The organism is Lysinibacillus composti (assembly GCF_016908465.1).
Lineage (GTDB): Bacteria > Bacillota > Bacilli > Bacillales_A > Planococcaceae > Ureibacillus > Ureibacillus composti_A.
The window spans coordinates 461,372-519,042 of sequence record NZ_JAFBDY010000001.1 but is presented as its reverse complement, the minus strand read 5'-3'; the positions used below and the strand labels follow the sequence as shown (position 1 = coordinate 519,042).

The following is a 57,671-nucleotide window of genomic DNA, read 5'->3' as shown; positions in this document are numbered from 1 at the left end:
TACTCAATACCGTTAGGACTCTTTATGTTAATTGATAGCAATCCAACCCGCTCTAATTTATCTATAAGGCACGCAAAAAAGCACTCCCGATAAATGAACAGATCAATCCCGTTGAGAGATTAATATGAACACTTACGAAAGTGCTTTAAAAGCTATTCACCGTATGGTTATAGCGGAAAGTTAAATGTGTAATATAGATGGTTTCACTATAAGTAAAAAGTTAGTTTTCGTCAAGAAATGCGGGTAGTTCATAAATCAAGGCCTAAAATGTAAACAACTAGATAGCCTATCGGAATGTGAAAAATATGAAAAATAGGGTAAATGTAATGTTAGGTACTGTTAATAATTAGGTCATCTGCTATATAGTTCTCTATATAAAATCATACTTTGAACTCATAGAATACGTGAAATAAATATATGTATAATATCAAATATATATTGGTAAATATTACAATATTATATAAAAATTTACCAAATGGGCAAAAAAATTACACCATATTAAGGAGGGGTTACTATTAATAATAGAAAATCTATAAAAAAAGTTTTTGCCTTATTAGCTCTAATTGGTGGATTTATGATGAATCTCGACATATTCGGGTTCAATAGTGAAATTGTAAATATAATAGGAAGAATTATTCTTTTAATCTCTGTATTTACAATAGTTTATATCGTCTTTACTGACGATAAATAGGATTTTCGAAATATCAAAATAATACTACTACTACTAATTGTTGTAAAAATGGGGGTACTTTGATGAAAAAAGCTATTTCTTTATCTTTAGCATGTTTAATAGGCTTTGGTAGTGTTGCGCCAAATTTTGCAAGTGCGGCAGAAAATATTGATTCAAAACAGGTACTAGAAAAAAATGATTTAATAGTAGAACCAGAGATTAAGGCATTAAAAAGTAAAGAAGAGAATGTTACTAAATTTGAATTTACTTATAATGATGAAACTGTTATTGCGGAACATAACACTAAAACAGGGGAATTTTCTGTAGATGGTGAAATTGTAGCGATTATTACAAGCGGAAAAGGAAAACCAGTTGACTCACAGATACAAGTACAAAATAATATCAGTGCGTTAGCATCTTATCCAACGTATAAAATCGGCAGCCCAGGACAGAGTGTTTGGGTACATAAATACTATGATGTTTCTCAAGTGAAATTTTTAAGTACACAATTAACGGTTGTTGCAGTAGCTGCAGCTCTCTCAGCAGCTTTCCTTTTTGACGATAAACCTTCTATAAAGGCTTCTGCACTGATTTCTGCTGCTACTACTGTTTTATCAACAATTACTACCAATGCAACATATAATATGACATTTAACCATTACAGCGGGAAGGCTAATACAACAAGTAAATCAGATTTTTGGGATTCTGTTGGAGTTTTTAAGGGGACAGTCACAGGTACTAATAGAATTTGTACAATAGACTTTTATTATAGCTGGGACATTTAAAATTTATAGATAAGACTTTTATCTTAAATAAAAGGGATGGCCGCTAAACATTGGCAGTCATCCCTTTTTCTATATCATTAAAATATCTATCCTACGAAGATTTGTAGTTACTACTCAACCTTCATCTTTCAAGGAGTACCGTCCTCATCAAACTGGTAAGGATAATCATCATACTCGTCATACATATCATGCTTGTTAATTCTCAATTGCATTTCCTTTTCATAGGCCTCTTTAATTTCCCGTGATTTACGTTCACTTAGTTGTTCTGCAAGAAATTCATCGAATTTAAGTAAAAACCCATATACTAAATGTGCTAATTTTAAATTATTTGTCTTATATAATTTGACTAACAACTCTATTTTTTCAATTATAGTTATACTATCTGAATTCAAGATCATTGTTAGAATTGGTTCAAGTAACGTTGCTGTTTTTCGATCTTTTGAATCGAAATTTGATTCATACCCATATTTATCATCATCAAATTTATTTGTCTATAAGTACACAAAAAAGCACTTCCGATAAATGTTCAGTCCAATCCCGTTAAGAGATTAGCATGAACACTTCGAGAGTGCTTTAAAAGCTATTCACCGTATGATTATAGCGAAAAGTTAATGTGTAGTATAGATAGTTTCACTATAAGAAAAAAGATTGATCTCGTCAAGATCTATTAATCTAATAGTTTATTTTTCGACTACATTATCGACAACATTGATGAATCCAATAATTTCACCTGTATCTTCTTTAATGTAATAAACGAATGCTGGTATGTTATCCGGATGGTCAGTAGTATCTAAATTCACTTGCCAGATTTTCACGTCTTTTTCATATTTTTCAGAGTAAATATATCGTTTCGTCGTTTGAGTATTAAATTCTTTCCATAAGGTAGCTGTATCATAGCCATTTGCAATAGCATCCTTTAAAGCAATTTGTTCAGCTTCTTCTACTGTTAAGTTTTTAAAAGTTACATCGAAATATGAACCCACTACGATGATTAGGAGGATAATAACAATAGAAATTCTTAGGTTTTTCATGCGACACCTACTAACTATGAAATATTCCTTTATCTTTAGACTTAATGTTTATTGGTCCCTTACAGCCTTAATAAAATTTACTTATAATTGAGGGTCATTAAATCGAGCTAATACTTTTTGAAATAAACTTACCATAATTCTCCCTCTATCCATCCTTGCTTATATTATAAAAAGAAAACGGTTTATCTGCTGATAAACCGTTAAATCATTGTAATTGATTATAACACCTTTTTTGCAAAGTTTTCCAACTGTAACGTGAAATGACCATTAGAATGTAACCCTCTTGTTAATTCATCAAGGGCTTTTCCCCATTGTACAAGATGACTCCATTCAATATTTGGTACATTCCCCCACAAATGATATGCACCTTTCTTTTCGGAAAATAACGCTTTGACATAGGATTGGACTAAACGTAAACAAAGGTTACGTTGTTCTTTTCCCTCAAAGAGCTTTTCCCACGTTTGTACTTTTTGGAGTGCTTGTAGTTTTGAAGAGTCGAAAGTATCACGGATCGTAGCAACCCACTTATCTGCAACCTCTTTATATTCTTCTGCTTGTTCTACAGTTGCGTGAATTTCCTCAAATAAACCAAGACTTTCAAATGTTAATCCTCGCTCAATGGCCGATTTCATAAAGCCTTGATATTCTGGTAATCTCACAACTTGCACCCGACTTTTAATTGTTTCGAGTAATAATTCTCTTGATTCCCCTAATAGCAAGATAGTGACATCCGGCTTCGGTTCTTCTAAGAATTTTAAAAGTGCATTACTTGCTTGAGGATTCATTTTATCGGCACCAACAATGATGAACACTTGTCCATTGCCATCAGCACTCTTATAAGCTGCTTTTTCATGCAATGCGCGGATTTGATCCACTTTAATTGCAAGTCCTTCTGGTCGGATGATCACTACATCAGGATGATTGTAGTGATAAATACGTCGGCAAGTTAGACATTCTTCTTCATCATGACCTTCACATAGAATTCGACTGCTTAACCATAAAGCAAAATCTTCCCCGTTCCCACCTTCTAAAAAGTAGGCATGGCTTAATCTATTAGTTTGAATTAAATTTTCAAATAATTGTTTTGACATCTTGTTTCCCCCTAATAATGATAAAAGATAGGCTATTGAGTGCCTATCTTTTATGAACATTTCTTACCGGAAAGTAGAGATAACAGTATTCCACTCTGCTTCCGTAATTGGAATAAAAGCAAGAGGTTTATACACGTTTTCGAATGCCTCTTTAACTTTATTTTTGTGTCCCACTTTATCAATGAGCATTACCTTAATTTTCTCCGTATGAACAAGAATAACTGTATTCTCATTCACCGCACCTACTCTAAATTCACGGAAGATGCTTTTCGTAGAAAGATTTAAATTGGCTAGTTCATTGATAATGGATTCATATACCTTGTTGAATTCTTCTTTCATCGGTTTAGTCGCTGTACGCAACTCATTTAGAACGGATTGTTCTTTATCTGAAAGAATTACATTTGTTGGAGGTGTAATTTCATTCACACCTGGTTCCATCGTATCTTCAACAGGTGGTTCCACAAACATTTCGATTGATGGATTTTCTTCCAACGGTGGTTCAACTATTGATGGTTCAATCACTAGCGGTTCTTCAAGAATATTTGTTGAAGGTTCTACCAATTGAACAGTTGATTCGACCTCACTTGGAATTTGAGTAGTCCAATCAATACCATTTTTATTTGCTTCTATTGCTAAATTCATAAATCCTATTGGATCATCAAGAACGACTACATCATCATTAGTCGGTTCTGAAATTTGAGCTATTTCTTGGCCCGGTACCAGAACGTTTCCTACTTGAGATGTTTCAAACGTAGGAACAACTCCTGAATTAGATTCTATTGTTTCAATCTCCATCTCTGGTGCGTTAATTAGAGAATTTTCAAAGGATGGCACTTCTACTTGAGCTGTCTCAAATAATGACATATCCATTGGTGCTAAGTCGATTTGAGATGTTTCAAATGATGCCACTTGAGACTCAAATTGTGAAGTATCAAATGAAGGTACATTTATTGAAAATTCTTCAATTGAAGGAACGTCCATCGATACATTCTGTTGAGCCGTATCAAATGATGGCACTACTTCAGATTCTTCCATTTGAGTAGGTTCAGTTGAAGCTACATATAAATCAGCAAGCTCAGTAGATGGAATTTCCATCAATGATTCATTTATTTGAGATGGTGATTCATTCACTACTACAGGGCTTTGTTGCAAAGCAACTGGTTGAGCAACGACACCATTTTGGATCATGGCACGTAACTCATTGATTTGCTCTTGTAATGAAGCTTGTTCACCATTAATCATACGGATGATTGTCATCTCCATTAGCAATTGTAAGTCGTGATGGAATTTCGAATTACTTAACGTTTGTTGAAGTTCTTCTAAATACACGTAGATTTTTTCTACACTTACACGTTCTGCGACTGCTCGGAAGTTTTCATCTGTGTACCCTTTTTTCAAGGTTGCATTAGCACCTAGTTTCTTGAACACTAAAATATCACGTAAATAAATCATCAATTCTTCAATAAAGAATTTTGGTTCTTTGCCTGACTCAAAACATTGATTGAAATGAGTTAAGGCTTCCTCTGTTTTCTTTTCAGCAATTAAAGCAATTAGTTGTCCGATAACACGAACATCAACAGCACCTGTTAATGCTAAAACATCAGAAAGTGATACTGGATGATTTGCATTTTCTTTTCGAGATAATGCTTGATCTAACAAACTTAAAGAGTCACGCATACCTCCTGCAGATACTTGAGCGATAAGATTTAACGCTGTATCTTCAGCTACTCGCCCTTCTTGTTCTAACACGTATTTTAAACGATCAACAATAGCATTGTTCGAAATACGACGGAAATCAAAGCGTTGACAACGAGATAAAATCGTTGCCGGTAACTTATGAACTTCTGTTGTTGCTAGAATAAAGATGGCATGCGCTGGTGGTTCTTCAAGTGTTTTTAAGAAAGCATTAAACGCTTGAGACGTGAGCATGTGGACCTCGTCTAATATATAAATTTTGTATTTTCCGTTCATCGGAGCAAGTATCACGTTTTCACGTAGTTGACGAATATCATCTACACTGTTATTACTAGCAGCATCAAGTTCGATAATATCCGTACCTTCCTCAAGGCATGAAGCACATTGACCACATGGATTAATTCCATTTGGGTGCTCACAATTTAAGGCTTTTGCGAAAAGTTTTGCTGTACTTGTTTTCCCTGTACCACGCGGTCCTGTGAACAAATAAGCATGTGATACTGTACCGTGAGCTATAGCATTCGCTAGCGTCGTTTTCACATGATCTTGTCCAATTAACCCGTCAAATGCGTTCGGACGGTATTTTCTATATAATGCTTGGTGTTTTGGTATAACATTTTCTCCAAATAATGTTGTCATCTTTTACTTCCCCCTATAATTTGAGTTATGTTCAGCTTGCTGTAATGGTTTTCGTACTTTCAGCAGCCATCAATTCCTTAAAATACTTCTCTACTCGTTTATCAATAAACTTAGCATTCGAAGTTCCATATCGCGCATTGAATGTAATTTCGTATTGATGAACCTCTCCCGTATGGAAAAGATTATTCATTACGATATTCAACATTTGCGCGGCCATTTTATTAGTTTCTAATCGTTGTGGGTTATTGATGATTTCCGCGCAAGCTTGAGTGGGTAGAATGAGAGCGCGTTACCAATGATATTGGCACGTTTCCCTCAAGCCCCCGTTAGAACCGTACGAGCTGCTTTCACAGCATACGGCTCGCGACCATTCAAAGCTTATCCTTTAGCTAATGTTTTAATGGCTTTAGAATTTGGGTGTACCTTTTTATGACATTCAACGCAAAGAAGTATCTTTGGTACTTGTTGGGTGGATTCAGCAATAGCTTTTGAATCCTTCCTAGAGTGCCTTTTTACTAATCTTGTGTGATGAACTATGAGGTCATTTGTGCTATTCCCACAATGACTACATTGGTATCCATTTTCTTCCGCTATTTTATAAAACTCTCTTGGTGAGTATCCTCTTTTAACCTTTGCGGTTTCTTGTAAAAGATAATCCAATTCGAGAGCTACGTTATATTCTTCTGTTTCCCCGTTTGAAAGGTTTCTTATTTTATTGTTCAGTTCCTTTGTAGTAGTGAATTTGTAATCAAAGAATTTCCTCAAAACTACTGTTTTCTCACCAATGGTATCAACAATTCTTTGCTTGTATGTTGCACCGTAGGCTTCTGTTTTGACAACGTGGTTTTCGTAAACTTTCGTGATTTTACACTTATGTTTCCTTCCAACCCAATGTATGATTTTCCAGGATAATCGGTGGTCTAATTTACTGCTTACAGAGGACCAATTATTGCAGATTTTGTAATAATTGCTCCAGCCACTAATTACTCTATTTAGCCTTGTTATCAGGTCAAATAGAGGATATTCATAATGCAGAATAAGTAGATTGTCGAGTTTTTCAGTTAATTCCTTGATTCTATCTCGTGGAACATAAACTTTAGAGAAATTGCGATATCCTATACCATCTTGTTTAGGAATGTTAACTATGTCATAGCCTAGGAATCTGAAGCCTTTTGTACTATGAGTTATTAATGTCTTCTCCTCACTTAGTGATAGAGACAGTTCTTTACCGAACCATTCTGTAATAACTTCCTTTACTTTCTTGGCTTCTTTCTTCGTATGATTTCCTAGGAGAATTACAAAGTCATCAGCATATCTGACATACCCAACACTTTTGTTGTTGAAGTAATCTTCTTTATCGTATCTAGGAACATGCTTTGCTTTCTTCTTGTATTCTAGCAATTTACTAATCATTTCTTCTCTAGTATTAAACCTTACCCTTTCTTCACCATTCTTTGCAGATTGGTAAGGAAATGGTTTGTTTTGTTCAATGTGTCTTTTTAAGGCATTTATTCTATTTGACATACGTTTATATTCTTTGCTTTGGTATTCTGTAGCTTTCCTAGCAATTCTAATTTCCTCTACCTTATTCATGGCTTCCTCTTTAGAATTGACGATGAAGTTTATTCCATCGTTTTCATCCATAGGTTCCAATGTCATATGGTAGGGGGTTTTATTATCGCTAATCGCTCTACTTAACCTGGCAATTTTATTTCGGTAGAAAGTATATTCCTTGCTAGCTTTTGCTTCCTTCATATTACATAGATGTGTTTCCATGTATTTATCGAATTCATGCAAAAAGATATTAGCGAGGATTGGGCTGACAATTCCTCCTTGTGGAGTTCCTTGTTCTGTATAGTAAATAGGATTCTTTCCATCAATTCCGTATCCCATTTGGTATCCAGACTTGAGAAATTTATTAATTAGATTAATAAACTTTTCATCTGCAATCCTTTGACGTAGGATATTGATCAACTTAGAATGCTCGATGTTATCGAAGCATCCTTTTATATCTCCTTCTACTACCCAATCATATTTCCTACATATAATTGTATGAATAGCCGTTTGACAACTTCTTCTAGGTCTGAAACCATGTGAAGATACACTGAATATTGGTTCGTAAATAGCTTCGAGAATGATTTTAATCGCTGATTGAATAATTCGGTCTTTAAAGGTTGGTATACCTAGAGGGCGCTTTTTATTGCTATTTCTCTTTGGTATTTCCACTCTTCTAACTGGGAGAGGTTGATAGGTTTCCTTTGCAATTTCTTCAATTACATCTTTAAGAAAATTGCTTCGAGTTTCTTTATCTTCCAATTGGTTTTTATTTACACCATCTACTCCAGCCGTCATTGACCCTTTATTGTTAGCGATTTTCGCATATGCTAGTTCAAGAAATTCCTCTTTTAATAAGATTGGAAACAGTTTCTTAAATTTAATTTCTTTATTTGATTTAGCTATCTTGGATAAGTAAGCAATTCTTTCCGTAGCGTTAAATATGGGGCTTCGCCTCCTAACATCTATTCGGAAGTTGCTTTGATTTGGCCTTGCATCATTCACCAGTACTAGTCTATTTGTCACCAAATAGGTAGTATCCTATATTCCTCAATATAGGTGTGATTGGGTTACTCCCTACCATCCATTCTGATAGATGGGTTCAATAGAGATTTTGTCTCTATTTACCAATCGCAGATTACTCTAACGCATCTTTGAGTAACTTGACTCTCATGAAATATTCACCATTCTCCATTCAAGTTACCTTTGCAGGTTATCTGTATAGTACGTAGCAAGAATCCTTAGGTTGTTTTCAGGTGCTTATACAATCTGTACATGTGTCCGTTCGAGTGATAACATGTGTAATGTTTCGCTCCAAATCCTTAGATAAAGATTGCCTTCTTCCCACGCACAAGAAAGCAATGAACAGAAAAGCGTTACAAGGTTCTATTTCGCTTTGGGCGTCTTTAGACCCCACTAACCTCAACTTCACCAATAACCGATTAACCATAGACTCTCTCACCTTGTTGGGAAACATCGTCACTGAACCTTAGCTTCGATTGACCCGCCTTTTACCTACCAAGCTTGACCATTCAATATGTGGTAATCCATATTGAAAGGGTAGGACTAGGTTATAGCGTTACACCGCTATAGTGCTCAATAGCACATTACTATGCAGACATCATCTGTCGCCCCGTAGGAAACACCGATTCAGTATCAGTTAATACATTAGGATATAGTTCACAAAGAGGTTGTAAAATCACTTCCCCTTTTGCTTTGAACCCAACGACAACTTGACCTGAGAATCCACTACCGATAATCATTTTATCTCTTTGGTGTGACGGTATATTTTCGTCAATTTCTTCTTTCACCATAACGCCTTCAATTCCAGCATCGATGTAAAGTAAATCATCGACATGGTTGAAATAGTCATTGAATAATTGACGAGTTCTATTGTTATCTACACAACCGATTAATATTTTGAATCGGCCGTCATTAGCAAACAATCGGTCTAACATTTCACAATCCGTGATATATTCTGGTACTGCTAATATGTCAATGCCGTAGTGTTCACCGTAGCGTTCAGCTAGAGCTGTTACTTTAAATTCACCTATATCCTCTTCATCAAAAAGTTGATTATCGAGATTTTTCTTTTCCGTTCGGTCACCATCAGCAATTAAAATTCGTGTAAGCTGTAAACGTGAACCGTAAGTAGCCATATCTTGTAGCAAATTGCGAAAGAAATGAGATCCATTCGCTCCTGCCCCTAGTATAACAATATCAAAATTAAAGTTGTTTACGATTTTCATAAGTAAAACCCTTCTTTCGTTGTCACCTTTGTTTTCCAATGTTTCGGATAAGAGTAATCATCACGTTCTACATCTAGTTCGAATAATTGCTCCGGTTGGATTCGGATTTCATCGTCACGCATTTTTGCGCGGAATACCATTTCGTATTCTTTTAGATTTAATCGTCCTAACACACCATAAACACCGAATGTTGTACTATTCCCTTGTTCGTCTGCATCGTCCGTATCTGAAAAGAACGCTCGCATTACATTATGACTATGAACTTCCATGACAGGTAAATAACGACTAGCGTTTTGGCCTGTGTATTCAGGAGTGTTAATCATAGAAATGTATACGGGAGTAACGATTTGCTCGGGTACATCAAGTACATACTTTTCTTTTTCCATATCAAAATAGATTTTTACAGCTACTTCGTATTCATGTTCCTCCGTAATAAACGAACGGAAAAATCCTACGATTTGACGTAAAAACTTATTTGGAATTTTAGGTAAGATCCACTCAAAAGAAGCAGGTGTTACTGGACACGCTTCAAGACTTGGAAAACCTAAATCATCTAAGGCTTTTTCAACCATTTTATCGCTAACCTTAATAGTTGGTGCAATCATGGTACCGTACCCTGATTGATGAACCGACAATACATTCCCGTCACCACTCAGAATATAGCGATAGATTTTATTAGACTCAAAAGCTTCTTCTGCTGAAATAAAAAAAGAAGGCGTAAAACGACCTTCTTTTGAAACAGCGCCTTTACTTCCCGCAAATGCATCAGGGAATAAACGCTTATTATCTTTATCTACGTCCCACTTAGTACGTGCTGCACTAAATTGAGGGAAGTGACGTTCAATCCCCTCGCGAACTTCTTCCAGGGTTACACCTTGTTCTGGAATTTCATCTACGAAATCTTCCACTCGGAAACTTTCGGTTGCAAAGTGAATTGTCCAATCACCTTGTACATAGATTGGTTCAACTTTTTTCTTTTCTTTTGGAGTAGCAGCAGCTTTTGCTCTAGCAGCAATTGAATTTTTTTGTGCTTCCTCTTTCTTTTTCTCTTCCTCAGTAATAACATCTTCAATACCGATGTCGAAAATTGATAATTCTTCCATTATAAAAACTCCCTTAAAATTTAAATTTATCTTGAAAATAATAAAAAAACACTCCTTCGATAAATTTGAACAGACTAACTCCTTTAAATAGGATTAGTTTGAACACTTAATCGAAGAAGTGTTTGAAATGCGCTTTCACCGTATGGTTAAGCGTTAATAAATTCATAAATCAAGATATATAAAAATTATAGCTAAAAAAATTGGTAAGAGCAACAACAACTTCCTATTATTGCTACCTACATTTGTATTAGCACCAATCTTCCACTTTTGCATTCATTTCAATTAAACGAGTATCAGGGAAGTTTTTCCCTTTATACTTTTCAAACAACGATAATGTGTTGTCGTTTAAATGATTATTATTTGGAGTTGATAGGAACATCAACGGAATCTGATCAATCGGCAATTCACGAAACCCACTCCAACAAACTGCACCACTTTTATATACATTTGAATATGGATAATGATATAAAGGAGTATCAATTGCTAATGGTTTTTTCCCTTTCAACGCTGCTAATTTTAGAGAATATACAGCACCACTTTTATCTATAGAGATAGCAAATAGTAACCTTGGATGTCCCACATCTTCGAAAGGAACATCTTGAAACTTTACCCTCATTTTTGTTTTGGGAATATCGTAGAAATAAGTCGTTCCTTTACTTGTTGTTGCGATATACGATGCATTTTTAGGTACATTCGTAAAGCCGTATACAACCTTGTTATTGCCTTCGTTTCTTTCTTTTAAAGCGTCAAGAAGTAAACTAGTTGGTAGGTGTTGAATGTGAGAAGCTACCAATTTATCGATTTTGTCCTTTTCTTTTAAATCTTTCATATATTTATAAAGAGTACGCAACAACTCTTTTTGAATTTCCATATCTCCAGATTGTTGAGATCCTAAAAAATACTGTAATAGGTCTACATACAAATTGAGATATTCTGGCTGAGTTGGGGCTTCCTTAATCTTTTGTACCCAAGTTGATAAAATAGGTGTTAATTCATCGACTGTGATATGTGAGTCTTCCATTCTCTGAATAACAAGTAATGCAAAATCTGAGAACAGTTCATCATTCATCAACCCTTGTGGTATTTGATTGAAAAGTGTTAAAAGAAATTTATAACCACTATTCGTTGATTCAGAAGGACTAATAGTATCAAAATATTCTTCCATATCCTCACAACGTCGATTCACTAAAACATCAAAAACCAACTCAATTGGTGCATCCTGAATAAAACCTCGAAGCAATGTGTCCAACGTCACTTTTCGATTCCCTACTTTTATTTCATTTTCATATCTTTCAATAGATGGTGTTTTCCCTTCATCTATTGTCACTACTACCTTTGTCATAATTGTTCTATCCCTTCGACTAATTTCACACATTCTTTATGTGCCTCTAATAAAACCTTGCAAACAAAATGCATACATATGGAGCCAAACTCAAAGTGACCATACAGCGTAAAATTATCTTCATCAAATTGCGAGTATAATTTTGTCATATCGAGTTTAGGTGGAATGGCTAAATTCAATAGCAGTTCCTCCGTAATATTTTCAAGGATAATTAGTTGAACTTCCGACATTTCTTCTTTTCGTTCATGTGCTTCTTTCAATGAATGAAGCATCATAACAAAACCTTGAGGATTCTTTATACCCTCTCCGTAATCAACCTCTCCAATTCTAGTTTCATCAAAGAAGATTTCAAGAGGATACCAAAAATCGGTCACTCCCACATAATCTGATCTCATATTCCAATAGAACTTCTTTTCATCAGGCAACCGTTCACCTGTGAATGATTCAATTAATTTATAGATGATTAGTAAATCATACATATAAAGAAGGTTGAACTTCTCTTCTTCGTAAAGTCTTACAATTCGTTTGTCCATTTTAAGTTCCCCCTAATATGACTAAAAGAACCTTTTCTTTTTATCTTTCAGCATTTTCCAGTAGTGCGAACTGCTTTGAATATTCCAGTATGTTTGCTGATCCACTGTAAGTTCTATTTCTTCACCAAAAAGAGTATTCCACGATGATTCTTCAGTTCCAGAAAAATAAACATCCATATATATTGCTTTTAATTCCTCTATAGATGTTCCTTCGAATAACTCTCGAATTTCGCCCATCATACTAAAATTTTGGTAGTAATATTGATGATGTAGTTCGATTAGTCGTTCTTTTTCTTGCGGAATCGCTTGTTCCTCTAATTTATCTGCGAATTTTTTTATATCAAAATCAACCATTGATATACCTCCTTAAAAGAAAAGAAGCGCTATAAGTTTTATAGCACTTCATTTAATAATCCGAATGGCTCTAACTTTGAATCATCAAAGTCCTTCCCTTCGTTTTCCTTATATATTTCGAAAGTATTTCCTCGCCCGTGATTTGAGTTATCAGTTGATAAAAATATGTTTGCAACATGTGGCAACATATCACTTGTTAAAGTACGATAAGTATACCAACAGACATTACCACCACCAAAAACATGTGCAAATGGATATCGAAACACCTGCATGTTATCGTTAATTGGTTCCCCTTCTTTTACAGCAACGATTTTCATGGAAATTATTTTATCATCTTCCCCTATCTTATAAATTGCTAATAAACGCGGGTGTCCAACATCATCGATTGATGCACCATGATATTTCACACGAATTCTTGATTTCGGTACTTCGTACACGTAACTAACTCCTTGTGAGTTAACTCCCATGTACGATACACCTGGTGGAATCTTCCCAGCAAAGTAATGAAGTTTTTTATCACTTTTCTGCTGCGTATTTAAAATCATTTCACTAAACCATTTTTCATCTACATGAGGAATGACATTTTGAATTACATTTTTCAATTCCTCTCGGTGTTCCACTTGTATTGAATGAAGAATGGCTTTAAAAATAGCGTTTTTCTTGGATTCAAGACCACTATCCTCTGCAGGTCCTTGTTTTAAAAACTTCTTTAATAAGCCAATCATAATAGTAGCTAACTGTTCATTAATGTCTAACTTATCATGCTGTTCAATGATAGCTTGTAAAAAGTCCAAAACAAATGGATCATCTACATTCATTTTGTTTGTTCGACGTAATATAACCGCTAGGAATCTAAGAAATTCAGAATTATCCTCATACCAATCGGTAGATACTGAATTAAGGATTGTTTCAAAAAATTTATTGAATTCTCCTTCTTCCTCTAAATCCTTTAAATAATCGCCCATTGGTCCATTCGAATTTGATAAGTACTCGAAAATAGCACTCATTGGTAGCTGTTCCATCATTGCATAGCAATAATCATAACAACGAATATTTCGCTCGCCTACCTTCAGTTCATTTTCAAAACGTTGAACGTTTACTGATTCATTTTCATTTATAGTAGCAACTATTTTCATCATAAATTTTTCTCCTTTACCATTTCCGCATATGCTTTCATGAATTCAATGGGAATACCGTTATAGGACTCTAATCGAAATACCAATCCTTCATCGGTTACTTCCACAATCTCTATTTCATTCCCATCTTCATCTTCTAAAATTTCCATTTCCATTTCTCCCCAACCGTATTCAATTGCATAAGCTAGATAACTATATGCATGAACTTCTTTTGGGAAATTTAACTTTAAAATTCTATCAGCACTATCCCATTCGAATGGGGCGTCTGCTAGTTCTAAAAATTCAATCAGATCCTCTAATGTATCGCTATAGTCATGAGAGTAATAATCATAGTTCTGACATGATTTAAAAAAAGTTAAATCATCCACGTTATGCCCCATTCCTTCTAGAACTTTAGCCATTGTTAAGCGTGTCATAATACGCGCTAACGTATATCTATCCCCTTCTCCAATTTGAGTAGAAGTCATATCTAGATAAAAATGTCGTCTTTTCATTTACATATCTCCTTAGAAAAACTTCGATTTTCTCTTAGGTTTACTTACCTCATGCCAGATCCAGTCAGCCATAAGAGTAAGATTGCTACCTTCATAAAAATCGGGGTTTCCAAATGAATAACCAAACATGGTTTCTTTATCCGCTTCCCCCTCAAAAGGAGGTAGATGTTCCAGGTGTTCAAGAACCTCTTTGAAATCCTCTATTGACCATTCATCAAACTTTGTTCGGATATCTTTAATTTTTTCACCGGGATAATTATGATAAGTCCAAGCTAAGATCTCGGCCGTTACAGACTTATCCCGAGCTCTTTCCATCCCATTCCATAATTTATCTAACTCCATTGCGTTAGCCTCCTTAAAATGACAACAAAAAAAGAACTGTAAACAGTCCTTTTCTTTAAGCCTTATTGAGTAGATTAATAATTGACCTCATCGCAAGTTGTTCACTTATTGCATAGAGTCCTTTTTTATTAATCTCATATTTATTAATTTGTAGCGGTGTGCAAGATTTCAGCGTTGTTAATTCTTTAAAGAACTTCGCATCCTCCATTGCACTTCCTTCAAATTTTTTATCGTAGCGTTTTAAATTGTTAGTTAGTGGTAAAGTGATGTTCTCTACACACCCAAACTGTTTGATAATCGCCATTGCACCTGTATCTCCTATTCCAACAACACCAGGAATATTATCACTTGAATCACCAGCTAATGCTTTGATTTCGCAAATTTGTTTTGGTTCTAATCCTTCCCAATCTAATGCAAATTGTTCAGGTGTCATGAATTTGTCTTTACTACCATTTCTCACAACGACAGTTACATCATCGCTCAATACTTGTAGTAAATCCTTATCATTGGAAATGACATACTTATGACCGCTTAAAGATTTACATGCAGCAGCAATAAGATCGTCTGCCTCTAATTGTTCATCCCAAAAATAAGGAATACTAGCGGCAGCTAATACTTCTCGTATAAGAGGAAACTGTAATTTAAGTCTTTCCGGTGTCTCTTTACGTCCCTCTTTGTAGGGGGGATATAACTTTTTGCGGAATCCTTTCCCTTTATCAAAGAATACAGCGATATTCGCTGAATAGTCTTTTTGATACCCTAAAATCATCTTCACAAATAGCGTTACAGCATTTGTAGGACGGCCATCAGGAGCAGATTGGTTAGAATTCTCAGTTGGGTAATAACAACGATTCAGTAAGTTATTCCCATCGACAAGCACCCAATTAGAATACCCCTCTTTTTTTTCAATAATTAACTCATCAAACAATGATATTTGCTCTAACATATCGAGCCCTCCTTAAAATAGAGTAAGTTGTCCATCTTCATTAGAATCGAAAATTGATGTTTCTTTTTCGATTGGTACGGTAGAAGGTTGAACGACTTCTTTTTCCTTTTGTACTAAAGTTAAAGTACTTGTTTTTCCTTGTGTAGCACGTTTATAAGCACCACACGCTTGTTGTTTAGCTAGATTGCTTTCAGAGTATACACATGGTTTTGTTCCAAGTTCGCATACTTTCCAAAAAGCACAGCAACCAAATGCTGTTACATCTTTGTTCTCCTGCACGTTTAATTCCCCCCTAAAAATAAAAAACCCATTACGAGAGAAATAGCAAAAGGACATAAGAATCCCGCTAGATACCTCATAATGAGTTTTAAAAGTTAAAAAGCTTTCACCGTCTGGTTAAGCGAATAAATAAAGAAAAAGTGTATGTAAAAATTATATCACCATTCTATTTAAAAATATACCAAATCATTGTAAATATGATAGAATGTCTATATTGAATTGTGATTCTATTTATTTAACTCTAACCAGACGGTGAAGGGTCTTAACTTTTAAAGCATTCCTAGAGAATGAAGCATTATTTTGTTGTGCTTATTTTTCTATGGAATGCTTTTTTTGTTTTTTATTCCATTAGAGAAAGGGAGAATGGCCTATGTTTAAGCCAATTTTAATGATTGTATTGTTATTCCCAATATGTTTTATTGTTGATCTATTCAATGATGGCAATTGGCTAACAAATTATACGGCTTTCATAAAAGGCTGGTGGGATGTCATTCTATCAGTTTTGGTATGTAAAGTAGTATTCACAAAAAATAAGGATTACAAGTACCGCGCACAGGAAGAAATGAGGGCAAATCAATATATGTCGGAAATACGCCGATATGAAGGAATCCCTTACGTTCCCCCTATCATGCTGATGTACATGAAAAGTCCTCCTGGGTCCATAAAACCAACAGACTACGAATATGTAAATAATACATTTTATCGTACTGTTGTTAACACCTTCCGTGACCGAATCTATGTCTTACAAGAATGCGACTCATTCCAACCTTACAATCGAGAGCCATATTTCGATGTAATTGGGACCAAAAATATTGGCAAATGCTTAATGTATTTTGGATTACCGATTGCTTGGATGTTTTTTGTCTATTTAGTATTAGAGCAATCCATGTTCTTTGATTGGCCGCTGTTTACAGTACCTTTCATGTTCGCAGCTTTTCTTCGAGGTGTTTATTGGCTAGAAGCCTTTATTAAATATCATCCTCAACGATTAGATCGTGAACTAAAAGAAAGTGGTTGCGATATCCTGGTAACGTGGCGGGATGCAATTCCAGATAGAGATGCAGGCGTAACATTTATTCGCGCTTACTATTCTGAGATGGAAAGACGACAACGATACGAAAATACCATTCAAAATCGGACCGTTCCTGATCAGTACCCTGTTTGGAATAATCCTAACTTCGCCCCTTTTCCTTATCCAAGTAAAAATTTACCTGTATGGGAAAAGGAATACGAGCCGTATTACGAGCAAAAGAAAACGGGAACCGTCGATTCAAAAGTAGGAAAACTTCCTAATAATATCGTTACCTTCCCGAAAAAAACGTAAAAGGAATGATTAGTGATGAAAGCAACCGTTGGATAGGTGCTAAAGAAATGAACCACATGAGAGTAAATTCCCTTCTCTCATGAAGTAAATAACGGGTTTGTGCAAACAAACCGAAAAAAGAGCTTATGTGAAATCATCTTTCACATGGCTCTTTTCTTTTAAGGTAATCAATTTAAAAAAGGAGAGATGACACATGTATGCCATCGAAGAATTAAAAAATTTAAACGCAGGTTATGACTCACAGCATCTTTTAACAAATGCTGACACTGAAAAGGTAAACAATTTAATTGATTGGATTCAGAATAGCCGAGATAATGAATCGCCTCAAATTGGGGATGTAGTTGAATATACGAATAAATATGGAAACTATTACGCTAATGCACATATCGACAGAGTAACAAATGATGGTCAATTGTACATTTGTGAATCACCATATGTTCCATTCATTGATACATTCGGTGGTAAATTAACTACTTCTACTAGTGGAGGAGCTTGGCATTATATTCCCAAGAACCTACGTTATGTAGGAAAACAACGAAAGAAATTCTGCGTATGGGGTCATCATGGTCCATGTGCAAATGGTGCAGTGGATTTCTTTGCTGAGGTAAATGTATGGGAGTATACAAAGGGTGAACATGACTTCACAACTCAAACACACGATAAATTTACATTGTATGTTCGTGATAGCGAAGAAAATGGTTCCTCTTACAAATACTTGCTGTCAAAAGACGGTTGTAGTCATACAGCATTCCATACAAAAGAAGAATATGAGCAATGGTTAAGTTGCTTCAACGGTGTTGAAACAGATGGCTTTTTCCCTAATTCGAAAATCGTTTGGACTTTCAAACAATTCGTAATATACATTCCAATTGAGGATTACTTAGAACTTCGAGATGCTGTCGTTGATAAAGAATTAAACAATGGTTGTACGCAGGAATGTAAGCGAATTGTTGAAAACAAAACGGTAACAACTTATTTTCCTTACCAACAAGATCGAATTGTTTTGAATTAGGAGTGGAAACCATGCGTGTAGCAAAAAGAATATCAGATGAATTTAAAAGAAAAATCGAGGAACGAAAAGAGACTTTTAAATCGGGGGCAAGAATTGTGGTTGTCGAAACTATCGACGATCCAACTCCCCTACCGAAAGGTCTTGAAGGAACGGTTCGATTTGTTGATGATATTGGTTCTATTCATCCTATATGGGATAACGGTTCCACATTAGCAGCATTACTTGAAGATAAAATCAAATTAATTTAATGATTTCGCCGATGAATTGCTCATGAGTAGCAATAAATAAGAGAAGTGAAAGGAAGATTTTGATGATTACAGTAACAAAACCTTCAGATATTGCGATGTATTTACTATTTGACATAACTAAATTAAAGCGTGGATGCTATATTGTACTTCGTTTAAATGAAAGAAATCAAATTATTGAAAAAGTAATATTTGATAATTTAGAGGATATTCCAAAAGATATGTTTGGTGTTTTGGTGATGTATCACTCAGAGGCCTATCCGTCTGAAGATCAGATAAAATTAGCAGCAATCTTTGAAAATATGAAAGATTTCATTGTTATGGGAGACGAGAATTTTACTAGTTTCTTAGAGAAAAGACTAATTTCTCATTTCAGAAAAAATAAAGCTTGATCAAATCAGCTACAATTGCTGATTCTAATATAATAGCCCTTGTTTCGAACAACATTGTTCAAAACAAGGGCTATTTCTTTTATGTATTTATGTAGCTTTCGTTCAAAAAGTCAGGTAGTATGAAGCCTTGAATTAGCATACTTTCTTTGAAAATATAACTTATAATTTCTCACCACAATAACTACAAAAGCGACTATCTGTAGGGATTTTCCCACCACAATACCTACAGAAATACTTTGGCTCTTTTTCCTCCTTCCTGTTGGTATCATCGGAGAATTCTTTTGGTAATTCTTTAGATGATTCCTTAATTTCTTTTTGTTCTACTGTTTCATAATTAGATTCTTTAAAGGTTACTACTACCTCTTCTTTTAGTTCTGTTTCTTTATAATAATCCGGATGATATTCACATACATCACATACTTCATTATCAAGGCAAAAAGTCTCTATATGTTCTCTACCATTTGGTGAGCCTACTACTCTACCTTTTTTTCCATCTGTATTGGTTGGATTACTAGGACTACTACAAAAATAGGTCCCGTACCAAGAGTTCCAACTATAAGGACATTTTGCCATATCATTATCTCCAATCAGTTATTATATACTAGTAGTTTTAGTTTAATCTCTAATTTTCTTCCAATCAATATTGAAATAGCTTTGAGTAACAACAATAATTAACTCATTAAAGATATTTTGTGGTAATTTGTTATTCAACTAACCGCGCTATACATTCCTTCTCAAACAATAATAATTTAAAATTCATTTTTAAAAGATGATTCTTATTCCGCTAAATACAACTTTAATGTAAAAAAGCGCAGAACCATTACTCTCTGGAAATGCGCTTTTGCTTAATTACTTATATTTACTTAATATTGCTTCTGGAATATGACAATAATCGTTTGGACATCTAGCTAATCTATCTTGATGTTCTTCTGCACTTCTCACATAGTTTGTAAGGGGTAATACTTCAACAACTATAAGGTCACAATCATTTCTCTCACTAAGAAATGCCCTCGCTTCTTTTAAGTGTTCTTGCTTTTCACTATATACTCCTGTTCTGTATTTCTCACCAACATCCTGTCCTTGTTTATTCAAACTGTATGGATCAATTATTTCAAAAAAATACCCCATTAATTCCCTGATCGTTACCACTGTTGGCTCAAATTCAGTTTTTACACATTCGGCGTAACCATCATAATCACCCTCAAGTGTGTGACTAGTTCCATTAGCTCTTCCCGCTTCTGTAAACTTAACTCCGGGTAAAGTTTTTACAAAAGCTTGTACTCCCCATAAACATCCCCCTGCAAAATATACTGTTTCCATATTTCTCTCTCCCTTATGCACAAATTAGCCTTAAAATGGAATAAGCACTTATCCTCGTTCAAGGAAAGCGCCCGATTATTGAAGTAGATAAAAATTAATTCTTTTCTTTATCATCAGTCCATAAAACTTTGTATAAAAATGCGAGTTCAGTTTCTTCAATACCCGGTGGTAGTTCCCCATTTTCGCCCCCACCAGAACGCAGGCTATTTTTAGTAGTGCCTAGCCACGCTGCTAAATATATAGGTTTATTTTTTTCTAAAGTCATTTTTTCGTCGATTAGCTTACTGAAAGAAGATGATGTCATGTTATTTGAATAATATGTTGTAGCAAGCCCTGAAGGTATACCATTTATCAGTTTTATAGAATGATCTTCGTTTCTAATGTCACTTATTCCAAAAGAAATAAGGCTGTCTTTATATTTTGTTTCGATTTCACCCCAAGTCTTTATCAACTCCTCTTTAAACTTCCCCTTTTCAAACACCTCCACTGAAAATTGCAAATCATCATCTTCTTTCAAAGTGCCATTCAGTTTGAAAAATTCAATTTGCTCCACACCTGTTTTACTAATGAGTAATCGTTCTTTTTCGCTCATGTTGTATGACTCAATGATTAGTTTCGTATTTGATGGAGATTTTTCTTTTTCTACACCTGCGCACCCTGTTAACAACAAGGTGAAAATTATAAACAAGCAGTAGCCTTTAAAGTGCTGCATTTTCGTCCCCCAATTTATCAATGTTTCATTAAATTATTTCAAATAATTACCATTTTAGCAATGAGCATAACTCCCTTAAATGGCCCGATTACTGAACAAAAGAATAATGCATTCATAGGCGTCGATGTAATTGAATAATGATTTACAGTTATCTCCACAAACTTTATTAGGGATTTTTATTTTAATTCTAATAGTTGTTTTACTTCATCTTCACACTGATTCCGCAAAGCAACGTTCATATATCGAAGTGTGTATGTTGAACCTCGTTCTAAAATCACATACTCGGTAATTAGATCATCAACTTTGTTTTCAGCTTGAATTTTAATTCCAAGTTTACTTAGTTGTGATTTAATCAAATTAAGTTCATTGTGAAGTTCTTTAATTTTTGTATCAAACCAAAAAGAGAAAGCACGTTGCATTTTTAATCCTGAAATCTTTTTCTTATCACGTTCAAGCGTTCTCTTCGTTAAATCCAAAATAATTTGTTTATGAATTAATTTGCTAGTATCATTGTTCATAATTACACTCCTCGCAATAATTATAGAACAAACGTTCTCCTTTGTGTATAAGAAAAAACCTGAACACTAAAACATCCTGGACACACCCCATGACTAATTTACAGATCACCTAAATTTGTACTTGCTTACTTCCAACTTAATGTACTTATAAGGAAAATATTGTCCATATCCAACAATATAAATTCACAAACACGTGGTTCACCGACCCTCTCATGCGATACTTCATAGGGGTCATAACAAGAGTCCTGACATACATAAGCTAGCAAGAAGTCAACGTTAGTTAAATACATTTCTTGTAAATCGAAGTATTGATTTTTATTTATCTGAGAATAAAAGAATTTATACACATAACTCTCGTATATATTAAAAAAGAAACCATAATTTTCTATGGTTTCTTTTTTAACTGAACTCTTTCCTATCATTTTATACTTTATTATTGAAATTCAAAACAAACTCAATTGAACATATTTATTTTCTCTAAAATTACTTAAACGGACACCAAATAACACTATTGGTATATCACTTAAATTATCCTCATAGAGCTTCTCTATCAATTTATTGACCATATTTGGATCAGATGTACCCTGTTCTAAAGTAATACTCTTAGAATGCCTTCCTTCTTCCCATTCCATTTTATATACAATTGCAATTGTGTAGGCTTTTAATTTTTTATTATTAAGTCTACTACATAACGATTCTATCATTTTGCTCGCTAAATTCATCAAGACTTCCGAATCAGAAATTGGTTGTGCAAAGGTTTTTTCTTTTCCTATCGTCTTATCTCCCTTTTCCCTATCTGTATTTAGCTTATCAGAACCTCTACCTAGAGATACTTTTTGAAGCCACTCTCCTCGAACACCAAGGATTAATTTGAGGTGAAGTGGATCAGCTTTAGCAAGATCACCGATAGTGTAAATATTATGTTTATTTAATTTCTCCTCCGTTTTTTGACCACATCCATGTAATTTATTTAACTTTTGTGGGTGAAAGAAAGAGCAAAACTGGAGTTGCTCTAGATGAACATAACCAAAAGGTTTTTTTATATCTGCTGCCATTTTAGCTGAGGTTTTAGTATTGCTACACCCAATACTACATCCAAGAGTTAACTTTTCCCATAAAATTTTTTGAATATATTCTGCTATGATTCTTGGTTCTGTACCAATTGCAACTCTTTCAGTAATATCTACATACGCTTCATCAATACTTGCTTTTTCAATGGGTCCTATTAAACGTAGAAAATCCATAATTATTTTTGAATAACTACTGTAGAGATTATGATTACGCTCAACAATAATAGCATTGGGGCACTTCTTAAGTGCTTCATAAACAGACATTGTAGTATAAACACCTTTATTTTTAGCTTCATAGCTAGCAGCAATTACCATGCCTTTATTTTTATTATTAGGAATTCCTCCAACAATAATTGGTTTATTTAATAATGAAGGGTTTTCTGCTTGATGAACACTAGCAAAAAAGGAGTTCATATCCACTAAGAGAATAGTTTTTTTAGACATAACAATAACTACTCCTTAAAAAGAATTTATTTTATTTTTAATTATTTCTTTTTTTATTTCTCACTTTTTTTCATATTCTATAATAACAAACATCTTTATCTTAAGAATAATTTTCAGATCAAAATCATAAAAAGAGTCCATCTGGCAATCCAGATGGACTTTATTACATTAAAAAATAACATATATTCTATCTAGTGTTAATTGGACAAAAAATGATTAACAATATTCCCATTAATTCACTTTCTATATTGTGCAATTATAACTTTTAAATAGTTAAGTTTTATCTTTGAAATTCACTATATTTGTTACCCCTGCTTTTCTCAACTGTAATTTAAGCCTCTCAATTTCCTGTTGTGCTCTATACTCCCTTGAAATCAAATCTTGATTTGTAATATTGAGACTTTTCACTTGTTGTTCCAGTTCGTTAATTTTATATTCTAGTATTTCCGTCTCTATTAAATGAATTTGAACTTTTTCGATAAATTCATTTAGTTCATCTATAGATTTTTTTTGCCTTGATAATTTATGTAAGGATAATATATCCTCTTTTTGTACCTGCTCTATACGTCCCTCTATATATTTTTCAAGAATTTCTTTAGATTTATAAATACTACTTCGTGGAATTCCTGCTTTCTCAGCTACATTTAAAATATTCAATTTATTATTTTTTATTTCATTTGCTATTTCTTTTTGTTTTTGAATATTATATTGAATATAATATTCTGCCTTTATTAACTGTTCTTTTAATTTAGGTCGAATACCTTCGTAATTACTATTATTAATATCCAATTTTCGAACTTCATTTATAACTATGTCCAAAATAGCTTGTTCCCTAACCATTCCCGACTCTCCATTTCAACTTTTTCAATTTCATTAAATCTATAAATTATGGATTCTAAATGGGGATTATTTAAAATTACTTTATTCATGCCAACGTTTTCTATGTTTTTCTTTAATAGTTCAAATTCTGGCATAAACTTGTTATTATAATATTGGTTAAAGGTGTTTAACTGAAGTTCATATTCACGCAAATATCGCGAATCTTCACTTGCTACACTCTTATTATGTTTAACGAGTTCTAACTTAGTTATTAATCGTTTATATGTTTGATTAAAATTTGTTATATCTGGCACCTGGGGTCTTAGATATGACCATTTTTCTAATTGGTTAAGCTTCTCTTGTCTTTCGCATAATCTTTCCATTGCGTTTGTACAAAAGCCTATTTCACTATCTAAAATAGGCGAATTTTTAAAAGTATTAATAATTTCATTTAAATCTTTATATATTTTTAATCTCTTCTTTTTTAAGAATTTATTAATCGTATTGTATGCTTCAATAAAATATGGATCATCTAATTCTTTACGAATATCCTCATCAAGAATATTTTCCTTTTTTGTTTCTAAAAAATCGCCATTTTCTGATGTCCTTTTGAGAAGGGTTTCTTGAATAACATCGTCGTCTCGAAAATAGTGTATCGTCATATCTTCTTCAAGATGATTCATGTGTTTTTTTATCCACTGGAGGTTTATTCCAGGTTTTTTCCTTAAATAGTTACAAACTGCTACTCTATACTGATGGGCATTAACTTTATAAAATGTTTTTCCAATATCATTTCTGCTTAAAAATGCAATGTGCTCTACCATCCATTGGTTAATTTCAACTTCTACTACTTGTTTTAGTTCATTATCAGTAAGATTATTTAATCCTAAAACTTCCTGATTTCTAACAAAAAATCGATGTGAATTATTGCTCCAAGACTTAGGAGTGTACATATCTCCATTTGAATTTGGATATAAGTATTTACCACCATTTCCTCTTCGTGTAGTACCTAGTTCTTCCAATTTCTTATAGGCCTTAATTGCTAAAGGTGTCATGAAAGTAATTGTCCATTTTCCTTTAATTCCTGTTGTTTTATATGTCCAAAATTCTAGTTTATATGCTTTTTTCGTCCCGTCGAATATTACTTCTTCTTTTAATCTACCAATTTCAAGTAAAAGAGCTTCACCTATACGTAATCCAATTTGTGAAAGTAGAATGATTAACCCAGCAGTCATTCTATCTATTAAATTAAGTTCTTTGTTATCTAGATCCAATAGAGCTTGTCGAATTATAGCTTTGTATATTCTATCTGGTATATTAGGTGTTTTCCCTATTTCTTCTTCATAAAGTACCTTTTGCATGTCAGTTGGTGTATATAAGCTTCTAAACTCATTTAAATAGAAATCCATCTCATTTTGTTCAATTTCTGCAAAATAAAGCTTAATATAACGACGTATTACTCTTCTGTAATTTTCTCTTTTAAACTTATTTATATAATTTTCAATAATCTTATCATATATTGCTAAAGGTACTGTTATAAGCATTTCATTTTCTAAGTATTTAATAAACCCTTTAACCATACAATAACCACCATATACGGAACTTGGACGTTTTTCATTATTAAATAATTGTCTTAAAACAAATTTTTTTAAATAAAACCTATATGCAGCTGTTTTAATGTCTTGGAACCTATATTTTGCAAAAGTGAAATTCTTAGAGTAAATTGTACTTTCAAGGATATTTGAAAAATCCCAATAATTATCTTTAAAATTTATCCCCTCAACAACTTCAAAAGAACTTTCATAAGTGCTTTGTTTGTTATTTTTAATATCCTTGTTTATTTGGTTAATTTCTTCCTCTTTGAAAGATACTTTATAATTTGTAAGAAACATTATTGATAATTCTCCTTTGAGAATTGTAGAATTTTCGTTAAATAAGTAGCATACAATTCTACTAATGCACTATAGTACTTTTTTTCATTTGGATTCTCAGCCTCTTCTAGCTTTTCATGATACATCTCTAAACGTTTTTCAAAAATAGCTGCTCTTTCGGTACAGGTTACAAATTTTCTACAAGTCATACATAAAAAATCAGTATCTACTGGTCTAACAAGAACTTCTTTTTGTTTAATGCAATCATCACTATTACACGCTCCTGCACCAGATGCTACTTGTTGTAACTGATTAATTTCCTTTTCCGTTTCAAAGATAGTACCGTCTACATCAATACCACCAATTGTTATCATGTAAGTAATCTCTAAATAATCTTTGTCCAATTGTTTTCTATATGATTGTGCTGCAACTCTTTCAGTATTACCTGCTATATTTGCAGCTACAAGAGGAGTTATATTTCCAGTTTCAACTTGTTTCCATGCACTATCAATAAAAGTATCTCTCGCATCATTTGGTTCATAGTATTTCTTGATTTTCCCAGATTTATAAAGTGATCTAACAATTTTATTAAATGTAAACCTATATTTAAAATGCATCCAACCTATTCTTTGATTTGGAGTCTTTTTTGTCGATAAAGTTGTTAAAAATATGTAATCCTTATAATCACTATTTGCTTCATAATTATATTCATTAGTTAATTCTATTGCTTTTTGAATTAATTGAATATCTTCCAACAATATATAAGTTGTAATTCTTTCACCATTTGAAGTTTTTGATATATAACTTATTTCACCTACACCTAATGCTTGACTAATAGATAGAATACAGTCTCTTTTCAAATTACAAATCTCTCCTTGACGTAGTTTAGTCTGACATGACAAGGAAAATATAATATTTGCAAGTTCTGCTTCTATTAGTTCATTCTTATCCTTTGCATCTTCTTTCATCTTTAAGAATGCTTTTTTAATTTCTATAAAGTCTTCTGCATCAAAAGGGTTCCCCCCCTCTTGTTTAACAGACTTAGTCTTCAAATACTGAAAAGTAAGCTCGGGAATCGCATACTTTTCTTGGTAAAAACGAAGATACTGTTTAATTTGACTAATTATTTGCATATATGTACCTTCTTTTATTGATTCTCCCTTTTTTGTTTTTTTATTTTTTAGTAAAGCACGATACTTTAAAAGAAAGTCATCTAAATTATTTATTTCATTTCTATGAAGGGGTATTGTTTCTTTTATCTCCTTCAGAAATTTATCGAGTAGATTCAAAAAATTTATTATCCTTGGAATAGCAGTGATTAACCTTGCTTGACTATCTTTATAATTCCACACATATTTCTTCAAATCATTTTGGAATTTTTTATTAGTCACTTCTGTAAAATCAATAAAAAAGTTATTTTTACTTGACAGTGAAATGAACTTATCTTTATTTTTTGGTAAAACACACCATTTATTACTATCCGGGATTGGTTCGAATGGAGAAAGAACTAGTATTTCATAACCTAATTCAATATATTTTAACATTCTAGACTTAAATAAAATATCTCTACTAAATGTCCCTACATTTAGAATACTCTTTCCAGTTTGTTGTATGGATAAGTCATCTATATATAAATAAAATCTTATTAATGAAGCAGCTGAACTAAAAGATACATAATTTACTTCTCTATCGAATTTTTTAAAAAATTGGTATTGTTCCATAAACGTTAAAGGATTGAAAATATCTAATGAATTAAAATTTTTTAAAATAGCCCACTCTTCACATTTCTGTTCCTTTATTAACGATGTTCTTTTTAAACTCTCCTCAAATAAATAATAAAAAGCTCGAGTTTTTAAAAGATTAATGCTTTCTTTTTTTGATACAAAGCTATTTTCATAGCATATATTTTGAATGCAATATAAAGTAAAGTGTTCGAATAATTTATATAAGAACGGATTATTCGTATTGAAAAAAATATTAACTAATCTAGGAGCTTTTCCTTCCATATCATCAATAAATAATTGAAAAATATTCTCGGGTGTAGAATCTTTCGGGAAATTAGTATAATAATAAGGAGCATCTCTAACCTCTAAATAGGGTATTACATAATTAACTTCATTTTTTATTAGTAAATGTTTGAATTTTTCTATATCCGACCTTACTAATGGTACATTTTCATAAACATACATATAAAACTTAATTATCATTTCTCTTATTTTTTTTGCAACGTTACGAATATTAATTCTTTCCTGAACTAATTCATTAAGTCTTTGCATCATATTACAAAAATTATTCCAATTAACCTCTTTTTGGTTTCGAATAAATTCGTCAATTAACTTTATAAAAATTTTACTAGCCCTGACATTTTGATGTCTTTCCCAACCAGCCCCCAAACTTTCAAAAATTGGATAGTATTCTTCTAAATAATTTTTTAATAGTTTTCTAAAACTTTCATTTTTAATTGCTGTGTTTTCAATCTCAAAATTAAGTATTTCTCTAAATTTAGCTCTACTTTTATTATTTTTTGATATCTGTGACATAAGCTAATCCCCTCATTTCCATATTTTCTTTTTGTCCTCTTAACATATCAGCTTGATCTTCTGGAGTGGGATTAAAATAATACTTTACACTATGGGGACCTGAGTGACGTAAAACCTTATATAGCTTTATTTCATCATAACCTTCAGCAACTTTTTTCATTGCAAAGCCGTGTCTAAAACGATGGCTTAAGTTATTTTTCTTGGTTCCTCTATCAATTTCAATTCCAGCATTCTCAAGAATTTTTTTTATCCTATACCCCCATCCAGATGCAGTTAATGGTGTATAATTTTGTTGGTTTAAAAAAATATATTGATTTTCTCGTAAATCATTTCTGTCTGTAACTTTATCTGCTTTTGATTTATATTTAAGATTATCTCGCTTTTTTTTAAATTTATTAAGGATTCTAGCATCTCTCGCTTCTTCATAATACTCTTCAATTATTTCTATAAGTTCTTCATCTTCTATAAGGATCGTCCAAAGTCCAATACCTTCAAGGGCATACTCTTCTTCAAAATAGTGTTCTATTTTCTTAGGTACAATTAGTCTTTTACCGTGTTGAAAACTCTTATCCGTTATTCTATTTCGAATTTTAAGACTATAGTAGCCATTTTTATTTTTTTCAAAATTAATATCTTCTATTGTTATGCCTAATACTTCACCAATCCTAAGCCCATATTCATACATCAACATCACAATAATCCTATCTCTTAAGTTAAATTTTGCATCAATTATTTCTAAAATTTTCTGATATTCTTCATATCTTATATATTTAGGTAAAACATTCTTTGATGGAGATTGTGGGTTAGAATTATATTTTTCTATTTTTCTTACGCCATTCTCATGTTGATAATTTATTAAGCTTGTACGATCATGCAAAGGACCAACTCTGATATTAAAGATTAATTCGTAAAATTTTCTATATACTGAAAGGTAATATCGAATAGTAGAATTTTTTCTTTCCAAGTTAAAATCAAATACTAAAGTATTTCCCGAGAAAGTCCCTCCTTTTAGAAAACCAATTAATTTTTTAAGAACTTCGTTATTCAATCCTTTTTCATAATCTTTAATATGAAATAAATCAATAAATGAATAGAATATTTTTAATGCAGAAAAAGCTTGTTCACGTTTCTTTTCGCTTACTTTCTCTAAAGAATAATTTAGAAATCTATTAGCTTCGTTGATTTTAATACCATTTAAGTCTGTAATTATATAGTATATATTTCCTTCATACTCCTTAGAAAATCCAATTGCACCAGCTCTTTGAATCAGTTTGTTGTTACTATCATAACGTTCATATATTGTACCTAATTCATTCTCAACTTTTTTTATTAAACCCAAAGAATCATTCCTCTCTATACAAAATGACATTATTATTTATGAATAGTGAATATTAAGTACACGATTATTCCTAAAATGTTATTAGTATTTTTCTAAATTACAATCGGTGTATATTGGTGCGTATTGGTGCACAACAATGTTTTAATCATTGTATTTTTTCTCAAACATAATGTCAATAACTTCTTTTGTTTAAAAACTGTCTAATTTAAGAATTATATTTTATAATGTATCTATCAGGGTAGGAGGCTTTAAATGAATACTTTAGGTGAAAAAATTATGACCGCTAGAAAAATAAAAGGTCTTAGTTTAAGAGAATTAGGAAATAAAATAGGTATGAGTCACTCACAATTAAGTAGAGTAGAGAGAGGATTAAATAACCCCTCTAATAGCTTGTTAAAAAAAATTGCTGATGAACTCGACCTCGATATGGAAGAGTTATTAATACTCTGTGATCCTAATTCAAACAACTTAGAATACCCAGGGAAGCTCCAAAGAATTCATTACAAAAACACCGACTATGTAAAAAGACGATACAATATTTTGCTACGTGATAACTTTACTTGCCAAGCATGTGGGGTAACAGCACCATCAGCACCATTAGAGGTATCCAATATAATACCTTTATCTTTAGGTGGAAACACGACAATCGAAAATTCAATTACCTTGTGTTCTAATTGTCATAAGGGAAGGGAACTCCAAATTAGCGAATCTGGTTTAGAAGATGATATTTTTGTAAAACGTTTTAACATAGATTTAAGTGATTATAGAGATTTAAAATGAAGGTTTTATGCCTTTTAATGTATATTTGAAATAAAATTTGATATGAGAACAAATAAAAAGAGCATGTTTGAAGTAACTCTTCAAAACATGCTCTTATTTACTGAAATTAATTATATTTCTTATAAAAGCTATTTATTTTAATTAAATTTAGACAGTTTAATCACTATCCATAATTAATGCACATTATTTAGTAGAAAAACTTTATTAATTTTAAAGTACCTTTAGGAGACAAACTTCCCACTGGTCATATAACATGAAAAATAATCCGCGCTTTTTTTGTCACCTCTTCACCCCCTACAACTTACCCCAAGCTATTTCTTCAAATTTTATCATAAGAATAGGAAAGTTTAAAAATTTAAAGGATGGAGTTCTACAATACCGGTCTTCCAATAAAGTAGACAGTTTTATGTTTATTTTCTAAGCAGCAAGTAGAAATCACATGAATACAGAACATCCACACATATTCATTTAAATAGCTAATTTAAACTCCATTGACATAGCTCCTAAACTATAATACATTATTTTATGTAAACATAAATTTGAAACAAGTTAACACAAAGAGGGGTTTACATGAAATCAAAAACATACGCTTATGTAATAACAGCATTTGGTGCAGCAATCATTGCTGTCCTTGCACAAATTACTATTCCACTACCACTTGTGCCAATTACAGGTCAAACACTAGCAGTTGGACTTATTGTAACTATTTTAGGAACAAGATACGGTACACTTTCAGTACTATTGTATATTTTGCTCGGGGCAATTGGTCTACCAGTTTATTCAGGGTTTTCTGGGGGTCTTGGTATTTTAGTTGGACCAACTGGTGGTTATATCATTGGTTTTTTAGTTCAGGCATACATTATGGGGATTTACATGGATTTCTTTGGAAAAACTTATCCTCAAGCAATTATCTCAAATCTAATTGGTATGGTTGTTACCCTTACATTTGGTACCGCTTGGTTAAAATTTTTAGGGGATTTAACTTGGACTGCTGCTTTTATGGGCGGAGTCGCACCATTTATAATTGTAGGAATCATTAAAGCTATTCTTGCAGCTTGGTTAGGTATTCTTGTTCGTAATCGATTATCTAATGCAAGACTACTAGATTCACTAGCTTAAAAAATTCGGTGAAATATAGATTCTTCGCGACTATATGAAAGAGAGCCTACATGTGTGAAATTGGTTCTCTTAATTAGTTACTAATCAGTAAATAGTAATACAAATGGCGTAATAAATCGCAGTGTTTTTCTCAACCCATTTTTATATCACCGTATTTAATCACAAGATTATCACTATATAAAATTACAACTTACGAATAGAACTTCTCTATCTTGATAATTGGTTCAAAATAAATAAAGCATGGCATTCTTTTACGATTGCCATGCTTTCGTTCATTATTTAATCTGTTTTCCGCTTTTGTACTCCAAAGATAAATCCGTCACTTGTAATGGGAAATCTCTTTTTTAACTATTAATTATAAATTCATTCCAATTCTTCACTCGAGGTATATCAACATGTTGATTATAGGATTGATCTTTTACATAAACTTTCGTTGAAACATCAAATAACGTTTCCAGAACTGCCGGCTTATCATCAAAGTAATAATCCAGCTTTAAATTTTTGATAAAATTAATTTTTTCATGATCTTGCATTCCACAATAAAAGTTTGCATGAATGACAGGAAATCCTTTTTCTTTTACCCAGTGTAGTGTTTTTAAACAATATTCTTTTGGGCATGATGTAATATAGAAAATTTCATGTCCTTCTTTTTGAAGTTTCATTAAAAATTCAATAGCTCCATCAAAGGCTGGACAATCGGTAAAGTAGATTTCCTCTAACAGGCTAGTCCACATCTTACCTCCTGTTTCTTTTTCCAACCCAAAAGCCTCGTGAATTTCAACTGTCTTTAAAGCCCGAAAAATATCGAGACTGACATTTTGGTTTAACTTTCGATTATATAAATGGAATGCGTGTTCTCTTAAGTTAATTAATGTATCATCAATATCAAAACCAAATCTCACTTTAAACCTACTCTCTTATCAATAAATCACAAATTGAGTTGCGAAAGTTTTTTCTTTCTCAACTTGTATTGCTTGCAACTTCTCCACTTCTTTTTTTCTTTGTGCAGCACAATTAGTGAAGTCAAGTTGTGTAATTGTATCTTTTGAAATAAGTTTTGCTAATGTGTCAGCATCTTTTAAGGAACTGTTTAGGCCAAACGCTCCTGTTGGTGTCATTGTATGTACAGCATCACCAATTAACGCGACACCATTGCGTCCCCAAGTTTCCGCAAAGTTACTATGCACATCTAATAAAACAAAGTCATTCCAAGATTGGACATTTTCTCGTACACTTGTTTCTAATTCCGGAAATGCCTCAATTAACTTTTCAATGAATGGAGTAAACGGTTGTTTTCTTAATTCGGGAAATGAACCTTCTGCAATATTCCAACCAATTTGAATATACCCTTTTGCCTGGGTAAATAAAGATAATTGAGCTCCGTCAATTAACGCCATTTTTATTGATGGATTCCATCCTTTTGGCGCTGGAATCCTTGCCCACAATAAATCATAACCATGCTTCCGTTTTTCGATTTCTATGCCCACTTTTTTTCGAATGGTTGAGTATCTGCCATCTGCCCCAATAATTAGGTTGCTCTCAATCGCCACTTCTTCTTTACCCTTTAACGCTTTTACACCAATAAATCGACCATTTTCATCTTCAATTAAATCCGTAACCTTAGTACTTGTCATTAGCGTAAAGTTTGGATATTTTTCAGCTTCTTGAAGAATCACAGATAGTAGATGGGCCTGTGGTACATGAATTCCTAAATGACCTATTTCAGGTGCAGGTTGGACGGTTTTAATCAACCGACCCTTTTCCCAATATTCAAGTGTTTCCATGCGAAGTAAGCCACGTTTCTCAATATCGTCAAACAATCCGTGTCTTTTTAATATTTCTTCGCCTTCTTCATTTAAATGTTCACCGCGGAATTCTTTTGCAATCACTTTATGTCGTTCAAGTAATATAACAGATAGATCTTTTTTGGCTAATAAGTAAGCAAGCAAGGCGCCACCTGGTCCTGCTCCAACAACACATATATCTACCTTGTCTGTCATTTGATTTCACCTTGCTTTGGATATGCAACAATACATAGATCTTCCCCAACTTTTTCAACATCATCAAATTCTAATTGAAGTGCATCATCCATAGTATCAACATCTACTCCAGTGAAAGGAGTTTTAGAATTTTTTCCACCAATTATTTTTGGGGCAATATAAATAAAGAATTTATTAATTAATCCTGCACGAAGGAAAGAAGCATTAATTTCTCCTCCACCTTCAACAAGTATATCTGTAATACCCATTTCATATAGTCTACTCAGCATTTCGTCTAAATTTAACCCATGTTCATTTTTAGATACAGCGAGAACTGTAGCACCCTTTTCTTCAACAGCCTCCATTTTTGAAGCATCCACTTCTGAAGACGTTACAATGATTGTTTTTGCTTCTTCCGTTTGTAAAACAGTTGAATTTAAAGGAATACGAAGGTTACTATCTAGAATGATACGAATTGGATTTTTTCCTTCACGTTCTGGTAAACGTGTTGTTAGCGAAGGATTGTCCGCCAACACTGTTCCAACCCCAACTAATATAGCATCTACTTCATCACGAAGTTCATGAACTTGATGTCTCGCTTCTTCGCCTGTTATCCATTTTGAATGACCTGTATGTGTAGCAATTTTTCCATCTGCTGTCATCGCAAACTTTGAAATAACAAAAGGACGACTCGCCAGCATGTTATGAATAAAACGTTCATTCAATTTACGCGCTTCTTTTTCAAGAATACCTACTTCTACTTCAATTCCTGCGTCTTCAATCATTCGAATACCTCGACCAGCAACTGAAGGGTTTGGATCAGTTGTCGCAACAACTACACGACTCACTTTCGATTCTATTACCAATTTTGCACAAGGTGGTGTTTTTCCATAATGGGAGCATGGTTCTAAAGTGACATATAAAGTGGCGCCATTTGCATGTTCACCTGCCATGTTAAATGCATGTACCTCGGCATGAGGCTCACCAGCTTTTCGGTGAAGTCCAGTACCAACAATAACACCATTCTTCACAAGTACTGCACCTACAACAGGATTAGGAGTTGTATTACCTTTTGCAGTAGCAGCTAATTGTAATGCGAGTTGCATATAGTCTTGATCTGTTTTCAAATTTCGTACATCTCCCTTAAACAAGTAAAGTAGGATTTTTCTCTAAAATATGACCAGATTTTTCTACTTTGGTTTGTAAATAAAAACGGTTTGTCTCTGTTAACCCTCCCCATAATGGAATATGGTTATGTGCTAATAAACCGTGTTGTTTTAATGCTTCTAGTTTTTTAGGGTTATTTGTAATTAACGTAACAGGTTTTGAACGAAGAGTTTCTAAAACTCTAATTGCTTCTTCATATGATCGTGTATCATCTTCGAATCCTAGCGCATGATTCGCTTCAACTGTATCAAAACCATCTTCTTGCAATAAATAGGCTAATGATTTAGAGAACAAGCCTATTCCACGACCCTCATGATTTGCTAAATAGAAAATCGCGCCACAGCCATGTTCTGCAACCATTTTCATGGATTCATGCAATTGATAGCCACAATCGCAACGTTGACTACCAAATATATCACCTGTATGGCATATACTGTGCATACGAATTAATGCATCTTCTTCTTGTTCAAAATCACCATAAACTAAGACTGAAGATTGTTGGGTTGAAGCTAAATTTGCATGTACAATATTTTCTAGCACTTCATCTTTAGTTTTCATAGTTGCATCTATTTTTAACCAAGAATACCATTGAAACGTAGCATGAAAATCACCTTGTTTAATAGGTAATTTAACTGGACCTACAATACATATATTATGTTCTTTATTTAAATTAACAATTTTCATTTTTTCGAATAAGACATCTTTGTTATTTATAGTTAAATTTATCATTTCTAATCACCGGTTCTTTATAGTTTTTAGGTTGGTATTTGCTAAGATAGTAATTTAAAATTCAGTTACTTTTCGTAACTAAGTATAGTGCAGTAACTGAGTGTAGTCAATATAATATATGAATTCCTATTTCTTCAATAGGAATTTATATGGAGCACTTTCACTATATATGGAGTTTAGAAAAAAAGCAAAATTGCATCCTTAAACATAATCATACTAAAAATTCCCCTTTTTCTCTCCTATTTTAGACTCACATTTAGAAAATCCCATTTTCAATTGTGTTTCGCCCTTCTTTAAGGTGTAATAAGCATAGAATGATATTAAATGAGACTTACAAACATTAAGAAGTGAAAGAAGGTGTCATTTGGGTATGACAGAAAAAATTGCATGGGTAACCGATACAGCTGCTTTGCTAGACGATGAGTTTATTAAAAAGAATCATATATATGAAATTCCAATTGTTGTCATTTTTGAAGAAGGTCCTTATCGGGAAAAAGTAGAATTGAAAATATCAGAGTTTTACGACAAATTACGGACTGCAAAAAAATTGCCAACCACTTCACAACCGGTTTTTGGAGAGTTGGTAGAATTATATGAACGATTAAAAGCGGATGGTTATACATGTGCAATAGCCGTTCATCCATCCAGTAAATTATCCAATACACTTGAGAGCTCCGCAGCTGCTGCAAAACAAGTAGGTTTTCCTATTTATGCGATTGATTCCAAAATGATTTCTTATCCGATGATGAAATTACTTGAAGAAGGTATTAAACTTGAAAAAGATGGAGTTTTTGCTGCCGATATCGTCCGACATTTAGAAAAAATGGCCGATCAAGCAGTTTTATGCGGGATTCCATCAAACCTTAAACAACTCCATAAAAGTGGCAGGGTTCCTGGAATTGCGGCCGTCATAGGCAATCTCATACAACTAAAATTAATTCTTTACTTTGAAAACGGTCAAGTCACCCTTAAAGAGAAGGTACGTACAATGAAGCGAGCAAAGGAATATGTTGTTTCATTACTTAATGAAGATTTGAAAAACTCAAAAATTCCAGAAGTAGCCATCATTCATTGCAATAATGAAACCGACGCTCTAAAATGGCAACTTGAATTACAATCCCAATTCCCTTCCATTTCATTTGTTATTTATCCTTTAAGTCCTGCGATTGCAGTTCACGCAGGCGAAGGAACTACTGGTTTAAGTTGGATGAAAATATAGAATAAAAATGGCTCTCCAGAACACGATTCTGTTGAGCCTTTTAATTGTCTGCATTATAAATGGAGTGTTGTTTATCTATCATACTTCTATAATCTAGCAAAGCGATTATAAACATCGTTAAGAGTTTCACACCCTATCTGTTGCACTTTTTCCACATAAATACTCCAAAGCTTTGCAGTCATCATTGCATCTCCTAATGCATGATGGCGATTTTCAATAGGAATTCCATTATGCTGACACAGACTTTCTAACGAAATAAGGTTCAAATTAGGTTCAACAATCTTATAAAGGAATGAAGTATCTACAATTCGATGTTTAAATGGAGTGCGGAATTGTTTAGAACTCACATACTGCAAAAAACTTTTTTCATGACTAGCATGATGAGCAACAAATGTATGATCTTTAGCGTATTGGAAAAACTTAATCATCACTTCTGCTAGTGGAGGAGCATCTTTTACTTGTTCATTTGTAATACCTGTTAATTGTTGAATTTCATCCGGGATTACTTCACCATACTGAACTAGTGAGTAAAATGTTTCACCTTCTATCATTTCTGAACCACGCATCTTTGTCGCACCAATTGAAAGTATTGAATCCCCTTTTTCAGGAAAAAAACCTGTTGTTTCAATATCAAATACAACGACATGTAAGTTTTGTAATGCAACATTCAATTCTTCTTGATTAATTTCTTTCTGTAAATGTCTTAAATAGGCTATTTGCTGCGAATTTTGAATTCCACCAAGCCCATTATGCGTTCGTTTACCTTGAATCCCTCTTAACAATTGCAAAAATGGTTCAAATGCCACACCAAATCACCTTTTTTCTTTTTCATCTACATAAATTTTATGTTCTAGTGAAAGACAAAGTAAGCTGAATCACTTCATCGTGTAATCTTTTTCCATCTTTAATAATGCGTTTAATTATTTTTCGATCTTCTTTGGATACTTTTTTTATTTTTATATAATGTGTATCTGTATAATCTTCACCTTGTAATAGTGATAATCGATATTGTAATAGTAGTTTAAAATTATCTTCACAGTCTCTTAATAACTCTTCATAATCAAAATGAATCAGACGTCTCATTCTCTCAAGTGTTGACGTTTCGTAAATCCCTTCTTTTATAGAAAGTAGTCTAATGGCATTTACATACGGCAAAAACGCAGAGTATTTCAAGTTAACACACCCTTGATATGGGCCATATTGTTCAACAATAATCTTCCCCATCGGACCAATCCCATTTCTTAAATGCATGATGTTTGCTATAAATCTTCTTAATAGCATTGGGTGTTCTAATTGGTATTGATATATTAATTGTTTTAACTGCAGTACATAATTCATCTTTCCAAATAACGTTCGAGCATCATAAAAAATTTGTAGATAACGAATTGCTTCCCAACTCTCGTTATCCATCCATTCCTGAATCTGTTGTTGCCAATTGTGTAGCGATTTACACCATATCGGATTAGAACTCATAATATTCCCTTTACAAAATGGGTAGCCTATCCAATCCAGACCATAAGAAATTTCCTCACCTAACTTCATAAAATAAGCATCATTCTCTTCGTTTGAAAATTCATAAATAATACCGTGATCTTGATCGCTAATGACTCCTTGTTCAAAACGTCCTCCACTGCCTGTAATGAACCATGTAAATTCACAAGGAGGCTTTATATCCCCCATTTTACTCTGGGCTACTTCCAATACTTTTAGCATTACTTGATCATGAAAATTATTTATTAAAACAGAATCAGACAGGAAACTTGGAATGTTCTCATCTTTCCATATCTTTATAGATTCATAAGTTTTCACAATGGCACTTCCTTTTTATTAAGTAAAAAGCCTCTAATAAATAGAGGCTTTTTGTTTATCATTATAATTGAATTTTGATATTAGTAGACTAACGTGTAGAATATTTACCTTCTGTTGTAGCAGCCATTGACACTTTTACTTCTTCTAAAGCCATTTGTTCTGGATAACCATAGCTACCGTGTTCACTTATGTCTAAGCCCATGATTTCTTCTTCTTCTGTTACACGTAGGCCACCCATAACTTTATCCATAATTTTAAGGATGATGAATGCAACGACAAATGCGTAAGCTCCTGATGCTACAACACCTAATGCTTGCACTCCTAGTTGTTCAAAGCCACCACCATAGAATAATCCCGCTTGCCCCCATTCAATATCCGTTGAAAGAGCTGGTAAAGCAAATAAACCATTTGAAAGTGTACCCCAAACTCCTACTGTACCATGAACTGATAATGCTGCAATTGGATCATCCAGTTTCGCTTTATCGAATAATTTCATACTAAACACAACCATTATACCACCAACAAGACCGATAACTACTGCAGCCCAAGGAGCTACGAATCCACAAGATGCTGTTATGGCAACTAGACCAGCAAGTGCACCATTTAATGTTGTCGGAACATCCGCTTTACCTGTTACAGCCCAAGCTGTAAACATTGCAGCAATTGCACCAGCCGCTGCAGCCAATTGTGTATTTAAAATAACGAAACCTAAGAAACCATCAGCAACTCCAAATGTACTAGCACCATTGAATCCAAACCATCCAACCCAAAGAATTAGAACCCCTAATGAAGTATAAACTTGGTTATGACCAGCTAAGTTATTTGATGAACCATCTTTATTATATTTACCAATACGAGGTTTTAAGATTATAGTTGCAGCTAAGGCAGCCATTGCCCCAGTTAAGTGAACTACTGTTGAACCTGCAAAGTCTTGTTTTCCGTGTTCTGCTAACCAGCCTCCACCCCAAATCCAATGAGCCACTACAGGATAAATAAAAGCGGAGAATAATACTGCGAAGATCACGTAAACTGATAATTTTGCACGTTCAGCAAACCCACCGAACGCAATAGTTAATGATACAATTGCAAACATAACTTGGAACGAAAAATCAACTGCAGGAGTTAACCCTCCATCAGCTGGAGATGCATCTCCATAAAAGAAATTAGATAAACCAATAAATGCGTTCCCATCACCATAAATAAAACCATATCCCACAGCCCAGAACACTAATGTTCCAATTCCAGCTGTAAAAATTGTTTTACCAGCAATATGGCCGGCATTTTTCATTCTTGTGGAACCTGCTTCGAGTAAAATAAATCCACCTATCATAAAGAATACTAAAATTGCTCCAATCGCTACCCACAGGTTATCCATCAGCACAACAACTGCTTCCATTTTAACACTCTCCCCTTTTCAGCTTTTCTTCATGTAACATTATATATTTATATTATGTTAGCAAATGTAACATGAATTACTTTAAATTTATTGTAACTGATATTCAACAGATGTCAATATAGTTTTCAGACTTTTTTGAAAATCATGTTAAAAAATATTACATTAGTTTAAAACACCGCATATTACCAGTACATTCTTGATTATTCAAAAATTGATCCCCAATTAAAATGTTGGAGATAAACGTACTTAGATGCTAGGTTATAGATTGGAAAACATTTTATGTTACATTACATGACATATGCAACTGAAAATAAAGTAAAATAAAAACACAGAAAAAATCAAAAAGGGTGCACCACATATTAAAACGCAGCGCAACCCATAAATAACTTTCATTAATTTAGTATTTTTAACTTTACTTGTTTTCTACCCCATTGAATAGCTTGGTCATAAGAAGGAATAAATACATCGATTCTATGGCCTTTGATTGCCCCACCAGTATCTCCTGCGATCGCTTCACCATACCCTTCCACCCAAACTTTTGTACCTAACGGAATAACATTCGGATCTACCGCTATTACTTTTTCATTTGGGTTTGCCCGCAAATCAATCCCATATGCTGTAGTACCAGAGCAGCCGGGACAGTAGGCAGTATAGGCTGTAGCAGTTACCATTATTTCTCTACCATTTGGTTCTTCACCAGAACTTAAAGTCACAGTCGGTTGATTGTTCCCTTCTTCAACTTCTTTAGAAGATGAGGGCGCAATAGGTGTTGTCGATGCAACAATCGCCTTTGGTTCTGGTATATTGCGTTTTGTTTCTCCTTTAACCTCTTCACCATTACGAACAATCAATTCTTCCCCAGGTCGAATTGTATAATCGGATAAATCATTCCACTCCATAAGAGTATTTAAAGAAACATTATATTTTAAAGCAATACGATAAAGATTATCACCTGTTTCTACTTTATAAGTTTGAGGAGATGACAGATTGGAGAATATCACCTCACGAGATAACACATCATCAAATAATTCATCTAACACACTTTCAATAAAATAAGTATGATTTTCTTCACCTGTATCTGTAGCAACCGGTCCTACTTCCATGGCACTTGCAACTGAGCTCATAGAAAATGCTATAAACAAAATCATTATTATCATTTTTATTTTCATAACTTAGTCCTCCCAATAAATTAATCTCTTAATTCCTTAACTTGAGTACGACTAAGTTCTAGCCACCGTCTTACAGATTTATACAGTTTGATATAAAACTGGAATAAAAATGTAATATTTGTAACATTTACAAATTATTTAAAATAGAAAAACAATATCTTAATCAAAGGCAACAAGATTCTTAGTGAAAATCAATTTATTACCTTAAAAATATTATGAGAAAACTCTTTACGCTTATAAGGAATCTTATAAGCATGCTAGGTTAATCGAAAATATTCCGTCACACGAAATTGATTTGCTAAGTTTGTCTAATTCTCAATGCCCGACAAAACAGAGGAGTAAAATAAAAGAGGAACAACAACATTGGAGGCGCATTAAAATGGCAAAAACTGCTTCGGACATTAAACATGATATTATTTTCGATTTACTCGTAAATATTCTGAAAGAACGAGGCATTATAAGTGAAAGAGAGTTAACTGAACGCTTCAATAATACTGTAAATCTTTCAAAAAATTTGGATGAAGTTACAAAACAACAAGTACTAGAAGATTTTAAACAACATCATTAATATTAATTCATTACCAGCACACCGTCACAAACGGTGTGTTTTTTTATATCTAGTTTTGATAACACAATTTCTAAATTACATAATAAAAACAATCTCGAAAGGGGCTAACCAACCCAAAACCTAACGAGATTGTTTCTATTTTCATATTGCTCTCATGAACGTATTATTATACATTAAGCCTTAGAGCGAGGATCCATAATATCGCGTATTGCATTGCTAAGCATATATAATCCTAGTACCAAGATGGTGATTGCTCCACCTGGTGCGTACGTGTACCACGGTGAACCGATTAGATATGCTTGAGCATCTTTTAGCATTCTTCCCCAACTAGGATCAGGTGGTTGTACCCCTAATCCTAAATAACTTAAAGCAGCTTCTGCTAACATCGCAATCGCAAATGCAATGGACGCTGCCACAATAATTTGAGAAGATACATTCGGTAAAATATGTTTAAACATAATTTTTAATGGCTTTACGCCTATTAACCTTGCCGCCATCACATATTCTGCTTCTTTATGTTGAACAAAACCACTACGCGCAACACGTGCAATATTCGGAATTGCAATAATACCAAGTGCAATTGACGTGTTAACGATTCCTGGACCAAATACCGCAACTAGCATTAATGCTAAAATAATCCCAGGGAATGCCATGAGCGCATCCATTAAACGCATAAACAGTTCGTCAACCCAACCTCCTATAAACCCAGCGATTCCACCAATAGTTACTCCAAATACTACACCTATAATAACCGTCAAAAGCCCCACAACAAAGGCGGTTTGACTACCAACTAAAATTCTACTGAAAATATCGCGACCAAATTCATCTGTCCCAAAAATATGTTCAGTGTTCGGTGCTTTTAGCTTGTTTGGGATATCCATGGCGGTTACGTCGTATGGCGTATAGAAGAAACTGACAATCATCATCAGAAAGAATCCAAATATTATGATAGAACCAACTACAAGATTGATATTTTTTGCATATCGTTTCATTCCCAACGCCTCCTAACGTAACCGAATTCGTGGATCAATAACTGAATATAAAATATCCACCACAAAGTTAATAAATACGACTGTCACAGTGATATACATAACAATTCCTTGAACTAACGGGAAATCACGATAACTAATGGATGTAATCAGTAATTGCCCTACCCCTGGTAAAGCAAAAACTTGCTCTACAATAATTGTACCAGCAACCACTTCTGCTGTAATGAGCCCGAAAATTGTTAGAATAGGAATCATCGAATTTTTTAAAATGTGTTTGTACATGACAATTTTTTCAGGTAACCCTTTACTTCGAATTGTTCGAACATAATCTAATTGCATTTGTTCTAAAATAGACGTTCTCACGTAACGAAACTTTACTGCAATCTGCGGAATTGCAATCGTTAAAGCTGGTAAAACAAGCGTACTAAGCGCCCCTGCAATACTTTCTGACCAAGGAACATATCCATTAATTTTGAAGAAATCAAAATTCATCCCAATATAAATAATTAGTATCATCCCGAGCCAGAAAGATGGAATTGCCATTCCTAACTGAGTTGCAGAAGATAACAACACATCACTAATTTTGTTTTGTCTTTTCGCTACAAATATTCCAAGTGGTAATGCAACAAACAACACAATCACCAGTGCAAGACTTGCAACAGAGAGGGTTACAGGTAAACGATCCATTAATAGATCACTTACAGGCATGGAGAATCGAATCGAATTCCCCAAATCACCTGTAAATAGTCCTTGAACCCAATCCATATATTGTTCGTGTAATGGACGGTCTAAACCAAGCTCTTTTCGCAAACTTTCAATTTGCACCTCATCCGCCTCTGTCCCAAGCATTGTTTTGACTGGGTCACCTGGTAATATTTGAAATACTCCAAACGTTATAATCGATACAAGCGCCACTGTGACGATAAATAATACGAGTCGACGAATGATATATAGCATTTAACCATCCCTTTAACTAGTTAAATTTTACTTCTTTCATATCATGGAACCAGAATGGATAGCTTTTCAGCCCCGTAATATTTTTCTTAGAACCCCATAAGATTTCATAATCTGCAATGTAAACAGCTGTAGCTTGTTCAGTTAAAATTTCTTGTGCGCGTTGATAGTATTCAATTTGTTTCTCACGGTCAGTTTCTTTTAAAACATCAGCCATTACTTGGTCATATTCATCATTTTTAAATCTAAAGAAGTTTTCATTATCATTAGTTGAAATATAGTCATTTAATATTTCATACGCAGATGGTCTACCCGTTAAGTCAATTGTTGTCATTTCATAATCACGGCCGAAGTATACGCGCTCTAACCAAATACCCCACTCTACCGTTTCAATTTCCACATCAATGCCAATTTGTTTTAGGTTTTCAACCGCGATTTGTGCAATGTTTGGATACATATCGTTGTGTGATGAAACTGTAATTTTCGTTTTGAAACCATCTGGATAACCAGCTTCAGCTAATAATTTTTTTGCTTTTTCAACATCAAACGAATAAACATCTTGTAACCCATCTAAATAGTAATCACCCATCGCCGGACTCATATTTGACCCTTGTGGTGTTGCATAACCTGAGAATATTGAATCAATTATATCTTGCTTACTAATTGCCATGTTGATCGCTTGACGTACTTTTAGATTATTAAAAGGCTCTTTCTCTTCGTTAAATGTAATAATTAATGAAGAGTTATTGTTTTGATGTGAAATGTTAAAGCTACCTTCAACCTCTGCAACTCGGTGACCAGGGACCCCTGTTAAATCAACTTCACCTGCTAATAGATTCATAACTGCAGCTTGGTCATCCGATTGGTAGACGAATGTTACTTTATCTAAATATGGTAAACCTTCTTGCCAGTATTCTTCATTTTTCTTCAACTCAAGATTTGTACCTGGAGAGTATTTTGCAAAGGCAAAAGGACCTGTTCCAATTGGATTTTCATTATGTTTACCATCATTACTTTTTGGCAAGATAGCTGATTGTAATGCTGTTAATGAATAAAGGAAATTAGAGTTTGGTTCTTTTAATGTCATCACAAATGTCGTAGCATCTGGTGCATCAATGGAAGCGACGTTATCAAAGTTCTTTGATAATTTTTCACCACCGTTTAATCCCATTAGTCGCTCAAATGTATATACTACGTCATCAGTTGTCAAAGGATCACCGTTATGGAATTTAACACCTTGGCGAATTTTGAATGTATAAGTTAAACCGTCTTCAGACACTTCATAGCTCTCAGCAAGACCTTCTGTTAAAGAACCATCCGGTTGTGGTAAAAATAACCCTTCGAACATATTTAATATTTGTTGGAAAGAAAGTGAAGCTGTTGCACGATGCGGATCTAAGAAGTCTGGATCATCATTCACACGAACACGGATTTCCTGTGGACCTGCTGGTGTAGCTGTTGCTGTTTCTTTTTCCCCTTCATTTTCTGTGTTAGTTTCTGTTCCTTCTTCTGAACAAGCACTGATGATAAACATAACGAATAGTAAAGCTAAAACGAGCCAATATTTACGTTTAAACATATAACCCACCCCTATTAGATTATTTATTTTGAATACTAGAATAACTCTCGATATTACCAACTTTTTCTGCATGTTTTACCGCACGAATTACTGCTGCTTCCATGACTTCTGCTGCAAGTGTTCCTAAGTAATCAACTGGATATGTTTTCGTGCCAGTACCTAATACAAAAATTGTATCCCCATCAAACATTGTGTGTACTGGATAAATCGTCCTTGCCAATGCATTTTGCGCCAGTCCTGCAATTTTCTTTGCTTCAGCTTTTGTTAATTTTGCATTCATGGCTACTGCTCCTATTGTTGTATTCGTGCCAATTGTGGCTACGGAAGATTGATTATTCTTTATAAACTCTATACAATCAATCATTTCTCCTGTTTGTGGATTCCTTGCTCCCGCCAAAATTGTATTTGTTTTTGGGTCACGAACATCCCCACTAGCATTAACAGCAACAATTGCCCCTACTACTAAGTCATTTACTCCTTCAATAGATGAACTACCTAATCCACCCTTCATACCAAATTCTAAGCCTGGAATCTTCCCAACTAAAGCTCCACAACCAACACCGACATTTCCTTGTGGAAATCCCCCTTTTTTAGCACGGCTTGCAGCTTCATATCCCATTTTCATATCTGGCCTTACAGATGGATTTCCTACTACTAAATCAAAAATGACTGCGCTTGGAACAATTGGAACTTTTGCAACTCCAACATCAAGTCCAATATTCTTTTCCTCTAAATATTTCATAACGCCTGAAGCAGCTTCTAAACCATAAGCACTGCCACCTGTTAAGCAAATTGCATGCACTTGTTGAACTGCGTTAATTGGGTCAAGTGCGTCTGTTTCTCTTGTTCCAGGTGCAGAACCACGTACATCAACACCACAAACAGCACCATCTTCTGTTATCAGAACCGAGCACCCTGTTAGTGCAACCGGATCCTCACAATGTCCAACCTTAATTCCTGGTACATCTGTAATATTATCAAACTTCATCTCTTCTTCACTTCCTAGCTTTCTACTAACTCTTTTTTTGTTTCACTAGTTTCAGAAGTTACTTTATGTTCTGAATCATGGAGGAAGCAAGCAACTTGTTGATTGTGATTTACTACTTTAAGGAGTGGTCGTTCGTTTTTACATTTTTCCATTGCAAATGGGCACCTTGTATGGAATGCACAACCTACAGGTGGATTCGTATTACTTGGTAATTCACCCGATATCGGTATCTCCTCACGTTTTTCTTCAAAATTAACAACAGGTATTGCTGATAGAAGTGCCTTCGTATACGGATGCAAAGGATTTTCGTATAAAGACTCCTTCGTTGCAATTTCAACGATTCGACCTAAATACATAACTGCTACACGATCACTTATGTGTTTAACAACACTTAAATCATGAGAAATAAATAAATAAGTTAGGTTAAACTCTTCTTGTAGATCCATCATTAAGTTTAAAACTTGAGATTGAATTGATACGTCAAGCGCACTTACTGGTTCATCAGCAATGATAAATTTAGGATTAATGGACAGTGCTCTTGCAATTCCAATGCGCTGTCGTTGCCCACCAGAGAACTCATGTGGGTACTTATTTAATGCCTCTTCAGATAATCCAACTTTCTGAATTAACTCTTTTACTCTATTTTTTCTCTCAGCTCTAGATAATTTCATTTGGAGTTTAATTGGCTCTTCAATTATATTTCCAATTTTCATTCGCGGGTTTAAGGAACCAAATGGATCCTGGAACACCATTTGCATTTGATTTCGGAAAGATTGAAGTGTTTGCCCAGATAAATTTTCTAAATGATTGTCTTCAAATATAATTGAGCCTTCTGTTGGTTTCACTAATTGAAGAATGGTACGACCTAGCGTAGATTTCCCTGAACCAGACTCACCTACGATCCCTAATGTTTCACCTTTATAAATGGTTAGCGATACATCATCCACTGCTTTAAGGTAGTTCTTTTTTCCAATCTTTGAACCTCTCGTTGGAAAATAAGTCTTAAGATTTTTAATTTCCAACAAAACCTCCTTATTAGACAATGGAACCACCTCCAAACCCGGAATAAAGATGGCAACGAGCTTTATGAGCATCTGTCACATTTATCAACTCAGGCAATTGTTGTTTGCACTGATCAAAGGCAAATTCGCAACGCTCCGCAAAGCGACACCCTTGTGGAAAACTATGTGCAGGGGGAACACTTCCTGGAATAGAAGGCAGGCGATCTACGTTTTGGTCTAGGCTTGGCATTGTTTTTAGTAGAGCTTTTGTGTATGGATGCTTCGGGTTAAGGAATAATTCTTTTACTGCCGCCTCTTCTACAATTTGTCCACCATACATCACAAGTACACGGTCTGCTGTTTCTGCCACAACTCCCATATCGTGTGTGATTAACAGAATAGAAGAGTTAAATTCCTCCTTCATCTTCAACATTAATTTAAGGATTTGTGCTTGCACCGTTACATCTAATGCAGTTGTTGGTTCATCGGCAATCAACAATTTCGGGTTATTGGACATTGCAATGGCAATCATGACTCGCTGTCTCATTCCACCCGATAATTGATGCGGATATTCATCCACTACTTTTTCTGCATTCGCAATACCAACTAATTTTAATAAATCAATAGCCTTGTTTTTTGCTTCTTTACGTTTTAATCCCTGATGATGAAGAAGCGATTCCATAATTTGATTACCAATCGTAAATACAGGATCAAGGGAAGTCATCGGCTCTTGGAAGATCATGCCGATTTCATTCCCTCTCACTTCCCTCATCTTTTTTTCTGGAAGTGTTAGTATTTCTCGATCATTTAACTTAACTGACCCACTAACAAGTTTTCCAGGAGGCATTGGAACTAGTCGCATAATGGATAACGATGTAATACTTTTTCCACTTCCTGATTCACCTACTAATGCGACTGTTTCTCCTTTATGGATTGTAAAACTAACACCATCAACAGCTTTTGCAACCTTTTGTCTACCAAGCTCGAAGTATATTCGAAGATCTTCTACTTCGAGCAAAACTTCTTTTTGCAAGGTCGTTTCTTCATTTTTTTCTACTTGTGAAGCATGCATCCAATCACCTCCAATAAGAAAAGCGGAGCGGGCTCTTAAGCTCGCGTCTGCGAAAACGCCACGTCGTGTGGCATCGCAGACATGACTCACATCGTGTGAGCCCCAGGCACTGGCCGACAAAAACGCCACATCGTATGGCATTGTCGGCACTCGTACATCCATGTACTTCGGAGACTCCGAGAAGAAGGTGGTTTTGGCCTTCGTAGGAGGAGCCGAAGTGTCCCGAGCAGCTAGCCCGCGCAGCTAGACACTGTTCAACTTCGAAATTTTAATACTGCTTAAATTTAATGGCGATATTTTTTACTTGCGTATAGCTTCTTAAAGCAATAAAGCCTTTTTCTCTTCCGATTCCACTCTTTTTATATCCGCCAAACGGCATTTGAATTCCACCAGCAGCACCATAACTATTAATAAACACTTGTCCTGATCGCATACGGCTTGCAACGAAATGAGCAACATCTATATCTTTTGTCCATATCCCTGATACAAGGCCGTATTCTGTACTATTTGCTAACTGTATTGCTTCGTCTACTGAATCAAAATTTAATACAGTTAAAACAGGACCGAATACTTCTTGTTGAGCTAAATCATCGTCAACCGATAAGCCATCTACAATTGTCGGTTCTAGATAGTATCCATTTTCGTAACCTTCAATGTTTGCACGTTTACCACCACATAAAATTTGCCCCTTTTTAGAAGCAACTTTCAACTTATTCATGATCTGTGTGAATTGTTTTTCATTTAATATAGGGCCCATGTCGTAATCTAAGTGACCAGGTCCTACTTTAATTTGTTTGAATCGCTCCACTAACTTCGATAAAAATTCATCTTTGATAGAACTCTCAACAAGGAGTCTTGCACCTGCAGAACAAGTTTGTCCTGCATTTTGAATAATTGAATTCAATACTCCTTGAACTGCATCCTCTAGATTTGCATCGGCAAAGACAATGTTTGGTGACTTACCACCTAGCTCTAGTGTCACTGGTACCACATTTTTTGCCGCTGATTGCATGACATTAATACCTGTTCCGACTGATCCGGTGAAAGTAATATGGTTAATGTCAGGATGACTTGATAATGCAGCCCCTACAACACTCCCTAAACCTGTAATGTGTTGGAAGATACCTTTTGGTAAACGACTATTATTAAACCATTCTGCTATTTTTTGAGTCGTCATCGGCGTATCCTCAGCACTTTTCACAATTACTGCATTACCAGTTGCAATTGCAGCTGCTACACTTCTAGATGTAATTTGAATCGGATAATTCCAAGGAACTATGTGAGCCGTTATTCCGACTGGTTCAAGTACAGTTGCATTTAACAACCCATCTTCAATTGGAATTGTGTCTCCCATTACTTTATCTGCCGCTCCACCATAGAACTCGAAATAGCGCGCAGCCGCCTCAATATCAGCTTTAGCTTGAGAAAGAGGTTTGCCAACATCTTGACATTCTAGTAAACTCCATTCTTCCGCATGTTCTCGAATATAGGCTGCCAATTCAATTAACAATTGTCCTCTTTCGAATGGCTTAATGGCTCTCCACTCATCACTTTCAAAAGCTTTTCGAGCAGCCTTTACAGCTAAATCGACATGCTCTTTTGTCCCATTCACAATCTCTGTCAATTTTTCACCAGTTGAGGGATTGTTTACTGGTAACCACTCATCATGGTCATCCCCAACCCATCTTCCATCAATTAACATCGGAATTCTTTTTATAACTGTTACATCAATCACAATCCTCTACCTCCATCAACATTAAGTGTTGAACCAGTAATAATTTCTGCTTTATCAGATAATAGGAAACTTACGGCATTAGCAATATCTTGAGGGACAATCAATCTTCCTAATGGTACACTTTTACGGAATATCTCCTCTTTTGTTTGCTCGATATCTCCACCATTAGAAGTGAATTTACCTAGCATAGTTGTATCAGCTGGTCCTGGATGAATGGTATTTACTCGAATTCCGTGTTCTGCTAATTCAATCGCTAGCCCTCTAGTAAAGCTCTCTGCTGCCCCTTTAGACGCAATATAAGTTTGTAAGCCTGGACGTGGTCTTACTGCTGAAATGGACGCGATCGTAATAATAGAGCCTTTCTTTTGTTGCTTCATAAACGGTACAACTGCTCTACTTGTAATGAATAAACTTTTTACATTCACATTTAGTAATCGATCCCATTCTTCTAATGTAACTTCTTCTACTGGCGTAGCAGCTTGCGCAATGCCTAATGCATTTACCAAACCGTCAATCTTTCCGTAATTCTCATAAACTTCTGAAACGATTTTTTGAATATTTTCCTCAGCTAATACATTTGTCTCATATGTTAGTAATCTTTCGTGTTGGATGTCTTCAAGGTTTTTCGTCGATAAATCTAGAGCAATAACAGTTGCGTCCTCATTTAGTAGCTCCTGGACAATTGCTTTACCCATTCCACCGGCTGCTCCAGTGACGATAATGATTTTATTGTCAAACAATTTCATGCGATCTCTCCATTCCATTTGATACAAGTTTTTTCATTTGTTCACAAATGGCTTCACCCATTTGTTTCGTTGAAGACGTCCCACCAATATCAGCTGTTTTAACATCGCCTTTCTGTAATACTAGAACAATGGAATCTACAATAATTTTCGCTAAGTCTTTTCGCCCTAAATGATCAAGCATTAAGGCTAATGACCAGATTTGCGCAATTGGATTTGCAATCCCTTTTCCAGCAATATCAGGTGCAGAACCATGTACAGGTTCGAACATAGATGGATATTGGCCTTCAGGGTTGATATTGGCTGATGGTGATAAACCTAAACCACCAACAAGTGCTGAACCTAAATCCGATAAAATATCACCAAATAAATTTGATGCGACAACAACCTCAAAGGATTCTGGACGTTCTACGAAATATGCAACTAATGCATCAATATAGTAGGATTCAAGAGATAATTGTGGATACTCATTGTTCACGATGGCACTTGTATGCTCATCCCATAATTTCATCGAATGAAAAATAACATTCGACTTTGTGGCGCTCGTTATCTTTGTTTTCGAATGCTCTACTGCATATTCACAAGCAGCTCGAACTAAGCTTTCAATCCCAGTACGTGTCATAACTGTATTTTGTACAGCTAATTCACGTTGTTCACCATTAAACATTCTGCCACCACTATTGGAATATTCGCCTTCTGCATTCTCTCTATAAATAACAAAGTCAATATTCTTTCTTCTCGAAAGAGGTGAAGCTATTCCTGGTAAAGATTTAACCGGACGGAAGTTAACGTATTGTTGAAACTGCTTACGAATTGGCATGATTAATTCCCAAATGGTTACTTCATCCGGAACACGCTTGTCCCCTATTGCTCCAAATAAAATGGCGTCATATTGTTGTAAAGTTGTAAGACCATCTTTTGGCATCATTTCACCATGTGTTAAGTAGTATTCTGAATTCCAAGGAAAGACTGTGTTTTCAATTTGTAAATTCGGGTCAAGTGTTTTTAGCACTTCGATTACTTTTAATGCTTCATCCATTACTTCGATTCCAATTCCATCTCCTGGAATAACAGCTATTTTTAATGGCTTCATTTTTTACCCCCCTGCTAAAACAATTAATTTTGTAATAAACGCGTGGAATATTATTCTATTTTCGAAAGTAAATTCATAAAATAGTTTGATAGAGATTTTCTATCAATAAAGTTTATTCTCAAAATTTTCAAATAATGACTAATATTTTAAAAATATTTTGCATATGATAAAAGTTGATAAATATTTAATAAAAAAAGCCCTTACATGATTGAAATTTAGTGTTTTACTAATGACATAAAAAAATGCCTCAAAAACCCTATTTGAGTTTCTGAGACACTTCCTGATGATATAAAATAAAAAGTATGAGTCTACTCTTCAAAACTGTAATATCTTTATCTTTAATATATTCGTTGTTAATGAAGGCGAGGCTGTTTTTGGCATGAAGGAAAACCATGGATATCTTGAATAATTTCTTTATCATATTGTTTTATTGCAAATTGTGTATTATATAAGTACTCAATTATTTGAATTTTACCATCGAATTCTTTACATAGAACGCCTGAAGTGCCTTGCCCATTTATGAATGATATACCAATAGGTTGACCCATTAAGTAGCTTAATTTGTATTGCCACGGCATACGAATCCCCCTTTCCATCACATTTTATGCATGTTTGGATGGAGTGGTATGTGCAAATGCCGTGACTAGTTAAAAATTGTAAGGGATTTCTAAAATATTTATTAAAGGGTATCTTAAGTTAAACTTCCGCGCTACTCTTTCTTTTCGCCACCCATTATTTTTTTCAATTTTTTAAAATCCTCATTTTCTTTTAATTCAGCGTTATAAGGGTTAGGATCTAGCGCGAATTCCATTCTTTTAGTAAATGTAATGCCAATTCCTTCCCCGGCAGAAGCAGTTGCGTCATTAATGATTGATTCTCTTTTTCCATCAAAATGTGGGGTTGCTTCAACATGTTGATTTTCATTATTTCTAGGCATTTTATCATCTCCTTTTTGTTAATATGAGATGAATGAATTTTTATATGCCAAGAAGTTTTGTTACGCCTTATTCTTCTTCTTTAAAAAGTTCGTCTAACATTCTATCTGGAGCATTTAGAAAACTTTTAGTTACAATATAATTTGTAGTATCTTCATAACGAACAGCTTCAATTTTCCCATCGTCAAAACTATATATTGTTGCATCTGGATAACCTAAAAGTATTGGGGAGTGTGTTGCTATAATAAATTGTGCTTCTTCTTCTAAATCTTTCATAATCTTCATGAGACTAAGTTGACGAACAGGAGAAAGTGCAGCTTCAGGCTCATCTAATAAATAGAGTGATTTTTTACCAAAGGCATTTTGAAATAATGATAAAAAAGATTCCCCATGAGACTGCTGATGAAGTGATTTCCCACCATATGATGCATACTTAATCCCTTCAGGTTCGTCCATCAAATCAATATGACTAGCAAATTGATAAAATGTTTCTGCACGCAAAAAGAATCCTCTAGATATTTTACGCTTCCAAGATAACCTTATGTAATCGGATAATGCTGAATCTGATTTATGTACGTCATATAAGTGTTGACGACCACCACCTGCCGTATTAAACTCACATAAGTCAGCGATTGCTTCTAATAGTGTAGATTTTCCAGAACCATTTTCTCCGACGAAGAATGTAATGTTCGTTGGTAATTGTATTTCATCAAGAGTAGACAAAGATGGAATACTGAATGGATATGTAAATTCATCTGGAATATTTTCTTTTAAATATCGAACAGTTTTTAAATACATAAGTGCACCTCATTTTAACTGGATTTACAATTAACTCGCCTCAACTTACAACAAAATAACAGCCACAATAGAAACGATTTTCCTTACACCAATAATCCTATATATAAATGTTACCTTATTTGAATGAAATCCTAAAACTTTTATGAATGTAGCGTAAATTTGCCATACTATTGTTAAGGAATTTTAAAAAGTTTAAATAAAAGCTTTACATCACGTTTCAAATAGGTTAAATTACCAAAGGGCGAACAATTCGCATAAAAAATAAAAAAATATTCGTATTTAAGAGGTGCTTTTATGGATAATGTATTTGATTACGAAGATATTCAATTAATTCCAAATAAATGTATAGTAAACAGTCGTTCTGAATGTGACACAACTATAACGTTTGGTGGGCATAAATTTAAATTACCTGTAGTACCTGCAAATATGCAGACTATTATCGATGAATCAATTGCTATTAAGCTTGCTGAAAACGGTTACTTTTATATTATGCACCGTTTTAATCCTGAATCTCGTGCAGAATTTATTAAAGATATGCATTCACGTAAATTAATTGCTTCGATCAGTGTTGGGGTTAAGCCTGAAGAATACACATTTATTGAACAATTAGCTATCGAAGATCTAATTCCTGAATTCATTACGATTGATATTGCTCACGGACATTCAAATGCTGTAATTAATATGATTAAACATATTAAAACACATTTACCACAAACTTTTGTCATTGCTGGAAATGTTGGTACTCCAGAAGCTGTGCGTGAATTAGAGAACGCTGGCGCAGATGCAACGAAAGTTGGGATTGGTCCAGGTAAAGTATGTATAACTAAAATTAAAACAGGATTTGGTACTGGTGGATGGCAATTAGCTGCTCTACGTTGGTGTGCAAAAGCTGCAACAAAACCAATCATCGCAGACGGCGGTATTCGTACACATGGTGATATCGCAAAATCAGTTCGCTTTGGGGCATCAATGGTTATGATTGGCTCATTATTTGCAGGTCATGAAGAGTCTCCAGGACAAACGATTACAAAAGACGGTAAAGTATTTAAAGAATACTTTGGTTCTGCATCAGAATACCAAAAAGGCGAGAAGAAAAACGTTGAAGGTAAAAAAATGTATGTAGAGCATAAAGGTTCATTAATGGCCACTTTAACTGAGATGGAACAAGATTTACAATCATCTATTTCTTACGCTGGTGGTACTAAACTTGATGCAATTCGTACTGTAGACTATGTGATCGTTAAAAACTCAATCTTTAACGGTGACCGCGTATATTAATCAATAAACGTTAAATAATCATAAAGAAACGAATAGATGTCATAATCTACTCGTTTCTTTTCTTTTGTATTTAATTTCATAATATTACACAACTAAACTTTTCTAAATCTTCGCAAGAAATTTTGTAAACGTTCATTTGTTGAATGTTCTAATACTTCAGTTGCCGTTCCTTGTTCAGCAATAACACCTTGATCAAGGAAAAGAACCTTATCCGCAATATCTAAAGCGAAATCCATTTCATGTGTGACAAGTACCATTGCCATATCATCATTTTGAGCAATATCTCGAATTACTTCAAGTACTTCACCTACCAATTCAGGGTCAAGGGCAGAAGTTACTTCATCAAATAACATAATCTTCGGACGCATTACCAATGCACGAGCCATGGCAACACGTTGTTTTTGTCCTCCTGATAATTGTGAAGGGTAAAAGTCAAGTTTATCGCCTAGCCCTACTCTTCCAAGCATTTGTACTGACCGTTCACGAACTTCATCTTTATTCTCTTTTTTAACATGAATCGGAGCAGACATACAATTTTCCAAGATGGTCATGTGTGGGAAAAGGTTAAAATGTTGGAACACCATTCCGATGTCTCCACGCACTTCCCTTAAATGTTTTTCATTTGCTCTAATCATTGACCCACTTTTTTCCATCTTCCATAAATTCGTTCCATTTACAATGATGTCCCCAGAGGTAGGTTCTTCAAGTGTCATTAACATACGGATAATCGTTGTTTTTCCAGAACCACTTGGACCAATTACAGCAATTTTTTCTCCTGGATGAATATCTAAATTAATGCCTTTTAAAACATGGAAATCACCATATGATTTCGTTACATTTTGATATTTTACAATCGGTTCAGTACTTTTATTGATTTTCTCTATCTCTGTAACAATTGTTTTAGACAATACGATCACTTCCCTCTAAATTTTTAGATAAGAAAAAACGTTTCTTTGGACTTTTCCCGATTAAATCATTTTTATCAAACCTAGTATTTAGCTTCACTTCTAACCTATTGATGAGAATCGATGACGGATAACTTAACAATAAGAAGATAATGCCGACAATCGTTAACGGTTCTAGATATGCAAAGTTAAGCGCACCGTAAGAATTGGCCATAAACATTATTCCGCCAACACCAATTGTTGAAGCTAAAGGAACTTCCTTGAACATGATTATGAAATAGTTCCCTAGCATTGGTATTGTCGGTGGAAGGGCTTGTGGTAAAATAATTTTCTTCCACTTATCAAGGGTAGAAAAGTTTAATGCAGTAGAAGCTTCCCATTGACCTTTATCTACACTGTCAATACCAGAGCGATAAATTTCCCCGATATAAGTACTATAATGAATTCCGATTCCTAAGACTGCACAAGTAAACGGATCGAGTGTTACACCGATTACGGGTACCATTGGCAATGCATAGTAGACAAAAAATAATTGTACTAAAGGAGGAGTTGAACGAATAAACTCCATCACCCAAGTTACAAACCAACGAATGGGGGAAAATGGTATTCTTCTAATGAACGTCCAGACAAAACCAAAAATTAAAGCAAATCCGAAACATGCAAAGGTTAAACCAATCGTAATTCCTAATCCTTTTAAAACTATTGGCATGGCCTCAAAGAACGTTTCCCATTTCCAGTTATTACTCATTAACTAGCCACCCCCTTCTTAGAGTTTGCTTCCCCTTTTCTTGTCAACCAAATTAATGGTAATGCGAGTACAAAGTATACTAATAGTACAAACACATAAATTAATGGGGCTTGAGATAGGTTCGTACTCCGCATAATATCCCCGTAGTATAAAATATCTCTCATACCAATCAATGAAACTAGTGAAGTTGCTTTTAACATTTGAATAGAATAGTTTCCGAACTCAGGTAACATCATTCGAACAGCCTGAGGTAAAATGATTAGCCTCATTCTTTGAAAACTAGACATATTTAACGCGATACTAGCTTCAGTTTGACCTTTATCGACTGCTAGGATAGATCCACGTACTACTTCTGATAGATATGCTCCGTAGTTTAAACCAATCGCTATTACGCCAGTCCACCAGTTTGAGCCCAGTTGTATTCCGAAAAGCATAGGGATGGCATAATATAACCAGAAAAGTTGAACGATTAAAGACGTACCACGGAATATTTCAACATATACTGCAGTTATTTTTTGTAAAATTACATTTTGAGAAACTCTTGATAATCCTGCAATAAATGCCATTACGTATGCAATAATTGCGGACGCTAATAAAACAGAAATTGTAATCCCAAGACCACGTAAAAGTTGAGGTAAAATTTCCGTAACTGCGCTAATATGACATCATTCCTTTCGTCAAAGTTATATGAACAAATATTTTGCTTCCTAAACACTCTTCTTAACTGATTAAACTATTCTCAAATATCATCACTTATAAAAAAATAGGAGCTGATGCATCTGTTGATAGCTAGCCCCTATTCTCATGCAGTGGTAGATTAGTTTTGTCCCCCACAAATTTGTTCTGTTGTAATTTTGCCTACCTCTACCATATTACTAATCTCACTAAATCCGTTTTTTTCTAGTAGTTGAGCAATTGTTCCATTCTCTTTTAATTCTTGTAACTTTTCATTGTACGCATTACGTAATTCTTCATCTTTTAAATTAAATGCTGCTGCACCGTAACTTGGAACCCCTTCTACATCTGGTTGTTCAAAAGTTTCAACAAACTCCAAAGCATCTGTAGCTGC

At 34.2% G+C, this 57,671-nt stretch carries 59 protein-coding genes (1 of these 59 cut by a window edge); 10 read left to right on the top strand and 49 right to left on the bottom strand.

Translation table 11 applies throughout. The features are described from left to right. Positions 1-753 precede the first annotated feature (753 nt). On the top strand, positions 754-1,455 hold the full coding sequence (locus tag JOD29_RS02550; RefSeq protein WP_124761701.1) for a hypothetical protein: 702 nt from the start codon (positions 754-756) through the stop codon (positions 1,453-1,455). 128 nt (positions 1,456-1,583) lie between these two features. Here JOD29_RS02550 and JOD29_RS02545 read toward each other — a convergent pair whose 3' ends face one another. The 16 genes from JOD29_RS02545 to JOD29_RS02470 all read right to left on the bottom strand — a co-directional run bounded on the left by JOD29_RS02545 (position 1,584) and on the right by JOD29_RS02470 (position 16,243). Beyond that, entirely contained in the window at positions 1,584-1,853 is a 270-nt protein-coding gene (locus JOD29_RS02545; protein ID WP_205101606.1) for a hypothetical protein, read from the bottom strand. 282 nt (positions 1,854-2,135) lie between these two features. Further along, entirely contained in the window at positions 2,136-2,486 is a 351-nt protein-coding gene (locus tag JOD29_RS02540; RefSeq protein WP_124761705.1) for a hypothetical protein, read from the bottom strand. Positions 2,487-2,704: 218 nt separating this feature from the next. Then, entirely contained in the window at positions 2,705-3,577 is an 873-nt protein-coding gene (locus tag JOD29_RS02535) for a DNA polymerase III subunit delta' (protein WP_158610499.1), read from the bottom strand. 63 nt (positions 3,578-3,640) lie between these two features. Further along, complete coding sequence (gene dnaX, locus JOD29_RS02530; RefSeq protein WP_124761709.1) at positions 3,641-5,911, bottom strand: DNA polymerase III subunit gamma/tau; 2,271 nt, start codon at positions 5,909-5,911, stop codon at positions 3,641-3,643. A 31-nt stretch (positions 5,912-5,942) separates the two neighbouring features. Then, entirely contained in the window at positions 5,943-6,101 is a 159-nt protein-coding gene (locus JOD29_RS02525) for a hypothetical protein (protein ID WP_205101604.1), read from the bottom strand. A 188-nt stretch (positions 6,102-6,289) separates the two neighbouring features. Further along, positions 6,290-8,470 carry a reverse transcriptase domain-containing protein gene (locus JOD29_RS02520; protein ID WP_148090318.1) on the bottom strand — a complete coding sequence of 727 codons (2,181 nt, stop codon included), beginning with the start codon at positions 8,468-8,470 and terminating at the stop codon, positions 6,290-6,292. Between the two features lie 605 nt (positions 8,471-9,075). Next, a complete protein-coding gene (locus tag JOD29_RS02515; protein WP_124761713.1) occupies positions 9,076-9,714 on the bottom strand; it encodes a ThiF family adenylyltransferase in 639 nt (212 codons plus the stop codon). Beyond that, positions 9,711-10,817: a hypothetical protein gene (locus JOD29_RS02510; RefSeq protein WP_124761715.1), complete on the bottom strand. Its 1,107-nt coding sequence runs from the start codon at positions 10,815-10,817 to the stop codon at positions 9,711-9,713. Before JOD29_RS02510 ends, JOD29_RS02515 begins: the two co-directional genes overlap by 4 nt. Positions 10,818-11,064: 247 nt before the next feature. Next, positions 11,065-12,159 (bottom strand): hypothetical protein, encoded by a 1,095-nt coding sequence (locus tag JOD29_RS02505; RefSeq protein ID WP_158610501.1) that lies wholly within the window; start codon positions 12,157-12,159, stop codon positions 11,065-11,067. Then, entirely contained in the window at positions 12,156-12,692 is a 537-nt protein-coding gene (locus JOD29_RS02500; RefSeq protein WP_124761719.1) for a hypothetical protein, read from the bottom strand. The genes JOD29_RS02505 and JOD29_RS02500 overlap by 4 nt, the downstream gene beginning before the upstream one ends. Positions 12,693-12,713: 21 nt before the next feature. After that, the gene (locus JOD29_RS02495; RefSeq protein ID WP_124761721.1) at positions 12,714-13,046 is read right to left on the bottom strand and encodes a hypothetical protein; all 333 of its coding nucleotides are present in this window, start codon (positions 13,044-13,046) and stop codon (positions 12,714-12,716) included. Between the two features lie 38 nt (positions 13,047-13,084). Continuing rightward, complete coding sequence (locus JOD29_RS02490; protein WP_124761723.1) at positions 13,085-14,185, bottom strand: hypothetical protein; 1,101 nt, start codon at positions 14,183-14,185, stop codon at positions 13,085-13,087. Then, positions 14,182-14,676 (bottom strand): hypothetical protein, encoded by a 495-nt coding sequence (locus tag JOD29_RS02485; protein ID WP_124761725.1) that lies wholly within the window; start codon positions 14,674-14,676, stop codon positions 14,182-14,184. The genes JOD29_RS02490 and JOD29_RS02485 overlap by 4 nt, the downstream gene beginning before the upstream one ends. A 12-nt stretch (positions 14,677-14,688) precedes the next feature. After that, positions 14,689-15,018, bottom strand: coding sequence for a hypothetical protein (locus JOD29_RS02480; RefSeq protein WP_124761727.1), 330 nt, complete (start codon positions 15,016-15,018; stop codon positions 14,689-14,691). 55 nt (positions 15,019-15,073) lie between these two features. Then, a complete protein-coding gene (locus tag JOD29_RS02475) occupies positions 15,074-15,964 on the bottom strand; it encodes a 5'-3' exonuclease (protein WP_124761729.1) in 891 nt (296 codons plus the stop codon). A 12-nt stretch (positions 15,965-15,976) separates the two neighbouring features. After that, the gene (locus JOD29_RS02470; protein WP_124761731.1) at positions 15,977-16,243 is read right to left on the bottom strand and encodes a hypothetical protein; all 267 of its coding nucleotides are present in this window, start codon (positions 16,241-16,243) and stop codon (positions 15,977-15,979) included. 370 nt (positions 16,244-16,613) lie between these two features. Between JOD29_RS02470 and JOD29_RS02465 the strand changes: the two genes are divergently transcribed. From JOD29_RS02465 to JOD29_RS02450, 4 genes are all read left to right on the top strand, one after another. Beyond that, the gene (locus JOD29_RS02465; RefSeq protein WP_124761733.1) at positions 16,614-17,567 is read left to right on the top strand and encodes a hypothetical protein; all 954 of its coding nucleotides are present in this window, start codon (positions 16,614-16,616) and stop codon (positions 17,565-17,567) included. Between the two features lie 193 nt (positions 17,568-17,760). Beyond that, positions 17,761-18,579, top strand: coding sequence for a DUF4121 family protein (locus JOD29_RS02460; RefSeq protein WP_124761735.1), 819 nt, complete (start codon positions 17,761-17,763; stop codon positions 18,577-18,579). Positions 18,580-18,590: 11 nt separating this feature from the next. Beyond that, the gene (locus JOD29_RS02455; RefSeq protein ID WP_124761737.1) at positions 18,591-18,827 is read left to right on the top strand and encodes a DUF4314 domain-containing protein; all 237 of its coding nucleotides are present in this window, start codon (positions 18,591-18,593) and stop codon (positions 18,825-18,827) included. A gap of 62 nt (positions 18,828-18,889) precedes the next feature. Beyond that, positions 18,890-19,216, top strand: a complete 327-nt coding sequence (locus JOD29_RS02450; RefSeq protein WP_124761739.1) for a hypothetical protein — start codon at positions 18,890-18,892, stop codon at positions 19,214-19,216. A 159-nt stretch (positions 19,217-19,375) separates the two neighbouring features. Here the strand turns inward: JOD29_RS02450 and JOD29_RS02445 are convergent, their stop codons facing one another. From JOD29_RS02445 to JOD29_RS02405, 9 genes are all read right to left on the bottom strand, one after another. Then, a complete protein-coding gene (locus JOD29_RS02445) occupies positions 19,376-19,789 on the bottom strand; it encodes a zinc-ribbon domain-containing protein (RefSeq protein WP_124761741.1) in 414 nt (137 codons plus the stop codon). A 276-nt stretch (positions 19,790-20,065) separates the two neighbouring features. Next, entirely contained in the window at positions 20,066-20,536 is a 471-nt protein-coding gene (locus JOD29_RS02440; RefSeq protein ID WP_124761743.1) for a peptide-methionine (S)-S-oxide reductase, read from the bottom strand. Positions 20,537-20,630: 94 nt separating this feature from the next. Continuing rightward, positions 20,631-21,248 (bottom strand): hypothetical protein, encoded by a 618-nt coding sequence (locus JOD29_RS02435; RefSeq protein WP_124761745.1) that lies wholly within the window; start codon positions 21,246-21,248, stop codon positions 20,631-20,633. Positions 21,249-21,424: 176 nt separating this feature from the next. Continuing rightward, positions 21,425-21,766 carry a YhjD family protein gene (locus JOD29_RS02430; RefSeq protein ID WP_124761747.1) on the bottom strand — a complete coding sequence of 114 codons (342 nt, stop codon included), beginning with the start codon at positions 21,764-21,766 and terminating at the stop codon, positions 21,425-21,427. A gap of 443 nt (positions 21,767-22,209) precedes the next feature. Continuing rightward, positions 22,210-23,280 (bottom strand): Y-family DNA polymerase, encoded by a 1,071-nt coding sequence (locus tag JOD29_RS02425; RefSeq protein WP_124761749.1) that lies wholly within the window; start codon positions 23,278-23,280, stop codon positions 22,210-22,212. Between the two features lie 273 nt (positions 23,281-23,553). Then, positions 23,554-24,120, bottom strand: coding sequence for a hypothetical protein (locus JOD29_RS02420; protein ID WP_124761751.1), 567 nt, complete (start codon positions 24,118-24,120; stop codon positions 23,554-23,556). After that, on the bottom strand, positions 24,090-25,991 hold the full coding sequence (locus JOD29_RS02415) for a hypothetical protein (RefSeq protein WP_124761753.1): 1,902 nt from the start codon (positions 25,989-25,991) through the stop codon (positions 24,090-24,092). Before JOD29_RS02415 ends, JOD29_RS02420 begins: the two co-directional genes overlap by 31 nt. Then, complete coding sequence (locus tag JOD29_RS02410) at positions 25,991-28,510, bottom strand: hypothetical protein (protein WP_124761755.1); 2,520 nt, start codon at positions 28,508-28,510, stop codon at positions 25,991-25,993. Before JOD29_RS02410 ends, JOD29_RS02415 begins: the two co-directional genes overlap by 1 nt. Further along, a complete protein-coding gene (locus tag JOD29_RS02405) occupies positions 28,488-29,849 on the bottom strand; it encodes a tyrosine-type recombinase/integrase (RefSeq protein WP_158610502.1) in 1,362 nt (453 codons plus the stop codon). Before JOD29_RS02405 ends, JOD29_RS02410 begins: the two co-directional genes overlap by 23 nt. 252 nt (positions 29,850-30,101) lie before the next feature. Between JOD29_RS02405 and JOD29_RS02400 the strand changes: the two genes are divergently transcribed. Continuing rightward, entirely contained in the window at positions 30,102-30,629 is a 528-nt protein-coding gene (locus JOD29_RS02400) for a helix-turn-helix domain-containing protein (RefSeq protein ID WP_124761759.1), read from the top strand. 570 nt (positions 30,630-31,199) lie between these two features. Further along, positions 31,200-31,748 (top strand): biotin transporter BioY, encoded by a 549-nt coding sequence (locus tag JOD29_RS02395; protein ID WP_124761761.1) that lies wholly within the window; start codon positions 31,200-31,202, stop codon positions 31,746-31,748. A gap of 344 nt (positions 31,749-32,092) precedes the next feature. Here JOD29_RS02395 and JOD29_RS02390 read toward each other — a convergent pair whose 3' ends face one another. Genes JOD29_RS02390 through JOD29_RS02375 form a run of 4 tightly spaced genes read right to left on the bottom strand, consistent with a single transcriptional unit; the run spans position 32,093 to position 35,623 of the window. After that, positions 32,093-32,650: a 5' nucleotidase, NT5C type gene (locus JOD29_RS02390; protein ID WP_124761763.1), complete on the bottom strand. Its 558-nt coding sequence runs from the start codon at positions 32,648-32,650 to the stop codon at positions 32,093-32,095. An 18-nt stretch (positions 32,651-32,668) separates the two neighbouring features. After that, complete coding sequence (locus JOD29_RS02385) at positions 32,669-33,748, bottom strand: FAD-dependent monooxygenase (protein ID WP_124761765.1); 1,080 nt, start codon at positions 33,746-33,748, stop codon at positions 32,669-32,671. Then, a complete protein-coding gene (gene ribD, locus JOD29_RS02380) occupies positions 33,745-34,854 on the bottom strand; it encodes a bifunctional diaminohydroxyphosphoribosylaminopyrimidine deaminase/5-amino-6-(5-phosphoribosylamino)uracil reductase RibD (RefSeq protein WP_124761767.1) in 1,110 nt (369 codons plus the stop codon). The genes JOD29_RS02385 and ribD overlap by 4 nt, the downstream gene beginning before the upstream one ends. Before the next feature lie 16 nt (positions 34,855-34,870). Then, positions 34,871-35,623 carry a GTP cyclohydrolase II gene (locus JOD29_RS02375; protein WP_124761769.1) on the bottom strand — a complete coding sequence of 251 codons (753 nt, stop codon included), beginning with the start codon at positions 35,621-35,623 and terminating at the stop codon, positions 34,871-34,873. A 370-nt stretch (positions 35,624-35,993) separates the two neighbouring features. Here JOD29_RS02375 and JOD29_RS02370 point away from each other — a divergent pair, with 370 nt between their 5' ends. Beyond that, a complete protein-coding gene (locus JOD29_RS02370) occupies positions 35,994-36,842 on the top strand; it encodes a DegV family protein (protein ID WP_124761771.1) in 849 nt (282 codons plus the stop codon). 86 nt (positions 36,843-36,928) lie between these two features. Here JOD29_RS02370 and JOD29_RS02365 read toward each other — a convergent pair whose 3' ends face one another. The 4 genes from JOD29_RS02365 to JOD29_RS02350 all read right to left on the bottom strand — a co-directional run bounded on the left by JOD29_RS02365 (position 36,929) and on the right by JOD29_RS02350 (position 41,216). After that, positions 36,929-37,630 (bottom strand): exonuclease domain-containing protein, encoded by a 702-nt coding sequence (locus JOD29_RS02365; RefSeq protein WP_239585516.1) that lies wholly within the window; start codon positions 37,628-37,630, stop codon positions 36,929-36,931. Between the two features lie 55 nt (positions 37,631-37,685). Next, positions 37,686-38,651: a DUF294 nucleotidyltransferase-like domain-containing protein gene (locus tag JOD29_RS02360; RefSeq protein ID WP_124761775.1), complete on the bottom strand. Its 966-nt coding sequence runs from the start codon at positions 38,649-38,651 to the stop codon at positions 37,686-37,688. An 88-nt stretch (positions 38,652-38,739) separates the two neighbouring features. Then, entirely contained in the window at positions 38,740-40,047 is a 1,308-nt protein-coding gene (locus JOD29_RS02355; RefSeq protein ID WP_124761777.1) for an ammonium transporter, read from the bottom strand. Between the two features lie 392 nt (positions 40,048-40,439). Continuing rightward, positions 40,440-41,216 (bottom strand): 3D domain-containing protein, encoded by a 777-nt coding sequence (locus JOD29_RS02350; protein WP_124761779.1) that lies wholly within the window; start codon positions 41,214-41,216, stop codon positions 40,440-40,442. A gap of 379 nt (positions 41,217-41,595) precedes the next feature. Between JOD29_RS02350 and JOD29_RS02345 the strand changes: the two genes are divergently transcribed. Next, a complete protein-coding gene (locus JOD29_RS02345; protein ID WP_124761781.1) occupies positions 41,596-41,784 on the top strand; it encodes a hypothetical protein in 189 nt (62 codons plus the stop codon). Positions 41,785-41,957: 173 nt separating this feature from the next. Here JOD29_RS02345 and JOD29_RS02340 read toward each other — a convergent pair whose 3' ends face one another. The 12 genes from JOD29_RS02340 to JOD29_RS02285 all read right to left on the bottom strand — a co-directional run bounded on the left by JOD29_RS02340 (position 41,958) and on the right by JOD29_RS02285 (position 53,671). Further along, entirely contained in the window at positions 41,958-42,776 is an 819-nt protein-coding gene (locus tag JOD29_RS02340) for an ABC transporter permease (RefSeq protein WP_124761783.1), read from the bottom strand. 12 nt (positions 42,777-42,788) lie between these two features. Beyond that, positions 42,789-43,730, bottom strand: coding sequence for an ABC transporter permease (locus JOD29_RS02335; protein WP_124761785.1), 942 nt, complete (start codon positions 43,728-43,730; stop codon positions 42,789-42,791). Between the two features lie 16 nt (positions 43,731-43,746). Further along, on the bottom strand, positions 43,747-45,306 hold the full coding sequence (locus JOD29_RS02330) for an ABC transporter substrate-binding protein (RefSeq protein ID WP_124761787.1): 1,560 nt from the start codon (positions 45,304-45,306) through the stop codon (positions 43,747-43,749). Positions 45,307-45,325: 19 nt separating this feature from the next. After that, positions 45,326-46,294, bottom strand: a complete 969-nt coding sequence (locus JOD29_RS02325) for a P1 family peptidase (RefSeq protein ID WP_124761789.1) — start codon at positions 46,292-46,294, stop codon at positions 45,326-45,328. Between the two features lie 14 nt (positions 46,295-46,308). Then, positions 46,309-47,337: an ABC transporter ATP-binding protein gene (locus tag JOD29_RS02320; RefSeq protein ID WP_124761791.1), complete on the bottom strand. Its 1,029-nt coding sequence runs from the start codon at positions 47,335-47,337 to the stop codon at positions 46,309-46,311. Next, positions 47,330-48,367 (bottom strand): ABC transporter ATP-binding protein, encoded by a 1,038-nt coding sequence (locus JOD29_RS02315; RefSeq protein WP_124762655.1) that lies wholly within the window; start codon positions 48,365-48,367, stop codon positions 47,330-47,332. The genes JOD29_RS02320 and JOD29_RS02315 overlap by 8 nt, the downstream gene beginning before the upstream one ends. A 268-nt stretch (positions 48,368-48,635) precedes the next feature. Continuing rightward, a complete protein-coding gene (locus tag JOD29_RS02310; RefSeq protein ID WP_124762657.1) occupies positions 48,636-50,084 on the bottom strand; it encodes an aldehyde dehydrogenase family protein in 1,449 nt (482 codons plus the stop codon). Positions 50,085-50,098: 14 nt separating this feature from the next. Continuing rightward, positions 50,099-50,848, bottom strand: a complete 750-nt coding sequence (locus tag JOD29_RS02305) for an SDR family NAD(P)-dependent oxidoreductase (protein WP_124761793.1) — start codon at positions 50,846-50,848, stop codon at positions 50,099-50,101. After that, entirely contained in the window at positions 50,835-51,938 is a 1,104-nt protein-coding gene (locus JOD29_RS02300) for a tartrate dehydrogenase (RefSeq protein WP_124761795.1), read from the bottom strand. The genes JOD29_RS02305 and JOD29_RS02300 overlap by 14 nt, the downstream gene beginning before the upstream one ends. Positions 51,939-52,291: 353 nt before the next feature. Then, entirely contained in the window at positions 52,292-52,516 is a 225-nt protein-coding gene (locus JOD29_RS02295; protein ID WP_124761797.1) for a hypothetical protein, read from the bottom strand. A 131-nt stretch (positions 52,517-52,647) separates the two neighbouring features. Further along, the gene (locus tag JOD29_RS02290) at positions 52,648-52,875 is read right to left on the bottom strand and encodes a hypothetical protein (RefSeq protein WP_124761799.1); all 228 of its coding nucleotides are present in this window, start codon (positions 52,873-52,875) and stop codon (positions 52,648-52,650) included. Positions 52,876-52,942: 67 nt separating this feature from the next. Beyond that, on the bottom strand, positions 52,943-53,671 hold the full coding sequence (locus JOD29_RS02285; RefSeq protein ID WP_124761801.1) for an AAA family ATPase: 729 nt from the start codon (positions 53,669-53,671) through the stop codon (positions 52,943-52,945). 294 nt (positions 53,672-53,965) lie between these two features. Between JOD29_RS02285 and guaC the strand changes: the two genes are divergently transcribed. Then, on the top strand, positions 53,966-54,949 hold the full coding sequence (guaC, locus tag JOD29_RS02280; RefSeq protein WP_124761803.1) for a GMP reductase: 984 nt from the start codon (positions 53,966-53,968) through the stop codon (positions 54,947-54,949). Positions 54,950-55,041: 92 nt separating this feature from the next. Here the strand turns inward: guaC and ehuA are convergent, their stop codons facing one another. The 4 genes from ehuA to ehuB all read right to left on the bottom strand — a co-directional run. After that, positions 55,042-55,866 (bottom strand): ectoine/hydroxyectoine ABC transporter ATP-binding protein EhuA, encoded by an 825-nt coding sequence (ehuA, locus tag JOD29_RS02275; protein ID WP_192894174.1) that lies wholly within the window; start codon positions 55,864-55,866, stop codon positions 55,042-55,044. Continuing rightward, positions 55,850-56,602, bottom strand: a complete 753-nt coding sequence (gene ehuD, locus JOD29_RS02270; protein WP_124761805.1) for an ectoine/hydroxyectoine ABC transporter permease subunit EhuD — start codon at positions 56,600-56,602, stop codon at positions 55,850-55,852. The genes ehuA and ehuD overlap by 17 nt, the downstream gene beginning before the upstream one ends. Then, positions 56,602-57,261, bottom strand: coding sequence for an ectoine/hydroxyectoine ABC transporter permease subunit EhuC (ehuC, locus tag JOD29_RS02265; RefSeq protein WP_124761807.1), 660 nt, complete (start codon positions 57,259-57,261; stop codon positions 56,602-56,604). Before ehuC ends, ehuD begins: the two co-directional genes overlap by 1 nt. 158 nt (positions 57,262-57,419) lie before the next feature. Then, on the bottom strand, positions 57,420-57,671 hold the final stretch of the coding sequence (ehuB, locus tag JOD29_RS02260) for an ectoine/hydroxyectoine ABC transporter substrate-binding protein EhuB (protein ID WP_124761809.1). It continues 642 nt past the right edge of the window; only the last 252 of its 894 coding nucleotides appear in the window; its start codon lies off the right edge, out of view; its stop codon occupies positions 57,420-57,422.

Bases quoted from the DNA above. Each gene is read 5' to 3' on its own strand.
- JOD29_RS02295 (WP_124761797.1), bottom strand. From the start codon at position 52,516: ATGCCGTGGCAATACAAATTAAGCTACTTAATGGGTCAACCTATTGGT.
- JOD29_RS02305 (WP_124761793.1), bottom strand. From the start codon at position 50,848: ATGAAATTGTTTGACAATAAAATCATTATCGTCACTGGAGCAGCCGGT.
- JOD29_RS02460 (WP_124761735.1), top strand. From the start codon at position 17,761: ATGTATGCCATCGAAGAATTAAAAAATTTAAACGCAGGTTATGACTCA.
- JOD29_RS02345 (WP_124761781.1), top strand. From the start codon at position 41,596: ATGGCAAAAACTGCTTCGGACATTAAACATGATATTATTTTCGATTTA.
- JOD29_RS02465 (WP_124761733.1), top strand. From the start codon at position 16,614: ATGTTTAAGCCAATTTTAATGATTGTATTGTTATTCCCAATATGTTTT.
- JOD29_RS02445 (WP_124761741.1), bottom strand. From the start codon at position 19,789: ATGGCAAAATGTCCTTATAGTTGGAACTCTTGGTACGGGACCTATTTT.
- guaC (WP_124761803.1), top strand. From the start codon at position 53,966: ATGGATAATGTATTTGATTACGAAGATATTCAATTAATTCCAAATAAA.
- JOD29_RS02420 (WP_124761751.1), bottom strand. From the start codon at position 24,120: ATGGTTAGGGAACAAGCTATTTTGGACATAGTTATAAATGAAGTTCGA.
- JOD29_RS02450 (WP_124761739.1), top strand. From the start codon at position 18,890: ATGATTACAGTAACAAAACCTTCAGATATTGCGATGTATTTACTATTT.
- JOD29_RS02510 (WP_124761715.1), bottom strand. From the start codon at position 10,817: ATGGAAGAATTATCAATTTTCGACATCGGTATTGAAGATGTTATTACT.
- JOD29_RS02540 (WP_124761705.1), bottom strand. From the start codon at position 2,486: ATGAAAAACCTAAGAATTTCTATTGTTATTATCCTCCTAATCATCGTA.
- JOD29_RS02355 (WP_124761777.1), bottom strand. From the start codon at position 40,047: ATGGAAGCAGTTGTTGTGCTGATGGATAACCTGTGGGTAGCGATTGGA.
- JOD29_RS02475 (WP_124761729.1), bottom strand. From the start codon at position 15,964: ATGTTAGAGCAAATATCATTGTTTGATGAGTTAATTATTGAAAAAAAA.
- ehuD (WP_124761805.1), bottom strand. From the start codon at position 56,602: ATGAGTAATAACTGGAAATGGGAAACGTTCTTTGAGGCCATGCCAATA.
- JOD29_RS02495 (WP_124761721.1), bottom strand. From the start codon at position 13,046: ATGGTTGATTTTGATATAAAAAAATTCGCAGATAAATTAGAGGAACAA.
- JOD29_RS02425 (WP_124761749.1), bottom strand. From the start codon at position 23,280: ATGTCTAAAAAAACTATTCTCTTAGTGGATATGAACTCCTTTTTTGCT.
- JOD29_RS02350 (WP_124761779.1), bottom strand. From the start codon at position 41,216: ATGAAAATAAAAATGATAATAATGATTTTGTTTATAGCATTTTCTATG.
- JOD29_RS02480 (WP_124761727.1), bottom strand. From the start codon at position 15,018: ATGGAGTTAGATAAATTATGGAATGGGATGGAAAGAGCTCGGGATAAG.
- JOD29_RS02315 (WP_124762655.1), bottom strand. From the start codon at position 48,367: ATGCATGCTTCACAAGTAGAAAAAAATGAAGAAACGACCTTGCAAAAA.
- JOD29_RS02505 (WP_158610501.1), bottom strand. From the start codon at position 12,159: ATGACAAAGGTAGTAGTGACAATAGATGAAGGGAAAACACCATCTATT.
- JOD29_RS02325 (WP_124761789.1), bottom strand. From the start codon at position 46,294: ATGAAGTTTGATAATATTACAGATGTACCAGGAATTAAGGTTGGACAT.
- JOD29_RS02435 (WP_124761745.1), bottom strand. From the start codon at position 21,248: ATGCAGCACTTTAAAGGCTACTGCTTGTTTATAATTTTCACCTTGTTG.
- JOD29_RS02340 (WP_124761783.1), bottom strand. From the start codon at position 42,776: ATGAAACGATATGCAAAAAATATCAATCTTGTAGTTGGTTCTATCATA.
- JOD29_RS02500 (WP_124761719.1), bottom strand. From the start codon at position 12,692: ATGGACAAACGAATTGTAAGACTTTACGAAGAAGAGAAGTTCAACCTT.
- JOD29_RS02370 (WP_124761771.1), top strand. From the start codon at position 35,994: ATGACAGAAAAAATTGCATGGGTAACCGATACAGCTGCTTTGCTAGAC.
- JOD29_RS02385 (WP_124761765.1), bottom strand. From the start codon at position 33,748: ATGACAGACAAGGTAGATATATGTGTTGTTGGAGCAGGACCAGGTGGC.
- JOD29_RS02395 (WP_124761761.1), top strand. From the start codon at position 31,200: ATGAAATCAAAAACATACGCTTATGTAATAACAGCATTTGGTGCAGCA.
- JOD29_RS02525 (WP_205101604.1), bottom strand. From the start codon at position 6,101: ATGAATAATCTTTTCCATACGGGAGAGGTTCATCAATACGAAATTACA.
- JOD29_RS02410 (WP_124761755.1), bottom strand. From the start codon at position 28,510: ATGTCACAGATATCAAAAAATAATAAAAGTAGAGCTAAATTTAGAGAA.
- JOD29_RS02290 (WP_124761799.1), bottom strand. From the start codon at position 52,875: ATGCCTAGAAATAATGAAAATCAACATGTTGAAGCAACCCCACATTTT.
- JOD29_RS02545 (WP_205101606.1), bottom strand. From the start codon at position 1,853: ATGATCTTGAATTCAGATAGTATAACTATAATTGAAAAAATAGAGTTG.
- JOD29_RS02550 (WP_124761701.1), top strand. From the start codon at position 754: ATGAAAAAAGCTATTTCTTTATCTTTAGCATGTTTAATAGGCTTTGGT.
- JOD29_RS02490 (WP_124761723.1), bottom strand. From the start codon at position 14,185: ATGATGAAAATAGTTGCTACTATAAATGAAAATGAATCAGTAAACGTT.
- JOD29_RS02485 (WP_124761725.1), bottom strand. From the start codon at position 14,676: ATGAAAAGACGACATTTTTATCTAGATATGACTTCTACTCAAATTGGA.
- JOD29_RS02455 (WP_124761737.1), top strand. From the start codon at position 18,591: ATGCGTGTAGCAAAAAGAATATCAGATGAATTTAAAAGAAAAATCGAG.
- JOD29_RS02330 (WP_124761787.1), bottom strand. From the start codon at position 45,306: ATGTTTAAACGTAAATATTGGCTCGTTTTAGCTTTACTATTCGTTATG.
- JOD29_RS02335 (WP_124761785.1), bottom strand. From the start codon at position 43,730: ATGCTATATATCATTCGTCGACTCGTATTATTTATCGTCACAGTGGCG.
- dnaX (WP_124761709.1), bottom strand. From the start codon at position 5,911: ATGACAACATTATTTGGAGAAAATGTTATACCAAAACACCAAGCATTA.
- JOD29_RS02415 (WP_124761753.1), bottom strand. From the start codon at position 25,991: ATGTTTCTTACAAATTATAAAGTATCTTTCAAAGAGGAAGAAATTAAC.
- JOD29_RS02400 (WP_124761759.1), top strand. From the start codon at position 30,102: ATGAATACTTTAGGTGAAAAAATTATGACCGCTAGAAAAATAAAAGGT.
- JOD29_RS02375 (WP_124761769.1), bottom strand. From the start codon at position 35,623: ATGATAAATTTAACTATAAATAACAAAGATGTCTTATTCGAAAAAATG.
- JOD29_RS02285 (WP_124761801.1), bottom strand. From the start codon at position 53,671: ATGTATTTAAAAACTGTTCGATATTTAAAAGAAAATATTCCAGATGAA.
- JOD29_RS02535 (WP_158610499.1), bottom strand. From the start codon at position 3,577: ATGTCAAAACAATTATTTGAAAATTTAATTCAAACTAATAGATTAAGC.
- JOD29_RS02300 (WP_124761795.1), bottom strand. From the start codon at position 51,938: ATGAAGCCATTAAAAATAGCTGTTATTCCAGGAGATGGAATTGGAATC.
- JOD29_RS02430 (WP_124761747.1), bottom strand. From the start codon at position 21,766: ATGAACAATGATACTAGCAAATTAATTCATAAACAAATTATTTTGGAT.
- JOD29_RS02440 (WP_124761743.1), bottom strand. From the start codon at position 20,536: ATGGAAACAGTATATTTTGCAGGGGGATGTTTATGGGGAGTACAAGCT.
- JOD29_RS02515 (WP_124761713.1), bottom strand. From the start codon at position 9,714: ATGAAAATCGTAAACAACTTTAATTTTGATATTGTTATACTAGGGGCA.